We start from the raw sequence: 54,923 nt of genomic DNA on the forward strand, positions 1-54,923 counted from the left end.
CTGGCTTCCGACTTCCAGAAATGGAAGCTGGTGCCGAGCGGGCGCTGGAGGGCGACGCGGACGTTCTCCAGCACGGTCAGATGCGGGAAGACGGCGGAAATCTGGAAGGACCGCACCAGACCCATCAGCGCGATGTCGGCGGGCTTGGCGCGGGTGATGTCCTTGCCCTTGTAGAGGATCTGGCCGCGCGTCGGCGTCAGGAATTTGGTGAGCAGATTGAAGACGGTGCTCTTGCCGGCGCCGTTCGGGCCGATCAGCGCGTGGATGGTCCCCCGCTTCACTTGCAGGTTGACCTCCTTCACCGCGACGAAGCCCTTGAACTCCTTCGTCAGGCCGCGTGCTTCCAGAATGATGTCGTCGGTCATCGGTTGTGCGCTCTCCTCCCTGGGTCGTCCGCCTGTGTCCGGCGTTTGGTTGTCCGGCGTTAATTCATTGTTTTGAGTGTACATACAACGGACTGTCGGCTCAACGAGCATCACAGCATCCCCCGTTCATTCCCGCAAGCGCGGCTTTCGCGGCGGCGCGGGCGCAAGTCAATCCCGCTTGCCAAAGGGCGGGACGGCTGCGATGGTGTCGGTCCGACGGTGCTCCGGCGTCCGCACAGGGCGTCGGGGATAATAGGGAATGCGGTTCGGGTCCCGGTTGCGGGACCTCATGCCGTTGCTGCCCCCGCAACTGTGTGCGGCGAGTCCCCCTTCACGATGCCACTGGCCCTTGGGAGCCGGGAAGGCGGAAGACATGGGACGGCGACCCGCGAGCCAGGAAACCTGCCGCCGGACCAGAAGACATTTCCCAAACCCGCCGGGTGTGGCGGGAGACCGAGGATGCCACGACCATGACCACCCGTTCGATCCGGACGACCGCCGCCACCTCCGCCCGCACGGCGGTCGCCGCCTTCGCGGCGATGCTGCTGGGCAGCTTCCTGCTGTACGGCGTCGGCTTCGCCCAGCCGCAGCAGATCCACGACGCGGCGCACGACGCCCGTCACTCCTTCGCCTTCCCCTGCCACTGAGCCTCGGTTCATGGATCTGATCCGGCGGCTGTTCACAGCCGCCTTGGTCGCGGGCGTGCTCTCCGGCACGGCCGCTTCCGTCGTTCAACAGACGACCACCGTCCCGCTGATCCTGGAAGCCGAGAAATACGAGGTGGTGACTCCTCCTCCGGCCTCCGCCACCGCGAACACCGCCGCCTCGACGGCCGCTCCGGCCGGGCATGAGCACGCCGCTCCCGTCCGCCAACTGGGCGAGGGTGTGCCCGAATCGGACGGCGAGGCCTTCCAGCGCCTGTGGACGACCGTGGTGTCCAACGTGATCGCCGGCGTCGGCTACGCGCTGGTGATCGCCGGCGTCATGCTGCTGATGGGCCAGCGGGTGGACGCGCGGCGCGGGCTGCTGTGGGGAATCGGCGGTTTCGTCGCCTTCTCGCTGGCCCCGTCGGTCGGCCTGCCGCCGGAACTTCCGGGCATGGCCGGCGCCGATCTGGCGGCGCGCCAGATCTGGTGGCTGGCGGCGGCGCTGTGCGCGGGCGGCGGCATGCTGGCCGTGGCCTTCGCCAAGAACCGGCTGGTGATCGGGGCCGCCGTGGTGCTGGCCGCCCTGCCCCATCTGGTCGGCGCTCCGCACCCCGAATCGCCCGAAGGCGCCTTCCCGCCCGAGTTGGCGGCGCATTTCGTGACCTCGGCGTTGGGGACGGCCGCGCTGTTCTGGGCGCTGCTCGGTGCCGTCTGCGGCGCCATGATGGGCCGCGTGATCGACACCGCCCATGACGAGCCGTAAGGAACCGCCGGCCATGTCCGCATCCCCGAAGGCGGCGACCGGGAAGACCCCGGCCACCGTCATCACCGGCTTCCTCGGCGCCGGCAAGACCACGCTGATCCGTGGCCTGCTGGAGCGGGCCGACGGGCGCCGTCTGGCGCTCATCATCAACGAGTTCGGCGACGTCGGCATCGACGGCGACATCCTGCGCTCCTGCGGCAGCCCGACCTGCACCGAGGACGACGTCATCGAACTGGCGAACGGCTGCCTGTGCTGCACCGTGGCCGACGATTTCGTCCCGGCCATCGAGAAGCTGCTGGCCCGCCCGGACCCGCCCGAGCACATCGTCATCGAAACCAGCGGCCTCGCCCTGCCCAAGCCGCTGGTCCAGGCCTTCCACTGGCCGGCGATCAAGTCGCGGGTCACGGTGGACGGGGTGATCGCGGTGGTGGACGCCGCCGCCGCCGCCGAGGGGCGCTTCGCCCCGGATCCGGCGGCGCTGGCGGCCCAGCGCGACGCCGCCGGCACGGTCGATCACGAGACCCCCGTCGAGGAGGTGTTCGAGGACCAGTTGCTCTGCGCCGACCTGATCGTCGTGAACAAGACCGATCTGGTCGGCCCCGAGGATCTGGCGCGGGTCGAGGATCTGATCCGCAACGCCCTGAACCGCGACGCCAAGCTGGTCCGCGCGTCGCAGGGCGCGGTCGACCCGCTGGTGCTTCTGGGCGTCGGAGCGGCGGTCGAGGACGACCTCGCCAACCGCCCAAGCCACCACGACGAGGAAGAGGGCCACGACCACGACGACTTCACCAGCTTCGTGGTGGAGCTGCCGCCGCAGCCCGACCCGGTCGCGCTGGCGAAGACGCTGGAGGAGGTCGCTGGCCTGCACGGCGTGCTGCGGCTGAAGGGCTTCATCGACGTGCCCGGCAAGCCGATGCGCCTGCTGGTGCAGGGCGTCGGCACGCGGGTGCAGACCCATTACGACCGCCTGTGGAAGCCAAACGAGCCGCGCCGCAGCCGTCTGGTGGTGATCGGCGAGACCGGTCTGGACCGCGACGCCGTGACCCGGGCGATCGCGGGGTAATATCACCCTCTCCCGTCCCGGGAGAGGGAAGGGGCCCGCTGAAAGCGGGAAGGGTGAGGGGCTATCGGGCGTGGTACGAAATCCATGTCCCGCTAGCCCCTCACCCTCCCCACCGCTTCGCGGCGGGTCCCCTCCCTCTCCCGGGGCGGGAGAGGGCATTTTCTTGAACCAAGCAGCAACCGATGCATCTGCTCGCCGCCCGTCAGGACGACCTCGACGCCGGGCCACAGGCCGAAGACCTGGGCCAGTCGCCGGCCGACCTCGTCGTGCTGTCCTTTTCCGACAGCGACCTGACCGCGCTGGCGTCGGCGTGGCGGGCGAACCGCGATTCCCTGCCCTCCCTGCGGCTCGCCAACCTGAACCGGCTGGGGCATCCCCTGTCGGTCGATCTCCACGTCGATTCCGTCGTCGCCAAGGCCAAGCTGGTCGTGTTGCGGCTGCTCGGCGGGACCGGCTATTGGCGTTACGGGCTGGACCGCGTCGCCGCCGTCTGCCGCGCGCGCGGCGTGGCGCTGGCCGTGCTGCCGGGCGAGGCGCGGCCCGACCCCAACCTCGACGGCTTCGGCACCGTCCCGGCCGAGGCCGCGCAACGGCTGTGGCGCTTCTTCAGCGAGGGCGGGCCGGACAACATGGCGAGCCTGTTGGGCTTCGCCGCAACGCTGGCCGGCGTCCCCACCCCCTGGAGCGAACCCGCCCCGGTGCCCCGCTTCGGCGCCCATGACGGCTGGAGCGGCATCATCGCCGGGAACGCCCCAATGACGGCGGTGGTCTTCTACCGGTCGCATCTGCTGGCCGGCGATCTGGCCCCGGTCCACGCGCTGTGCGACGCGCTGGCCGAACGCGGGCTGGCGCCGCTGCCGCTGTTCGTGGCGAGCCTGAAGGAGCCGGATTGCGCCGCCTGGATGCGCGCGACCCTGACCGCGCGCAACGCGGCGCTGGTGGTCAACACCACCGCATTCTCGGCGGCGCGCGACGATTCCTCGCCGCTCGAGGCCAACGGCACGCCGGTTTTGCAGGCCATCCTGTCCACCACGCCGGAGGACGGCTGGCGGGCTTCCTCGCGCGGGCTGGCGCCTTCCGATCTTGCGATGAACGTGGTGCTGCCGGAAATGGACGGGCGGATCATCGCCCGCGCCGTCGCCTTCAAGGCGGCCGGCGAGCCCGATCCCGACCTGCAATTCGCCGTCCCGGCCCTGCGCCCGATCCCCGACCGGGTGGCCTTCACCGCCGACCTCGCCGCCGCCTGGGTGCGGCTGGCGCGGACCCCGCGCGCGCAGCGGCGGCTGGCGCTGGTCCTGTCCGACTACCCCGGCCCCGGCGGCGGCATCGGCCACGCGGTCGGGTTGGACAGCCCGGCCAGCGTCTGCGCCATGCTGGACCGCTTGGCGGACGAGGGTTACGCGTTGTCGGACTTGCCGGACGACGGCGCCGCGCTGATGGAGGCGTTGACCGGACCGCCCAAGGCCACGCTGACGCTCGCTGATTATGAAACGCTGGTTCCCCCCGGAATCCGGGCGCGCGTTGCCGCCGTGTGGGGCGAGCCGGCGGCCGATCCCTCTGTAAACAAAGATGTTTTCGGCTTCCGTATCAAACTCTGCGAGAACGCGGTGGTGGCGGTGCAGCCGAGCCGGGGACACGGCGCGCTGACCACGGCCCAGCACCACGACCCCGACACCCCTCCCAGCCATGGTTATCTGGCTTTCCACCTGTGGCTCCGCTGCCGATTCGGCGTCCACGCCATGGTGCAGGTCGGCGCGCACGGCACGTTGGAATGGCTGCCCGGCAAGGCCGTCGCCCTGTCGGCGGACTGCTGGCCGGAGATCGTCGGTGGCGCCCTGCCGGTGCTGTACCCCTTCATCGTCAACAACCCCGGCGAGGGTGTGCAGGCGCGGCGGCGGTCGGCCGCCGTGCTGATCGGCCACCTCACCCCGCCGCCGGTCGAGGCCGGGCTGCACGGTGACCTCGCTGCATTGGAAACGGCCATCGACGAGTACTCCCAGGCGACCGGGCTGGATCCGCGCCGGTTGGGCCTGCTGCGCGAGACGATCCTCGATCTGGCCTGGACGTCGGGCGTGGCGGCGGACTGCAACCTGCGGCCCGACGACGACCCCGACGCGATCCTCGGCCGGCTCGACGCGCATCTCTGCGACATCAAGGAGATGCAGATCCGCGACGGGTTGCACGTCTTCGGGACCAGCCCGGCCGGCGAGCGCCGCGACCGGCTGACCGCCGCCGTCGCCCGCACCGCCGATCCGCAGGCCGTCGCCCAGGCGCTGGACGCCTGCGGGGATGCCGAGATGCGGGCGCTGCTCGACGGGCTGGACGGGCGCTTCGTCCGCCCCGGCCCCGGCGGCTCCCCGGCGCGCGGGCGGGCCGACACGCTGCCGACCGGGCGGAACCTCTACGCGCTCGACCCGCGCGGGGTGCCGACGCCGACCGCCTGGACGCTCGGCTGGCAGGCGGCGGACGCGCTGGTCGCCCGCTACCTCCAGGACCACGGCGACTGGCCCCGGCGGCTGGTGGTCGATTGCTGGGGCACGCCGACCATGCGGACCGGCGGCGACGAACTGGCCCAGGCGCTGGCGCTGCTCGGCGTGCGGCCGCTGTGGGAGAACGGGTCGGGCCGCGTCACCGGCTACGAGATCATGCCGGCCGGCGTGCTCGACCGCCCGCGCGTGGACGTGACGCTGCGCATCTCCGGCCTGTTCCGCGACGTTTTCCCGCAGCAGATCGCCCTGTTCGACCAGGCGGTTCGCGCCGTCGCCGGTTTGGACGAGGAGGACGGCGTCAACCCGTTGGCCGCGACCGCGCGGGCCGAGGCGGCGCTGCTGGCCGCGTCGGGCGCGTCGCCGGAGGACTCCCGCCGCTGGGCCACCGCGCGGGTCTTCGGCGCGGCGCCCGGCGTCTACGGCACCGCCCTGTCGGGAATGGTCGCGCGCGGCGACTGGGCGACGCGGGCCGATTTCGGCGCGGCCTATCTCGACGGCGGCTGCCACGCCTACGGCGCCGGGCTGGAGGGCGCCGCCCTGCCCGCCCTGTTCCGCCGCCGGGTCGGCGGGGCCGATGCCCTGGTCCACCACCAGGACCAGCGCGAGCACGACGTGCTCTCCACCGACGGATTCATGCAGTACGAGGGTGGCTTCGCCGCCGCCGCCGCGCTGGAGGATTCGGAGCCGGCGCTCTACCACCTCGACAGCGCCGACCCGTCCGCGCTGGCCGTCCGCACGCTGGCCGAGGAGATCGCGCGCACCTTGCGCGGGCGCGCCGCCAACCCGCGCTGGATCGCGGGCATGATGCGGCATGGCTATCGCGGGGCGGCGGAGCTGGCGGCGTCGGTGGACACGCTGTTCGCCTTCGCCGCGACCACCGACGCGGTGCGCCCGGCGCATTTCGACCTGTTGTTCGAAGCGTATGTCGAGGATTCCGCCGTGTGGGACTTTTTGACCCATGCCAACCCGGCGGCCTCCCGGCACATTCTCGCGCGGATGGGCGAGGCGCTCGACCGTGGCCTGTGGCACCCCCGCCGCAACTCCACGGCGGAAGAGGTGCGCCTGCGCCGGGAGAAGGCCGCATGACCAGCATCGTTTCCCCCCGCAACCCGCCGCGCCGTCGCGGCACCTGCCCCGGCGTTCTGGCTCCGATGGAGGTCGGCGACGGCTTCCTGCTGCGCGTGCGCGTCCCGGCCGGGGTGCTGCCGGCGGAGCATGCCCGCCGCATCGCGGAGCTTGGGGATCGTTACGGCAACGGGCTGGTGGACCTCAGCCATCGCGGGAACCTGCAACTGCGCGGGATTCCGGCGGACGGGCTGGAGCCGGTCACCGACGCGTTGCGCGCGATGGGTTATGTTGCCGACGACGCCGCGAGCGAGGCGGTGCGCAACGTGCTGTGCGCGCCCACCGCCGGGCTGGGCGGGGCGGTCGATGTGCGGCCGGTCGCGCGAGCGCTCGACGCGCGGCTGGCCGGGGATCCGGCGCTGCACCGCCTGCCGCCGAAATTCGGCTGGCTGGTCTGCGGCGGTGGCACCGCGCATCTGGGGATGAGCAGCACCGACGTGCGGTTCGACGCGGTGGACGCGGAATGGCTGCGGGTGTCGCTGGGCGGCACGCTGGCCGAGGCCGCGCCGCTGGGGCTGTGCCGGGCGACGGATGTCCCCGAGGTGGCGTCGGCGCTGGGCCGGGCGTTCCTGGAGTTGCGCGCGACGTTCGCTGAGCCGCCGCGCCGCATGGCGGGACTGGTGGCGGCGGTTGGGGGCGAACCGTTTCAGGAACGCTTGTCCCCTTGGCTGTCCCCTCTCCCCCCCGGCGAGAGGGTTAGGGTGAGGGGGAACCGCCCGCCGGACATCTTCGGCTTCGCCGAACCCCCTCATCCCGACCTTCTCCCCAGGGGGGAGAAGGAGACAAAAAAATGGCTGGCCGTCGCCTTCCCCTTCGGCCGGTTGACCTGCGCCACCCTCGCGGCCCTCGCCGGGTTGACGGCCGAACTCCGCCTCACCCCGTGGCGCGCCTTGCTGCTCGTCGATCCGGTGCCGGACGCCGCCCACACCGCAACCGCCCTCGGCGGCATCCTCGCGTCCGGCGACCGGCGTCTCAAGCTGACCGCGTGCAGCGGCATCGGCGGCTGCGACGTCGGCACCACCGACACCCACGCCACGGCGCTGGCGGTCGCGGAACGCGCAGGCCCCTTGCTCGACCACGCACGGATGGTGCATGTGTCGGGCTGCGCCAAGGGCTGCGCCCATCCGGGCGCAGCCGACGTCACGCTGACGGCGCGTGACGGCGTGTACGACGTCGCCCTGAACGCCAAACCCGGAGCGCCCGCGTGGCGCGCCGGCCTGTCACCCGACGACGCGGTCGCCTGCGTCGCCGGCCTGTCCGCTGAGGAGTTGTCCGGTGCCTGAGCCGCTCTACGACTACATTCGCGACGGAGCGGCCATCTACCGCCAATCCTTCGCCACCATCCGGGCGGAGGCCGACCTGTCGGCCCTGCCCGACGACCTCAAGCCGGTGGCGGTCCGCGTGATCCACGCCTGCGGCATGGTCGATGCGGCCAAGGACCTGATGTTCTCCACCGATGTGGCCGGCGCCGCCCGCGCGGCTCTGCGCCAAGGCGCCGCCATCCTTTGCGACAGCGAGATGGTCGCCCACGGCATCACCCGCGCCCGGCTTCCCGCCGACAACCCGGTGGTCTGCACGTTGCGCGACGCGTCGGTCCCCGCCTTGGCGGCCTCCATCGGCAACACCCGTTCGGCGGCGGCGCTGGATCTGTGGAGTGACCGGCTGGCGGGCTCGGTGGTCGCCATCGGCAACGCGCCGACCGCGCTGTTCCATTTGCTGGAGATGATCGCGGCGGGCGCCCCGAAGCCGGCGGCGGTGCTGGGCTTCCCGGTCGGCTTCGTCGGCGCGATGGAAAGCAAGGACGCGCTGGCGGCCAACCCCTTCGGCCTGCCCTATCTGGCGATCCGGGGCCGGCGCGGCGGCAGCGCCATGGCGGCGGCGGCGGTCAACGCGCTGGCGAGCGACGTGGAATGAGCGCGCTTTCCCCCTCTCCCGGCCGGCTGTTCGGCGTTGGCGTCGGCCCCGGCGATCCGGATCTGATGACCCTGAAGGCCGTGCGCGTCATCGGCGCCTGCCCGGTCGTCGCCTATTTCTGCAAGCGCGGCACCAAGGGCCACGCCCGGCGCATCGCCGATTCCGCCATCACCGCCGATCACATCGAACTGCCGATGGTCTACCCGGTGACGGTGGAGCTGCCGCCCGGCCATCCCGACTACGGCCGCCAGATCGAGGCGTTCTTCGACGAGTCCGCCGAGCGCATCGCCGGGCATCTGGCCGCCGGCCGCTCGGTCGCGGCGCTGAACGAGGGGGATCCGTTCTTCTACGGCTCCTTCATGCACCTGTTCCTGCGGCTCTCCGCCCGCTTCCCGACCGAGGTCGTGCCCGGCGTGACCAGCATGGTGTGCAGCGCCTCGCTGCTGCCGCGCCCGCTGATGCTGCGCGACGACGTGCTGTCGGTGATCCCCGGCACGCTGGACGAGGAGGCGCTGGTCCGCGCGCTCACCCACGCCGACGCCTGCGTGGTGATGAAGCTGGGCCAGAACCTGCCCAAGGTCCGCCGCGCCATCGCCGCCGCCGGGCTGGCGGAGCGCGCGTGGTACGTGGAGCGCGCCAGCATGGACGAGCAGCGCTTCATGCCCTTCCTGGAGGCGCCGGACAGCGCGCCCTATTTCTCGCAGATCGTCATTCCGGGCGACGGGAAGCGCGGCGGGCTTCCGGAATGAGCGGGGGCTGGCTGAAAGTCGTCGGGCTCGGCCCCGGCCCGGAGGATTGGCTGACGCCCGAGGCGCGGCGCGATCTGGCCGAGGCGACCGACCTCGTCGGTTATTTCCCCTATGTGGACCGCGTGCCGCCGGGGCCGCAGGTGCGCCACGCCTCGGACAACCGGGTGGAGTTGGACCGCGCCCGCTTCGCGCTGGATCTGGCGGCGGGCGGGCGGCGGGTCGCGGTGGTGTCGGGCGGCGATCCCGGCATCTTCGCCATGGCCGCCGCGATCTTCGAAGCGCTGGACGACCCGACGGCCCCGGCCGCGTGGCACGCCGTGCCGCTGGCGGTCGATCCCGGCGTGTCGGCGATGCAGGCGGCCGCCGCGCGGGCCGGGGCGCCGCTGGGGCATGATTTCTGCGCCATCTCGCTGTCCGACAACCTCAAGCCCTGGGACGTGGTGCTGAAGCGCCTGCGGCTGGCGGCGGAGGCGGATTTCGTCATCGCGCTGTACAACCCGATCTCGCGCGCCCGGCCCTGGCAGCTCGGCGCCGCCTTCGACGCGTTGCGCGACCTCCGCGCGCCCGAGACCCCCATCGTGCTGGGCCGCGCCGTCGGCCGCCCCGACGAGGCGCTGACGGTGACGACGTTGGGCGCGGTGGAGCCGTCGCAGGCCGACATGCGGACGCTGGTCATCATCGGCGCGTCCCACACCCGGCTGGTGCCGCGCGCGGACGGCGGAACGCCCTGGGTGTACACCCCCCGCCATTACCGGGGGTGAGGGATGCTGCCGACTATTCTCCCCGCGAATCTAATGCCCTCTCCCGTCCCGGGAGAGGGAAGGGGCCCGCCGCACAGCGGTGGGAAGGGTGAGGGGCTATGGGCCGTGGTACGCAATCCATGTTCCGATAACCCCTCACCCTCCCCGCTTCGCGGGTCCCCTCCCTCTCCCGGGGCGGGAGAGGGCGTTAGAGGCGGGACAGCGTCAGGCCATACCCTCCAGCCACGCCACAGCCGCATCGACACCGTGCAGTTCCTGGACGCCGTTCCCAGCCGGCCGCTCCACCATCACGACCGGCAGGCCGAGCCGTCGCGCGGCCTCCAGCTTCGCGTCGGTGGCGGCGCCACCGCTGTTCTTGCTCACCACCACGTCGATGTCATGCTTCCGCATCAGGGCGACCTCGGCCTCCACCGTGAACGGCCCCCGGTCGAGGATCAGCGTCGCGCGCGGCAGGGCCGGCATCGGCTCCGGCGGATCGACGGCGCGGATCAGGTAACGCTTGTCCGGCACCGCCTCGAAGGCCGCGACCTCCTGCCGGCCGATGGTCAGGAACACGCCCTCCCCCAAGCCGCGCAACGCCTGGGCGGCGGTGGCCATGTCCGGCGAGCCGATCCAGCGGTCGCCCTCCCCGGCCACCCACGGCGCGCGGGTCAGCAGCCGCAGCGGCACGCTTCGCCGCGCGCAGGCCGCCGCCGCGTTGGCGGAGATCTGGTCGGCGAAGGGATGCGTGGCGTCGATCACCGCTTGGATTCCCTCCGCCTCCAAATAAGTGGCCAAGCCCTCCACCCCGCCGAAGCCGCCGATGCGGGTGGGCAGCGGCGGCAGCGCCGGGTTCTTCGTGCGCCCGGCCAGCGACACCGCCGCGTCAATGCGGTCATGACCGGCGAGCCGCCGCGCCAACGCCGTCGCTTCCGTCGTGCCGCCGAGTATCAGGACCTTGAGCACCGCTTCCCCCTTCGTTCGGACCGCCGCCATGGATAGCACGTCGCCGCCGCGTTGGCTGTCCGTCGTCGGGCTGGGGGAGGACGGCTGGGACGGGCTGTCCCCCGCCGCGCGCGCCGTGGTCGAGCGCGCCGAATTCCTGATCGGCGGCGCCCGTCACCTGTCGCTGATTCCCGCGATCGCCGGGCAGGAGCGTGCCGCTTGGCCCTCCCCGCTGACCGACGCCTTCCCGTCCCTGCTGGCCCGGCGCGGGCAACGGGTCTGCGTGCTGGCGAGCGGCGATCCCTCCTGGTACGGCATCGGCGCCACCCTGTCGCGGATCGTTCCGGCTACGGAAACGATGCTGATTCCCGCCGCCTCCGCCTTCAGCCTCGCCGCCGCGCGGTTGGGCTGGCCGGTGCAGGAAACGGTGTGCCTGACCGTCCATGGCCGCCCGCTGGAGTTGGTCGTTCCGCATCTGCAACCGAATGCCCGGCTGCTGGTCCTGTCCTGGGACGGAACGACTCCGGCCAAGCTGGCGGCCCTGCTGCGCGCGCGTGGCTTCGGCGCCTCCCGCCTGACCGCGCTGGAGGCGATGGGGGGTCCGCGCGAATCCCGCACCGAAGCCACCGCCGAGAGCTGGACCGCCGAGCGGATCGCCGACCTCAACACCGTGGCGGTGGAGTGCATTGCCGCCCCCGGCGCCCGAATCTTGCCGCGTGCGCCCGGCCAGCCCGACGACTGGTTCGAGCATGACGGCCAGATCACCAAGCGCGAGGTCCGCGCCGTCACCCTGTCCTTCCTGGCGCCGCGCCGGGGCGAGTCGCTGTGGGATGTCGGGGCCGGCTCCGGCTCCATCGGGATCGAGTGGATGCTGGCCGATCCGGCCAACCGCGCGGTCGCCGTCGAGCACCGCGAGGACCGCGTCGCCCGCATCCTGTCCAACGCCGCCGCCTTCGGCGTGCCGGGGCTGGAGGTGGCGCGGGGCAAGGCGCCGGGCGCTCTGGCCGGGCGCACGCCGCCCGACGCGGTGTTCATCGGCGGCGGGGTGACCAACGAGGGCGTGCTGGACGCCTGCTGGGACGCGCTGAAACCCGGCGGGCGGCTGGTCGCCAACGCGGTCACGCTGGAAAGCGAGGCGGTGCTGTTCGACGCCCACAAGCGGTTGGGCGGTGAGCTGTCGCAGATCGCGGTGGCGCGCGCGGCGCCGGTCGGCGGCTTCCGGGGCTGGCGGCCGTTGATGCCGGTCACGCTGTGGCGGGTGGACAAGCCATGATCGCCGCCGGTCTGGGCTGCCGCCGGGGCTGCGGCTGGGAGGAGATCGCCACCCTGGTCGCCGCCGCCTTCGACGAGGCCTCGCTTGGCGCCGCCGCGCGCCGGGGCGTCCTGCTGGCCGCGCCCGCGATGAAGCGGGAGGAGGCCGGCATGGCCGAGGCCGCCCGCGCGCTGGGATTGACGCTGACTTTCCTCGACGAGGAGGCCCTGGTCGCGGCGCAGGGCCGCGTGCAGACCCGCTCGGCCACCGTGCTGGCGGCGGTCGGGCTGGCGAGCGTGGCCGAGGCCGCCGCGCTGGCCGCCGCCGGGCCGGGCTCGCGCCTGCTGCTGCCCCGCCGTTCCACCCCGCGCGCCACCGTCGCCCTCGCCGTTTCGGAGACCCGATCATGACCGTTCACTTCATCGGCGCCGGGCCGGGCGCCCCCGACCTGCTGACCCTGCGCGGGCGCGACCTGATCGCCGCCTGTCCGGTCTGCCTCTACGCCGGCTCGCTGGTGCCGAAGGAGATCATCGCCCACGCCCCGCCGGGGGCGCGGGTGGTGGACACGGCCCCCATGACGCTGGACGGCATCGTCGCGGAGTTCAAAGCCGCCCACGCGGCGGGCCACGACGTGGCGCGGCTGCATTCGGGCGACCTGTCGGTCTACAGCGCGCTGGGTGAGCAGACCCGCGCGCTGCGGGATCTCGGCATCCCTTACACGATCACGCCCGGCGTTCCGGCCTTCGCGGCGGCGGCGGCGGCGCTGGGGCGCGAACTGACCCTGCCGGAGGTCAGCCAGACGCTGATCCTGACCCGCACGGAGGGCCGCGCCTCGGCGATGCCGGCCAACGAGACGCTGGAGGTGCTGGGCGCCTCTGGCGCGACCCTGGCGGTCCACCTGTCGATCCACGCCATCGACCGGGTGGTGGAGCGGCTGACCCCGCTCTATGGCCCCGGCTGCCCGGCGGCGGTGGTCTATCGGGCGAGCTGGCCGGAGCAGCGGGTGCTGGAAGGCACGCTGGCGAACATCGCGGCGCGGGTGGCGGAATCGCCGATGGAGCGCACCGCGCTGATCCTGGTCGGCCCGGCGTTGGGCTCGGAGGATTTCCGGTGCAGCGCGCTGTACGACGGCAGCCATGTGCGCCGGTACCGGGGGCTGGGGGAGTGAGGGGGATGTCTGGCGAGGAGCGTCCGGCAGGCGGATCCCCCTCACCCTCCCCTCTCCCCAGGGGGGAGAGGATCAAGCGCCAGGAGGATGGCGAGGCGTCACCAGCCCTTGGCCTGTCCGACGACATTGCCCTGTCGGTCGGTCACCAGCACCTCGACGGCGACCGGGGCGCGGTCCAGCACCTCCAGCGCCGCAGCGCGCGCCAGTTCCGCGACGCGGTTGCCCAGCGGCAGACCGGCGGCTTCGGCCATGCCCAGCACCTGCGCGGCGGTGTTGGCCTGCCGTGCCTCCGCGATCAGCTCCGGCGTCGCGCCCAGCTCCGCCAGCCGCTCGGCCAGCCAGTCCAGATCGACGCTGCCGCGCTTGGAGTGCAGATCCATCAGCCCGCGCGCCAGCTTGCCGAACTTGGCGAAGCCGCCGCAGAGCGTCAGCCGGCCGACGGGGTGCCCGCGCAGGTATTTCAGCGTCCCGCCGGCGAAATCGCCCATGTCGATCAGCGCCTGCTCGGTAAAGCCGTAGCGCGCCGTCACCGCCTTCTCGGACACGTCGCCGGTGCAGGCCGCCACATGGATCAACCCGGCGGCCCGCGCCACGTCGATTCCGCGCTGGATCGACGCGATCCAGGCCGCGCAGGAATAGGGAACGACGATCCCCGTCGTGCCCAGGATCGACAGCCCGCCCAGAATGCCGAGCCGCCCGTTCATCGTGCGCTTGGCGAGCGTCGCGCCGTTCTCCACCCCGATCTCGACCACCAGATCGGCCGGCTGGCCGGCGGCGCGCGCCACCCCGGTCACCGCCTCGCGGATCATCGCGCGGGGAACCGGGTTGATCGCCGGCTCGCCGACGGGCAGCGGCAGGCCGGGCAGAGTCACCGTGCCGACGCCCTCCCCGGCGCGGAAGGTCACGCCGCTGCCGGGAATTCCACGCCACACCCGCGCGCGGACCAGCGCGCCATGCGTCACGTCGGGGTCGTCGCCCGCGTCCTTGACGATGCCGGCCGCCGCCCACGCCCCGGTTTCGCCGTCCGCCCCGCGCGCCGTCCAGGAGAGCGCGAAGGCGGGCGTCTGGCCACCCGGCAGGGTGACCGTCACCGGATCGGGGAACGCCCCGCCGAACAGGGCCTCGGCCGCCGCCTTGGCCCCGGCGGTGGCGCAGGTCCCCGTCGTCCAGCCGCGCCGCAAGGGTGTATCGTCGTCACCCACGCCGCCTTCTCCGTCGCCTGAGCCTCGAGTCCCCGTCCATGCCCACCGTGCCCAACTCCACCGAGACCACGTCCATCGGGCCGCTGCCCGACTCCGTACTGGTTCCCTTCGCTCCCGGCAGCGTCTGGCTGGCCGGTGCCGGACCCGGCGACCCCGGCCTGCTGACCCTGCTGGCGCTGCAAGGTCTACGGCAAGCCGACGTGATCGTCCACGACGCGCTGGTCGGTGAACGAATCCTGGAGCTGGCGTCGAAGACGGCAAGGCTGGAGTTCGCCGGCAAGCGCGGCGGGCGACCCTCGGCCCATCAGGACGACATCACCAGCCGCCTGATCGAGCTGGCGAAGGAGGGCCACCGGGTGCTGCGGCTGAAGGGCGGCGACCCCTTCGTCTTCGGGCGCGGCGGCGAGGAGGCCCAGGCGCTGGCCGCGGAGGGAATCCCCTTCCGCATCGTGCCGGGGCTGACGGCGGGGATCGCCGGGCTGGCCTATGCCGGAATCCCGGCGACCCACCGCTCCGCCAACCAGGCGGTCATCCTGGCGACCGGCCATTCGCTGGGCGGCGGGCCGGACTGGCGGGCGCTGGCGGCGACCGGCGCGCCGCTGATCCTCTACATGGCGTGGAAGGCCCTGCCGGCCATCGCCGCCGAGCTGATGGCCGGCGGCCTCGCCCCCGACACCCCGGTTGGCGTGGTGACGGAGGCGACGACCCCCAACCAGAAGACGCTGGTCACCAGCTTGAGCGCCTGCGTCGCCGATCTGGCGGCGAGCGGGCTGGAGCCGCCGGCCATCATCGTCATCGGCGAGGTGGTGCGGCTGCGCCCCGTGCTCGACTGGCTGCCGCATCATGGCTAAGGGGCTCATCGTCGCCGCGCCGGCCTCGGGCACCGGCAAGACCACGGTCACGCTGGGGCTGCTGACGGCCCTGCGCGAACGCGGCGTGCGCGTCGGCGCGGTGAAGTCCGGGCCGGACTACATCGACCCGGCCTTCCATCAGGCCGCCACCGGGCGCCCGAGCGTCAACCTCGACACCTGGGCGATGGGGCCGGATCTGCTGGACGGGCTGGCCGCCCGCGCCGGTCTCGGCGCCGACCTGCTGGTGTGCGAGGCGCTGATGGGCCTGTTCGACGGAGTCGCCCGGATCGGCGCCACCGGAACCGGCTCCACCGCCGAGATCGCGGCGCGCACCGGCTGGCCGGTCCTATTGGTCGTCAACGCCAAGGGGCAGTCGCAATCGGCCGCCGCCCTGGTCAAGGGCTTCGCCGGCTACCGCGACGACGTGCGGATCGGCGGAGTCGTGCTGAACAACGTCGGTAGCCCGCGCCACACCGCGCTGGCCGGCGGCGCCATCGAGGCGTTGGGCATCCCGGTGCTGGGCTCCCTGCCCCGCTCGCCCGACGTGGCGCTGCCCGAACGCCATCTCGGGCTGGTCCAGGCGGGCGAGACCGACGATTTGTCGGAGCGGCTGGCGGCGCTCGGCCGCTTCGTCGCCGCCCATGTCGACGTGAACCGGGTGGCGGCGCTGGCGACCGCATCCACCGCCGGGCCGGGGACCGACGCGCCGGCCATGCCGCCGCTGGGCCAGCGGATCGCCCTCGCGCGGGACGCCGCCTTCACCTTCGCCTACCCGCATCTGCTGGAGGGCTGGCGCCGGGCCGGGGCGGAGATCCTTCCCTTCTCCCCGTTGGCCGACGAGGCGCCTCCCGCCAATTCCGATGCCGTCTATCTGCCGGGCGGCTATCCGGAACTGCACGCCGGGCGCATCGCGGCGGCGGCCCGTTTCCGCGCCGGGCTGGTCGCGGCGGCGGAGTGCAAGCCGGTCTACGGCGAGTGCGGCGGCTACATGGTGATGGGCGAGACCCTGGAGGACGCCGAGGGCCATGTCCACGCAATGGCCGGGCTGCTGGGGGTGCGGACCTCCTTCGCCAAGCGGCGGCTGCATCTGGGCTACCGCCGCGCCACGCTGCTGGCGGACGGGCCGCTGGGGCCGGCGCGCGGCGTGCTGATGGGGCACGAGTTCCACTACGCCTCCACCGTGGCGCGGGGCGACGACGCGGCCCTGGTGACGGCCAGTTCGGCGGACGGCGGGGACCTCGGCGCGCTCGGCGGGCGGCGGGGCAACGCGATGGGGTCCTTCTTCCACCTGATCGCCCGCGGGGTGTGACGCGATGGCCCCTGATACGATGGCCCCTGATATGATGGGCGAGTCCTTCACCGAGGCGGAGCGCGAGGCGCTCTACAAGGCGATCTTCTCGCGGCGCGACGTGCGCGGGCAGTTCCGGCCCGATCCGGTGCCGGACGACGTCCTGCGGCGCATCCTGCTGGCGGCGCACCACGCGCCCTCGGTCGGCTTCATGCAGCCGTGGAACTTCATCGTCGTCACCGACCCGGCGGTGAAGGCCCGCATCCACGCCGACTTCGCCCAGGCCAACGAGGAGGCGGCGGCGCTGTTCGAGGGGGAGCGCCGGTCGCTCTACAGCCGCCTGAAACTGGAAGGGATCCGCGACGCGCCGGTGAACCTCTGCGTCACCTGCGACCGCGAGCGCTCCGGTCCGGTGGTTCTGGGCCGCACCCACATGCCGGCGATGGATTTGTACAGCTGCGTCTGCGCCGTGCAGAACCTGTGGCTCGCCGCGCGGGCGGAAGGGCTGGGCGTCGGCTGGGTCAGCATCCTGCACGAGGAGGCGCTGAAGGGCGCGCTCGGCATCCCCGACCGCATCGTCCCCATCGCCTATCTGTGCATCGGCTCCGTCAGCCATTTCGAGCCGGTGCCGGAACTGGAGACCAAGGGCTGGCGCCGACGCCTGGATCTGGACGATCTGGTCTTCCGCGACCGCTGGGAGCAGCGCTGAACCGGCTTCCGATCCGGGCAAAGAAAAAAGGCCGCGGAAGAACCGCGGCCTTGAAGTCTAGGGAGGAAACGCCCCGAGAATGGGCAGACGCAGAATATGCTGCGACGCACACCAAGTGGTATTACCAATGCCGAATGGGAGCCTTGCGGTTGACGCATGGCGCCGATGATCCGTATGCGTGCCAAGCAAACCGATCTCCGGCGGTTGTTTAAAAAATTTCATAAATCCGCAGCGCTGGAGTCATCGCCCTCCCTACTATGCTGATCAGGGTCGCAACCTTCAGGACGTGGGGGCAACGGCGGCCCGCGCCGGGGCACCGGCGCTCACCGACCACAGGGTGCGGACAACCGATGGCGATCTCCCTCCTGCACAGCCTGACGCTGAAGCAGGCGCTCCACGCGATCCTCGCCGCCTTCGTGATCGGCTTCGGGGTCACGGCGTTCGAGTTCGGCTGGACCGCGAGCCGCGAGCGGACCGTCACGTTGCACCGGATCGGCGAGGTCGCCATGCTGATGGACGGCACCGCGACCACCGCCGCCTGGACGCTCGACCACGCGCTGGGGGAACAGGTGCTGGACGGTGTGCTGGCGGTGCGGGTGGCCGGCTGGGCGGAAATCCGGCTCGACGACGGCACGTTGCTGAACCGGCGCGCCCGCCCGCCGGGCGAACAGAGCGCCCTGCAACGGATGGTCCATACGCTGCTGTTCCGGGACGAGCCGGCGGTGGAGCGCGCCCTACTGCCGCAGAACGAACGCAACGGCCGGCAGGCCTTCGCCCATCTGCGCATCGGCGTCGACACCGCCGAGGTGACCGAGGGCTTTCTCGATTACGCCGCCCGGACGCTGGTCGTCGGCCTGCTGCGCAACCTGCTGATCGGTCTGGCGATGGCGCTGGTCTTCCACCGCCTCCTCACCCGCCCGCTGGTCCGCATCGGCCGCGCGGTGGCGCGGATCGACCCGGAACAGCCGCACGCGCAGCCCTTGCCGGTGCCGCGCGGCCACGCGGACGACGAGCTGGGCTACGTCGTCGCCCGCTTCAACGAGACGCTCGGCCTTCTGGAGCGCGAGCATGGCGAACTGCGCCGCATGGCGACGCGCTGCGCCCTGACCGGGCTGGCGAACCGGGCGCTGCTGATCGACCGGCTCGGCCACGCCCTCGACCTCGCCGGGCGCTCGGGCGGCCGGGTGGCGGTGCTGTACCTCGATCTCGACCGCTTCAAGCGGATCAACGACAGCCTGGGCCACAGCGTCGGCGACGCCCTGCTCTGCCGGGTGGCCGAGCGGCTGGGCGAGAGCGTGCGGCGTTGCGACACGGTCGGCCGGCTGGGCGGCGACGAGTTCATGATCGTGCTGGAGCGGGTCGCCGATTCCGGCGAGGCCGCGACGGTGGCCGGTCGATTGCTCGACGCGCTGGCCGGGCTGACGCTGGTGGCCGAGCACCGCGTCCACATCACGGCCAGCGTCGGCATCGCCCTGCACCCCGACGACGGCGCCGACGAACAGGGGCTGATGCGGATGGCCGACGCGGCGATGCAGGCGGCCAAGGCCGAGGGCGGCGGGCGCTTCGTGTTCTACACCCGCGACATGACCGAGCGCGCCATGGCCCGGCTGCGGCTGGAGGCCAGCCTGCGCGAGGCGACGATCCAGCGCGGCTTCGAATTGGCCTACCAGCCGAAGATCGAGGCCGCCACCGGCGAACTGACCGGCTTCGAGGCGCTGATCCGCTGGCGGCACGAGGGCGCCACCATCCCGCCGATGGAGTTCATCCCCGTCGCCGAGGACACCGGCCTGATCATCGACATCGGCGCCTGGGTGCTGGACGAGGCCTGCCGGACGGCGGCGCGCTGGGCGTTGGACCACGGCGCGGTGGCGGTGGCGGTGAACGTGTCGGCCCGGCAGCTCGCCGATCCGGCCTTCGCGGCGCTGGTCGAGGACACCTTGCGCCGCCACGGCACCAGCCCGGAACTGCTGGAGATCGAGATCACCGAGACCGTCATCATGAAGGACGTGCGCCATCATCTGCCGACGTTGAACCGGCTGCGGGCGCTGGGGGTGCGGATCGCCATCGACGATTTCGGGACCGGCTATTCCTCGCTGGCCTATCTGCGGCAACTGCCGGTGGACGTGCTGAAGATCGACCGCAGCTTCGTCAACGACCTGCCGCACGCCCCCGACATCGCCTCCACCGTCATCGGTCTGGCGCAGCGGCTGGGTCTGTCCACCGTCGCCGAGGGGGTGGAGACGGTGGAGCAGCAGCGCTGGCTGGCCGAGGCCGGCTGCGACCATCTGCAAGGTTACCTGATCTCCCGCCCGCTGTCGGCCGACGCGGCGGAGGCCATGGTGATGGCCAACTTCGCGCTGGCCGACGACATGGCGATGACGGCGTGAGCAAGGAATGCCCTCTCCTGGGGCGGGAGAGGGAGAATTATGCCCGCGCCCTTTCCTCCTCCTCCCGGACCGGATGAAGCACCTGTCCCGTCGGGCACAGCTTCAGCAGCACGCAGCGGTCGCAGGCCGGGTCGCGGTAATAGCAGCAGCGCTGCCCGTGCAGCATCAGGACCTCGTGGTTGTCGTAGACCTGCTGCGCGTCCCACTCCGGCGGCAACTGCGCGGCCAGCACGGCGTGGGACGGTCCGACCGCCAGCGAGGCCGGAATCAAGCCGGTTCGCACCGCCACGCGGTGGTGGTGGCTGTCCACCGGCAATGCGGCGCGGCGGAGCGTGGAGAAGCTCAGCACGGCGGCGCTGGTCTTCGGGCCGACCCCCGGCAACTCCTCCAGCCACGCGCGGGCCTCGGGCACGGACAGCTCGTTCAGCACGTCGAGCGACAGGCCGCCGGTGCGCTCCGTGATCCGGCGCAGGATGGCCTGGATGCGTGGGGCCTTCTGCTCCGGCCACGTCACCCCGGCGATGGTCGACTCGACCTCCGCCGTGGGCGCGTCGCGGACCGCCGCCCAATCCGCCGCCCGTTCGACGGCGTCCGGCCCGCCCGGCCAGCGTCGCCGCAGCGCCTTGAACGCGGCGCCGGAGGCCGCGTTGCGCGTGCGGTGCGACAGCAGCGAGGAGACCAGCTCGCTGAGCGGATCCAGGCTGTGGAAATAGGGCACCGGGCAACCGTGGACGGTGCACAGCAGCCGGTGGATTTCGAGCGCCTTGGCGCGCAGTGCGGCGGGGTCGGTCATGCTTCCGACAACAGCGGAAGCCGCCGATTCGTCACCCCACCAGCCCGGACATCACCGCGCGCAGCTGCGCCGGCTTGACCGGCTTGTTCAGCACGAGGCAGCCGGCGGCCTTGGCCTCGTCGGCCAGCTCCGGGGTGCGGTTGGCGGTGACGATCACCGCCGGCAGGATGCGCCCGCAGGCGGCGCGCAGGCGTGCGACCTCGTCCACCCCCAGCACGCCGTCGTCCAGATGGTAGTCGGCGATCAGCAGATCGGGCGGCTTGGGCATGCCCGACAGCAGCGCCAGGGCCTGGTCGCCGTTGGTGGCCGACACCACCGCGCAGGACCAGCCGCGCAGCAGCGCCTCCATCCCGGCCACCACCGCCGGCTCGTTGTCGAGCACCAGCACGGAGGTGCCGGCCAGCCGGTCGGTCAGCGGCCGGGGCGTCGCGGCGCTGGCCGGGCGCACCGCGCGGCTGCGCACGCCGAGCGGCACCGTGACCGCGAAGACCGAGCCGCGTCCCGGCTCCGACCGCACGGTGATCGGGTGCTCCAGCATGCGCGCGACGCGGTCGACGATGGCGAGGCCAAGGCCCATGCCCCGGTCGCGGCCCTTGGTGACGGGCGTGTCGAGGCGGCGGAACTCCTGGAAGATTTCGGCCAGCTTGTCGCGCGGGATGCCGGGACCGTTGTCCCACACCTCGATCCGCACGCCCTCGGCGCAGCGGCGGCAGCCGACCACCACCCGGCCGCCCTGGACGTAACGCAGGGCGTTCGACAGGAAGTTCTGCACGATCCGCCGCAAGAGCCGCATGTCGCTACGCACCACCGCGCCCGAGCCGACGACCCGCAGCGCGATCCCGCGCTCCGCCGCGACCGCCGCGTATTCGGTGGCGAGCGGCACCAGCACCCCGCGCAGCGGAAAATCGGTCACCTCCGGCGTCACCGCCCCGGCGTCGAGCTTGGAGATGTCCAGCAGCGCCGACAGCAGATCCTCGACCGAGGCGAGCGCCAGATCGATGTTTTCCACCAATTCGCCGTTGGCCCCGGCCTGTTCCAGATCGGCGAGCGCCGAGACGAACAGCCGGGCGGCGTTCAGCGGTTGCAGCAGGTCGTGGCTGGCCGCCGCGATGAAGCGGGTCTTGGAGAGATTCGCTTGATCGGCCTCGGCCTTGGCCTGCTGGAGCTGGTCGTTCAGCAGCATCAGGGCGGATTTCTCGGCCTGTTCGGATTCGCGGCGCCGGGCCTCGTCCTCCTTGATGTCGGTGATGTCGGTGTAGACACCGACGATGCCGCCGTCGCGGGTGCGCCGCTCGTTCACCTGGATCCAGCGCCCGTCGGCCAGCCGGTTGATGAAGACGCCGCGCAGGTCGTGGCGGTGGCCCAGCCGCTCCCTCAGCCAGACGTCGGGCGCCGGCTCCGTCACCGCGTGGGCACCGGCCACCATGGCGGCCAGTTCGGAGAAGCGGACGCCGGCCTGGATCCGCCCGGCCACGGCCGGCCAGTAGGACAGGTATTTGCGGTTGCACAGCACCAGCCGGTCCGACGAATCGAACAGGGCGAACCCCTCGTTCACCGATTCGATGGCCTCGAACAGCCGGGTCCGCATCGTCTCGGCCAGTTCCTTGGCGCGGGCGATGTCGCGGTTGCTGTCCTCCAGCTTGTGAAGCGCGCGTTCCAGTTCCAGCGTCCGCTCGCGGATCTTCTGCTCCAGCACGATGGCGGTCTGGAACAGCGAGAAGGCGCCACCCTGGAAATCCATCGAGCGCTCGACGCGGTCCATCAGCACCTTGTTGATGCGCTGGAGCTTGGCGTTCTCGCGTTCCAGGGCGGCGATCCGATCGCTCTCGCTGGTCATGGTCGCGCTGGTCATGGTCAACGTCCCCCGATGGCCACGCCGGTGAAGGTCTGGTTGACGTGCATCCCGTTCACCTGTTCGCCGTAGGCGCAGAACCCGACAACCCGGTGGCGCGACAGGCGTTCCGCCATGACGGTGCCGAGCTGCCGCTGCTCCATCTCCAGCCGCCGCAGGATGCAGTCGCAGCCCAGGATCAGGTCGGGCGCGCCGACCTCGGACCGGATGTCCTCCATCAGCGTGTCGAAGTTGGCGACGGGGTCCACACCCTCCGCCACCGTCAGCACGATGCCCTCGTCGATGGCGCAGAAGAAGGTCAGGCTCTCGTCCTCGTTGACCTTCTGGATCGAGCGGACGTGGTACTGGCCGCCGACCCGCACCACGACCGGGTGCGAGGCGAAGATCATCGGTGTCAGCGGCTCGCCCTCCAGCCCGACCAGCCGGGCGTATTCGCGGCCCGCCGGCTCGGCGTTGATCTCGGTGACGATGCGGCGGTGCGGGTCGGCCCCGGTCACCACCATCTTGCGGTCGGAGCTGACGAAATGCTGGGTGCGGAAGACGGTGAAGGGCCGTGTCGTGGTGAACAGCGCCACCACCGCCGCGTTGGGGTGGAAGGCGCCCTCGTGCAGGATGAAGGTGCGCTCGAAATGCATGTCGTCGCCGGCCGAGGCGCCGAACAGCGGGATGTCGATCAGCGCGTTGTGCAGGGCGCTGACCACGGTCTCCTCGCTCATCGACAGCCCGTCGATCAGCAGCATGGCGAAGCTGCCGGCCTCGCCCAGCGGGACCGGGCGCGCCGCGAGCGCGCGGTCGCGGCGGGTCAGCAGCGACCGCGCGATGACCGTGCTGTCGGCAATCTCGAAGCGGTCGACGTGGTCGAGCAGCGCGGTGACGACCGAGAAGTCCTCCGCCGGGAAGCCGACCCCGACCAGAGCGCCAGTGGTGTAGCCGCCGGGGCCGATCTCGCCGGCCGTGGTGCAGCCGATGACGGGGATGGTGCCGAATTGCCCGGCAAGCGCGTCGGCGAGCGCGGTCAGGTCGTAATGGGGGGCGCAGAAGACGACCACGGCCTCCAGCGGAACGTCGCCCAGCCCCTCGCGCAGTTCGCGCGCGGCATCGGCCGGGCGCGGGGCGTGGGAGATCACGCGCGGCAGGCCGTCGCCACGGTTGCGGGGCGGGTCGCCCGGCGCCGGGTTGGCCGGCGGGGGGCTGGATTGGGACATGGCGGCACCCTCCGTCCGCGAAGGCGGTCCGGCCAGCGTACTCCAAGGGTGGCGGCGGGCAACACCGTTGCGCGCGCGGGTGAAGGGGACCATCGTCGAATCCGGCCTTGCTAGAGCGTCGCCGCCGGGACGGGCGCGGCCAGCCTCGGCAGCTCGTCGTCGGTGAACAGGCGGGCCTTGGCGGTGAAGCGCACCCCGTCCGGCGCCTCCAACGAGAAGCCGCCGCCGCGCGCCAGGATCACGTCGAGGATGACCTGGCTGTGCTCCCAATAGGCGAAGGCGCTGCCGCCCATGCAGAAGGGCGTGTCGCCGACCATGCCCAGGCAGAGGTCGCCCCCGCCCATGCGGAACTCCCCGCGCGGCAGGCAGAGCGGCGCCGTCCCGTCGCAGCAGCCGCCCGACAGATGCAGCACCAGCGGCCCATGCTTGGCCGCCAGCCGGGACAGCAGGTCGAGGGCGTTCGGGGTGGCGGTGACGCGCTCGGTCATGGCGGGACCCTCCAGGTCCGAATGGAAAAAAGACCGGGGGTTCTGACACCCCCGGCCCAGTTCTGCCCGATAGGGAGGAGCGTGCTCAGAAGAAACCGAGCGCTTTCGGGCTGTAGCTGACCAGCAGGTTCTTGGTCTGCTGGTAATGGTCGAGCATCATCTTGTGCGTCTCGCGGCCGATGCCGGACTGCTTGTAGCCGCCGAACGCGGCGTGGGCCGGGTACAGGTGGTAGCAGTTGGTCCACACGCGGCCGGCCTGGATGCCCCGGCCCATGCGGAAGGCGCGGTTGCCGTCGCGGCTCCACACCCCGGCGCCGAGGCCGAAGTCGCTGTCGTTGGCGATGGCGAGCGCCTCCTCCTCGGTCTCGAAGGTCGTCACGGCGACCACCGGGCCGAAGATCTCCTCCTGGAAGATGCGCATCTTGTTGTGGCCTTCCAGGATGGTCGGCTGCACGTAGTAGCCGCCCTCCAGCTCGCCACCCAGATGGGCGCGCGCGCCGCCGATCAGCACCTTGGCGCCCTCGGCCTTGCCGATCTCGATGTAGGAGAGGATCTTCTCGAGCTGCTCCTGCGAGGCCTGGGCGCCGATCATCGTGGCGCCGTCCAGCGGGTGGCCCTGGGCGATCTTGGCGACGCGCTCGACGGCCAGCTTGATGAAGCGGTCGTAGATCGACTTCTGGATGAGGACGCGCGAGGGGCAGGTGCAGACCTCGCCCTGGTTCAGCGCGAACATCGCGAAGCCTTCCAGCGCCTTGTCGAGGAACTCGTCGTCCTCGGCCATCACGTCCTCGAAGAAGATGTTCGGCGACTTGCCGCCCAGCTCCACCGTGGAGGGGATGATGTTCTCCGAGGCGTATTGCAGGATCAGGCGGCCGGTCGAGGTCTCGCCGGTGAACGCGATCTTGGCGATGCGCTTGCTGGTGGCGAGCGGCTTGCCGGCCTCGATGCCGAAGCCGTTGACGATGTTCAGCACGCCGGGCGGCAGCAGGTCGCCGATGATCTCGGCCAGCACCATGATCGCCATCGGGGTCTGCTCGGCCGGCTTCAGCACGACGCAGTTGCCGGCGGCGAGCGCCGGGGCCAGCTTCCACGCCGCCATCAGCAGCGGGAAGTTCCAGGGGATGATCTGGCCGACGACGCCCAGCGGCTCATGGAAATGGTAGGCGTAGGTGGTGTGGTCGATCTCGGCGATCGAGCCTTCCTGGGCGCGGATGCAGCCGGCGTAGTAGCGGAAGTGGTCGATGGCGAGCGGCACGTCGGCGGCGCGGGTCTCGCGGATCGGCTTGCCGTTGTCCAGCGTCTCGGCCAACGCGATGACCTCCAGCCGCTCTTCCATGCGGTCGGCGATCTTCAGCAGGATGTTCGAGCGCTCGGTCGGCGAGCTGCGGCCCCAGGCCTCCTTGGCCTTGTGGGCGGCGTCCAGCGCCAGCTCGACGTCGGCGGCCTGGGAACGGGCGACCTCGCACAGCGGCTTGCCGGAAATCGGGGTGAGATTCGTGAAGTATTGGCCGTCCACCGGGGCCACCCACTGACCGCCGATGTAGTTGTCGTAGCGGGGGCGGAGCGCGATCTGCTTTTGCAGCGTGTCGAGAGCTTGGTGGAGCATTGGCCGTTTCCTCTCAAGGTGGCGGACCGGGAGGGGTTCCGATCCAGCGCGTTTGTCGGGGCCATTCAGCCACCGGCGGAGGGAAACGGTAAATTGTACTATGGAAGGAGATGACGGTTCGCCAGACCAACGAAGGGGCGGGGGACGATCAGGCCGTCAGCGCCTGCCGGCCGAGCGCGCCCGTCAAATCGGCGCCCTTCAGGGTCGCGAAGCTGGTCTTGATCGCGGTCAGGTCGGTGCCGCGCAGCAACACGCCGGCGAGGCTGGCGTCGCGCAGATCGGCGCCGTTCAGCCGCGCCTTGGTGAAGTTGGTCGGCCACAGGCGGCTGCCGTCGCCGCTGAGGTCCACCGTGCGCATCCGGGTGCGCCACAGCTTGGCGCCGGTCAGGTTGGCGCCTTCCAGGTTGCAGCCGGACAAATCGGCGCTGGTGAAGTCGGCGTCGCGCAGGTCGCTGTAGGACAGGTCGGCCATCATCAGCTTGGCGCCGGAGAAATCGGCCCCGCGCAGCCCGCAGAACCGCATCACCGACCCGCAGAGCAGTTGGTTGGCGAAGTTGTAGCCGCGCAGGTCGGCGCGCTGGAGCTGGATGCGCTCCCCCGCCTTGCCGGCCTTGTCGACCCAGAGCTGGTGGGCGGAGATCAACTCGGACAGGCGGGCGGCCGTGGTGGTGGCGCCGGTGCCGTCCACGTCGATGCCCCGGCGCTCCAGCGCCGTGCGCAGCTCCTCGTTCAACTGGGCGCCGCACATCAGCACGCCGTCCAGATTCGCGCGCCGCATCATCGCGTCGGACAAATTGGCCCCGATCAGGATCGCGCCGCTGAGGTCGCTGTCGCTGAGATCGGCCCCCGACAGGTCGCTGCCGGAGAAGTCGCACTGCGCCATCCGGCAACTGGTCAGCACCGCCTTGGCCATCGAGCAGCCGACGAAGGTGGTGGCGCCGTCGGCGTTGCCGGCGGCCCGGAACTCCCCGGCCTCCAGCACCATGCCCCGGCGCAGGTCGGCGCCCTGGAGGTTGGCGTTGCGCAGCGTGGCGCCGTCGACCCGCGCGCCGCGCAGATCGGCGTTCTGCAACTGCGCGCCGGACAGGTCGGCCTTGGACAGATCGGCGCCGTAGAGGTCGGCCTTGGACAGCGTCGTCCCGACCAGCCGCGCGCGGGTCAGCGCGGCGCCGGTCAGCTTGGCGCCGGCCAGATTGACCCGGTTCAGCCCGAGCCCGGTCAGGTCGTAGAAGCTGAGGTCGGCGCGGCGCCCCTTGCCGAGCGGGTCGCGCAGCAGCCACTGCTGGTGCTTCACCAGCGCGTCGCGCACCGCCCGCAGGTACCGCTCGTCCATCATGCGCCGCATCCGTGCCGTTGCGAAGTTCCGGCTGCCCTGGTCGGGCGGGTCGGGCCGATTATTACCAGACGATAATAAAAGGCATCGTTTGCGGAGCCGATATTACCAAATTGGAAGCGGAACCGAAAGGCCGGAACGGTTACGGTTCTTGGCGATCGGCGGGAATCTTATGTTGGATACCCCATCGTTCCGCTTGCGGAAAAACGAATCCGTCGGGGTCACGAGTGCGTGAAGTCGCTCTGCCCCACCTTGGGAAGCGCCGTCCGGCAACCAATATCGTGGGTCATACTCCACGACCCTTTCCCCAGGAGACGACCGCGCATGGCCGGCACCGACAAGCCCAGCATCGACAAGAGCACCACCGAGTGGAAGCAGGAGCTTTCTCCCACCCAGTACCGCGTTCTGCGCGAACACGGCACCGAGCGCCCCGGCTCCAGCCCGCTGAACGACGAGAAGCGCGACGGGCAGTTCCTCTGCGCCGGCTGCGGCCAGCCGCTCTACAGCAGCGAGACCAAATACGAGAGCGGGTCGGGCTGGCCCAGCTTCTGGGCGCCGTTGCCGGACGCGGTGGCGACCTCGACCGACTACAAGCTGGCCTACCCGCGCGTCGAGGTGCATTGCGCCCGCTGCGAGGGCCATCTGGGTCATGTGTTCGAGGACGGGCCGCAGCCGACCGGTCTGCGGTTCTGCATGAACGGCGCGGCCATGACCTTCGTCCCGGAGGAGGAGGAGTCGGAAAGCAAGACGACGTGAAGCATCCGGACCGCACCTTGCGGTGAAGGAAAAAAGACGAAAGGATGAACGGGGATGCGACTTTGTGTCCGCCCCGCCCTTCCTTCGCTCTTAAACGGTGGCTTTTCCCCACGGCTCGTTGAAAATTACAATCCAGACACTCCACCACGATGATACGATGTCGTTGGTGCGACGCCATGTCGCGGTGCCGGAGAACGGGCGCCGTCGCAGCGAAGGGTGGGCGGATGGTGATTTCGGCCGAGTTCCTGGGATTGCTGCTTCTGATCACAAGCGCCGCCGCGCTCGGCCTGTCCATCGTCATCGACGTCGGCCGGGTCAGCGCGGAAAAGACGCGCGAGGCGATGACCCAGCGCCAATACGACAAGAAGCGCGCCGCGCTCGCCGAATGGCGCAAGAAGACCGAGGCCAAGCACGCCGAGCTGACCGGGCTGCAAGCCAAGCTGACCGAGTTCAACGGCCGCCGCCACAAGGCGATGACCGAGGCGAGGGCGCTCGAACTCTCGAAGATCGAACTGGTCCACGAACTGGGCGACCCCGACGGCAACACCGACCTCTATTGGGCGCAGCTGACGCCCGCGCCGAACTTCCCGGAGCTGGACCGCAAGGACATCGTGTTCTCGCGCCAGATCTGGGAGTACCGCAACGTCGTCCACATCGCGGCCTATTCGGCCGACCAGGCCCATGGCGTGGTGCGCGCCAGCTTCGGCCAACGCAACGGGCTGGCCGTGTCGCCCGTCGTCCCCCTGGCGATGGCCCCCGATCCCGAGGCGGAGACCGCTGCGGCATGACCGGGATGATGATGTACATCGCGGTCGGCCTGATGGTTCTGACCGTGATCTCGAACCGTTATTGGCGCCGCCAGTTGAAGCTGACGCGAATCGCCATGTCGAAGCTGAAGGACAAGGTCGACGACGTGACCAAGGAGGTCGCCGACGTCGCCTCCGACTACGCCAAGCTGTCGCATCATCAGGCGGAGATGGAAAAGCGGGTGCAGAAGGCGGAGATCGACCTTCAGGCGGCCATCGTCGACCTCGACAAGAAGAAGGTCGCGCCGATGAACCGCTACTTCGTCTTCGACCGGCAGGAACCGCGCCCCGGCCGGTTCTGGGAAGTGGCGGTGCGCCACAGCGCGGTGGGGACGAGCTACGGCGATTCGTATCGCGGCTGGGCCGGAATCCGCCGCTATCTGCTGATCGGCGACGGCGAGCGCGACGTGCGCGAGCGGGTCACCGGCCGCTTCCCCCGGAAGGCCGGCTTCGAAGTGGTGGAGGCCGCCGGCTGCCGCATCAGCGGCCTGTCGGTGAACCGCATTTCCGAACTCAGCACCTTCCGCAAGCCGGTCAAGGACGAGGACGGCGCGGCCGCCGCCAAGCCGGCGCGCAAGGCGTCGCCCGCGCGGTCCTGACCCCGGTTTCCACCGGCGCTTCATGCGACGCCGCATACTCCCTTCGAGGGGCCGGTGTCGCAGTGCCTTTCCCTCTCTGGGCGTGGACGGCCCGCGCCCTATCTGTCGAGGGGATGAGCCGCCTTCCGATCCCTGCCGTCCTGCTGCTGGCGCTGTTGAGCGCCTGTTCGGGATCCACCCTGGTCGACGCCGTGACGCCGAATTCCGGCTACACGCTGGCCGCCGATCTGCCCTTCGCTTCCACTCCCACGGGCGATCCCCGGCTGCGGCTCGACCTCTACCGGCCGGAACATCCGGCGTCGGGGGCGCCGGCCATCGTGTTCTTCTACGGCGGCAACTGGGAGGCCGGCGAGAAGGAGCAGTACCGCTTCGTCGCCCAGGCGCTGGCCGCGCGCGGCTACACGGTGGCCGTGCCGAACTACCGGCTGTATCCGGGGGTGCGCTACCCGGCCTTCCTGGAGGATTCGGCCGCCGCCGTCGCTTGGGTGCGGCGCCATGGCGCGGAGCACGGCGCGCCTCCCGGCCCGGTCGCGGTGATGGGGCATTCGGCCGGCGCCTACAACGCGCTGATGCTGGCGGTGGACGGGCGCTGGCTCGGCGCCCAGGGACTGGATCCGGCGACCGACCTGCGGGCGGCGGTGGGGCTGGCCGGTCCCTATGATTTCCTGCCGCTCGACAGCGACATGCTGAAGGATCTGTTCGGACCGGAGGAGCGGCGCCCCGATACCCAGCCGATCAACCACGTCACCCCGCGCACCCCGCCGCTGTTCCTGGCGACGGGGACCGACGACACCACCGTTTACCCCCGCAACACCCGCCGCCTGACCGAGCGCGTCCGGCAGGCCGGCGGCACGGTGGAGGAGGTCGAATATGAGGGGCTTGGGCACATCCGCATCATCGCCGCCTTCGCCTCGCCGCTGCGCTGGCTGGCGCCGGTGGTGGACGACGTGGACCGCTTCCTGAGAGCCCTGCCCCCGCTTGGTCGTTGAACGCCTCTACTCCACCTCGGCCTGGAACATGTAGCCCATGCCGTGGACGGTCACGATCCGCAGCGGGTCGGCCGGGTCGAATTCGACGACCCGGCGCAGGCGGCGCACCAGTCGGTCGATGGAGCGGTCGTAGGGCACGTTGTCGCCGCGCAGCGTCAGGTCCAGCAGATCGTCGCGGGTCAGCACCCGGCCCGGATTCTCGACGAAGGCGGCCAGCAGTTCGAACTCCGCCGAGGTCAGGCGCATGTCCTCCCCCGCCGGGTCGCGCAGACGGCGCTTGTCGAGGTGCAGTTCCCACCCGTCGAAGCGCTTGACCCGGCCGATGGAGGGCTTGCCGGCCTTGGTGGCGACGCGGCGCAGCAGGCTGCGGGTGCGGGCCAGGATCTCGCGCGGTTCGAACGGCTTGGTGATGTAGTCGTCGGCGCCCAGTTCCAGCCCGACGATGCGGTCCATCCGGTCGGAGCGCCCGGTGATCAGGATGATCCCGATGTTGGAGTTCGCGCGCAGCTCACGCGTCACCATCAGCCCGTCCTTGCCGGGAAGCCGGATGTCCAGCAGCAGCAGGTCGACGCGCCCGCGCGCCAGAAGCCCCGACAACTGGTCGCCGTCGCGCGCCAGCAGCACGCGGTATCCCTCGCCCTCCAGATAGGCCTTCAGGGTTTCACGGGTGATGGCGTCGTCATCGACAACGGCGATTGTGTGCATCGTCCCCCACGGCAACGGGCGTTACGGCAACGGACTGGCCGGGCGGCCCTGCGGCGCTGATGGCTCGGCGTTGAAATTATCGGGTTGCCCGCCGCCACACAACCAATTCGCAGGCTTGGCCATTCATCCACCCAACGATTCCGCCAACGATTCCACCAGCGATTCCGGCGGGTGATGCGGACCCGCCGATTGTTCGCGTTCCGCGTTGTCCTGTATGGAGACAATGTCGCGCCCCTGGACAAATCACCCCCGCAATGTCACCTTTGTACCCATGACAAGTTGGACCCCGATTCTCGAAGGCCGCACCGGCCCGTTGTACCGTGTCATCGCCGACGCGTTGGCCGATGACATCGCCGAGGGCACCCTCAGCGTCGGAACCCGGCTGCCGACCCACCGCGATCTTGCCTTCCGGCTGGGCGTCACCGTGGGCACCGTCACGCGCGCCTACGCCGAGGCCGAAAAGCGCGGCCTGATCGGTGGGGAGGTCGGGCGTGGCACCTTCGTGCAAGGGCAGCGCCCGCCCGCCCCGCCCCCGTTGCAGCAGAACTGGAGCGCGCCGGCGGCCGGCGGCGGCCCCGCTCCCATCGACATGACCACCATCCGGCCGGAGCACGCGGTCGCCGTCCAGGCGCTCCGCACAGCGCTGTCGGAGCTTGCCGCCTCGGACCGGCTGGCGTCCCTGCTCGGCTACGCGCCCCACGCGGGCTTGGCCCCCCACCGCGCCGCCGGCGCGGCGTGGCTGGAGCGCCAGCACCGGGTGTCGGTGTCGCCCGACTCGATCCTGATGACCACCGGGGCGCAGAACGCCATCGCCGTGGCGCTGTCCGCCGTGGCGCGGCCGGGCGACGTGATCCTGGCGGAGCGGCTGACCAACATCGGCGCCAAGACCCTCGCGGCCAACCAGGGCTACCACCTGGAAGGCGTCGCCATTGACGAGCACGGCATCGTCCCGGAGGCCTTCGACAGCGCCTGCCGGCGGCTGGGGCCGAAGGCGCTGTATCTGGTGCCGACCATGCACAACCCAACCGCCGTGGTGATGCCGCAGGCCCGGCGGGCCGAGATCGCGGTCATCGCCCGGCGCTACGGCGTGATCCTGATCGAGGACGACGTCTTCGGCTTCATGGTGCCCGACGCCAAGCCGATCCAGGCCATCGCCCCGGACATCACCATCTACGTCACCAGCCTGTCCAAGAGCGTGTCGGCGGGGCTGCGCATCGGCTATGTGGTGACGCCGCCCGATCTGCGGCCGCGCGTGGAGGCGGCGATCCGCGCCCTGCAATACTCCGCCCCGGCCCTGCCGGCGGAGGTCGCGTCGCGCTGGATCCAGGACGGCAGCGCCGACCGCATCGTCGAGACCCAGCGCGTCGAGGATCTGGCGCGCCAGCGGCTCGCCCGCTCGATCCTGCCGGTGGAGGCGGTGTACGGCCACCCGGCGGCGCAGCACATCTGGCTGGTGCTGCCCGAACCCTGGCGGCGGGAGGATTTCGTCGCCGAGACCCGGCGGCGCGGCGTGGTGGTCACCGGCGCCGACGCCTTCACGGTCGGCCGCGCGAGCGCGCCCCACGCGGTGCGCATCGGGCTGTGCATGCCCGGCACCCGCGACGAGGCCGCGCGGGGCTTGCGCGCCATCGCCGATTCGCTGGAGGCTCCGGCCTCGGCGATGCTGTCGATCGTCTGAACGCGAAGGTTTGAACGCAAAACGGCCGGCCAAGTGTCCTTGGCCGGCCGTTGCGACGCGCGTCGGAAGAGTTTCCGATCAGGCGGACATCTTCTCCACTTGGCCGTCGAGGCCCATCAGGAGCAGTTCGACCTCGAGGTCGGGGTGCCGTTCCTTCACCATGGCCTTCAGCCGGGTCAGATACTGGCCGTGGACGTCGCCTTCCTTGGCGGTGTCGTCCTTCAGATCCATGCCGAGGAAGACCTTGTAAGCGCCGCAATCCCGGTGGTCCATGACGATCAGCCGCTTGATGTGGTGCAGATCCTTGGCGACTCCGACGTGATCCCAGAAGGCCTCGCCCCAGCCCGGCTTCTTGTCGGTCAGGGCGCCCAGGCTGGCGCCGGCCAGAACGATGTGGTCGTAGTTGGCGAGCAGGTTGCGCGACTGCATGTAGCCGGCGACGTGGCCCATCAGGCGGTAGTCCATGCAGGACAGCAGCAGCGTGTCGACGCCCCCGGCGGCGAAGGCGCTGCGCGAGAAGGTCGGCGCCAGCAGCGACACCCCGGCGCCCAAGGCGGCCAGCTTCAGGAACGAGCGGCGCGAGTTGTGTTCGGCCTGGCAGCAGCCCTGCGCGTGTTCGTGATGATCCATCCCAAGCCCCTTCAAGCGGTCATGATGGCGGTCGCGGCCTTGTCGCCCCCGACAAGGATCGGCGGCGCCGCTGTGGTCGCCCCATGATCGTGCGGGAAAGAAGAATTAAAAGTTAATGTCAAATGCGGATTGTCCTTACAACAAACCACCCCATTTCACGAAATTTTCTAAACCGGCCAGGGTGTTTCCTTCCGCTTGGGGAGGACGGACAAAAAGAAACGGGCCGCCCCGGTGGGACGGCCCGTCTCATGACATGGTTCGCGCGTCGGTCGTCAGCCGCGCGTGCTGCTCGGCGCCGGGGTTCCGCCCGTACCGGTGGTGGTTCCGGTTGCGGGAGGAGGCGAAGCGCTCGCGCTGTGGGATGGCGAACAATCCGCGTTGGCGACCCCCGCCGTCAGGAGAGCGGCGAGACCGAACATGGCGGCGACGACCGGACTGGCTCCATGAGACATTGGATCACCTCCTTTCTGAATGTTGCGACATCCCCGAGATTGACACAGTGGCGCGCTGGGTCAATCCCCCTCTCCCATACGGACAGGGATGGCCGTGTCGCCCCCTTGGCTCGGCCCCTTGCCTCGGCCCCTTGCTCAGCCCTGGGTTTCCAAAAGGCCGCTCATGGTGGCGAACAGTTCCGACTTGGCCTCGAACCCGACGCCGGGCAGGTCCGGCAGACGCACCCGGCCGTCCTCCACCGCGATGCCGTCGGCGAAGCCGCAGAAGGGCTTGAAGACGTCGGGGTAGGATTCGTTGCCGCCCAGATGCAGGCCGGCGGCGATGTTCAGCGACATCTGGTGGCCGCCATGCGGCACCACGCGGCGGCTCGACCAACCGTTCTCCTTCAGCATGTCCAGCGTCCGCAGATACTCGACCAGGCCATAGCTGAGCGCGCAGTCGAACTGCAGCCAGTCGCGGTCCGACCGCATGCCGCCGTGGCGGATCAGGTTGCGGGCGTCCTGGTGGGAGAACAGGTTCTCGCCGGTCGCCATCGGGCGGTCGTAGTGGTTGGCCAACTCGGCCTGGAGCGCGTAGTCGAGCGGGTCGCCGGCCTCCTCGGACCAGAACAGGCCGTAGGGCTTCAGGGCCTCGGCGTAGGCGATGGCGGTTTTCAGGTCGAAGCGGCCGTTGGCGTCGACGCAGAGGTTGGCGCCCTCGCCCACCACCTCCAGCACGGCGTCGATGCGGCGCAGATCCTCCTCCAGCCCGTTGCCGATCTTCATCTTGACGACCTTGTAGCCACGGTCGCGGTAGCTGCGCATCTCGTCCTGGAGGGCTGCTGTGTCCTTGCCGGGGTAGTAGTAGCCGCCCGCCGCGTAGACCCAGACCGAGTCGTCGGCCACCCCGCCCCGGTAACGGTCGGCCAGCACGCGGTACAGCGGCTTGCCGGCGATCTTCGCCACGGCGTCCCACACCGCCATGTCGATGGTGCCGACGGCGACCGAGCGCTCGCCATGGCCGCCGGGCTTCTCGTTGGTCATCAGCCGCGCCCAGACGCGGAACGGGTCGAGGTTTTCGCCCGACTCGTCGATCAGGCTGTCGGCCGGCGCGCTCATCAGCCGGGGAATGAAGCGTTCACGCAGCAGCCCGCCGGCCGCGTAGCGCCCGTTCGAGTTGAAGCCGTAGCCGATCACCGGCTTGCCGTCGCGGATCACGTCGGTCACCACCGCGACGACGCTGCACGTCATCTGGCTGAAATCGATGTAGGCGTTGGCGATGTCGGACTTGATGCCGGCGGTCTTCTCACGGATCTCGACGATGCGCATGGCGGTTCCTCTGTCTTACGAGTCGGTGGAGGGCTTTGCCCCGTTGCCCCCACTCTAGGGATGGACGGGGCCGCCCGGCCAATGCCAGAGTCGGAACGCTTTATGTCCGTTCGGCATGGTGATGGAACTTTCCTGGCTCGACGATTTCCTGGCGCTGGTGGACAGCGGCAACTTCTCCCGCGCGGCCGAGGCGCGGCACCTGACGCAGCCGGCCTTCAGCCGCCGCATCCGCGCGCTGGAGGACTGGGTGGGGACGCCGCTGTTCGACCGCGCCGGCCAGCCGGTGGCGCTGACCGAGGCCGGGCGCCGCTTTCGCCCCTTCGCCGACGAGACGGCCCGCCGCCTGCTGCAAGGCCGCGAGGAGGCCCGGCTCGCCGCCCAGACGGAGGCCGCGACCCTGCGCTTCGCCGCCACCCACGCGCTGTCGCTGACCTTCTTTCCGCACTGGCTGCGGGCGCTGGAGTCGCGGGCGCGGCTGGGCGCCATCACCCTGTCCTCGGACAGCCTGGATTCCTGCGAGCGCATCATGCTGGCCGGGCAGTCGCAGTTCCTGCTGTGCCACGCGCACGCTCATTCCGCCGCCGCCGGGCGGCTGGACGCCGAGGCCTTCCGCTCGGTGGTGGTCGGGGCCGACCGGCTGATCCCGGTGACGGCACCGGATCCCCAAGGGCACCCCCGCCACACCTTGCCGGGGTCCGAGGAGGCGCCGCTGCCCCATCTGTCCTACAGCCGCGAATCGGGCATGGGCCGCATCCTGGAAGCGGCGCGGGCCTCCACCCCGGTGCCGGCGGTGCTGGACACGGTGTTCACCTCGCACCTCGCGGCGGTGCTGCGCACGCTGGCCCGCGACGGGCGCGGAGTCGCCTGGCTGCCGGAGAGCCTGATCGCCGAGGATCTGGCGCGCAACACGCTGGTGGCGGCCGGCGGCGCGGATTGGAGCGTGCCGGTGCAAATCCGCCTGATCCGTCCGCGCGCCCGCCAAAGCAAGGCCGCCGAAACCTTCTGGACCCTGGCGGTCGAGGCGGCCCTGTGGCGCAGCAGCGAGCCGGCCACTCCCGATGTTCCGGTTGTCGGGTCGGGAGCCTTGGCGGACAAGGAGTTGTAACTTCCGGCGTGCCCTGTGATTTGATGGTTGACAACGACGCGTTCGGGCGTTCCGCGTGACGATTTTTCTGGCGCTCCCTCAATCGATAGGGCAAAATTTGCCTACTCGGAAAAATCGGTGTCGCATCAGCGACCGGAGGAACCAGTCATGGGCGTCAGCAGCATCGGCGGCATCGGCGGCTATCAACAGCAGCCCTACACCACCCCGCTCAGCAGCGGGCCGGCCGCGGCGCAGCGCTCCACCTCTCCCGTGGAGGCCGCGCAGGACGACGAGGCGGACCGCACCCGCCGCACCCAGGAGGCGCAGGCCAGCACCAGCAGTTCGGGCGGCGGCAACACCACGCCGACACGCGGCCAGAACCTGAACATCACGGTTTAAGCATCAACGTTCGTTTGCGGCCCGCCCTGTTCCCAAAGAGTCTGGAACATGAGGCGAGCCCACCAAGGACAACGGCCTGAAGGGGGCGCCGATGGAAATCCGCAGCGTTTCCGGCACATCGGTGAACCGGCTGGCGGCGCCTTCGACATCCGAGGCCGCCGCCGTCGGCACCGACGAGTCATCGGCGGATTCCACGGCGCAGAGGACCTCCACGGCAACGGCGGGCTACATCAGCCCCTACCTGCAATACGACCAGGGTGCCCGCGTCGCGGTGATGCTGTTCCGCGACACCGACACCGGCGAGACCCAGGACCAGATCCCGTCCCGGCGGGTGGTCGAGGAATACCGGCGCGCCGCCAGCCGGCCGCAGCCCGAAACGGGCGGCAAGGGGGCTTCCGATTCGTCCGGCCCGTCGGTGGCCGGACAGAACGGCGCCACCGCTCGGACGGCGGCGTCCGGAACCGTCAGCGCCGCACGGGGCGTATCCTTCGCGTCCAGCGGAACGGCGACCACCTCGGCGAGCGTTGCGTCCTTCGGGGCCAGCAACGGCAACACGGCATCGGCGGCACCCGCCGTCAGCGTCCCGGCCCCAGGCGTATCGGTTCCGGCCCCTCCGCCGGCCGGCGGAGGAAGCAGCGGCGGGTCGCCGGGCGGCTTGGTGTCGATGACGGTCTGATCAGCGACAGTCTGATCAGCCGGTCAGGTGTTGGTGGCGGACTCCCCGCCGACCGCGGCCTTCTCCCGGTCCACCGCGTCGAGAATCCGGCGCAGCGCCTCGCCCGACAGCGGCGAATCCATCGTCAGACCGTCCGCGAACTTGCGCAGCGCGCCGATGCCGCGGCGCTTGGAGACATGGTCCTCGTCGCCCTCGGCGATGGGTTCGACCACCGGCCCCTTGTAGAAGCTGCCGCGAAAGCCCCATTGCCGCCGGCCGTCGGCCCGCCATTCGGTGCCGTCCGACAGCACCATGCAGCGCTTGTCGTGGGTGAAGCGTTCCACCGTGGCGATGGCCTGCGGGCCGGATTGGCCGCTGTGAACGGTCACGCGGTCGCCGACGCGAAAGCTGGCGGCAGTGATCATGGTGTCTCCCGAATCGGTCATGAGGCGCGCGGAAGGCGCGCGCCGGGGCGAAGCCCCCTGTCGTATCCCACATCCGGGCCGTCGTCGGGAAGCGCGCGCTGGCTGTCCACCGCCGCCTTCAGCCGATCCTTCGCGGCGTCGCGGTTGCCGGTCCGCGCGGCGGCCGGCTTCATGCCGTTCAGGGCGGCCAGGAAGCTCGCCCCGATGGAGCGCGGCGTCCTGGTCGTCGGTGCGGAAGCCGGTGGCTGCGTCGGGGGCTCCAGAGTGACGGCTTCGGACCGCCGGGCCTGCGCGTGGGCCTCGGCCTTCGCCTGCTCGACGATGCGGCTGCGGATCTCCGGCTCCAAGGAGCGGAACACGCGGGCCGCCTCGCCCAACTCGTCCTCGGACCGGGATTCGATGGCGCGGCCGAGCGCGTTCACCAGCAGGCGGAATTCCACCACGCCGGGCACCCGGACGCGTTCGATGGCGCGGCTCAGCACCCCGATGGCTTCCAGGGTCTGCGGGTCAAGGGTGCTGGGAACCATGAAACACAACATGCATTGATCGATGGCGGCCAGTATCGACAGGCAACTCCTCCGGTCAACCCACTCCGTGACCGGTCGTCGCATGCCCGTCATGCCGCGCAGGGTCCCCGGTTTCCGGAGTGGACTGGGGGGTGTCCTGTTCCACCGCGCCGCGCCGTTGCAACCATTCCGCCAGGATCCAGCACAGCGCCGCCCAGGCCGCGCCGACACACCAGCCGGCCAGCACGTCGGTCGGCCAATGCACCGCCAGATAGACGCGGCTCATTCCGACCAGCAGGGTCAGGACCATGGCGCAGACCAGCAGATAGGCCTTCACCCGCCGCCCGGCGACGAACTGCGCCAGCAGCGCGCCCAGCGTCAGATAGACGATGGCCGACAGCATGGCGTGGCCGCTGGGGAAGCTGGCGGTGATCACGTCGTCGCCGTGGGGGACCAGATCGGGCCGCTCCCGCCCGAACAGCGCCTTCAGCCCCGAACTCAGCAGCATGCCTCCGCCGACCGACACCATCACCAGCAACGCGGCGGCCCGCTTGCGCAGGAGCAGCAGGAAGCCCAGCGTCGCCAGCGTGGTCAAGGTGAGGATGGTGGTGCTGCCCATCGAGGTGAGGTCGCGCGCCACCCGCGCCAGCCACCACGGGCCGCCGGGCAGGTCGGGGTCGGCGGCGTTGCGCAACGCCAGCAGCAGAGCCTTGTCGAAGGCCAGGGTCTCGCCCTCCAGCACTTCGCCGGCCAGTTCGACGAAGACGAAGAGCAACCCGGCACTGGCCGAAAGCCCGATGAGAAGGCCGAGTTGGTGGCGGCTGAGCCGCGTCCAGAACCCGTTTTCCAACCGATCCTTCCAACTCACCGGCGCCCTCCTCCGTCGTTCGTCTATCCCGCCGTCAGCAGGCGCTTCGGCGTTCCGGCCCTCCAGGCCAGGATGTCGTCCAGGGCGTCGCGGTAGAAGACCGCGTAGTTCTCCTGGGTGACGTATCCCAGATGGGGCGTCAGCACCGTGTTGGGAAGATCAAGCCAAGGGCTGTTCGCCGGAAGAGGCTCGGTGGCAAAAACGTCGATGCCGGCCCCACCGATCCGGCCATGGCGCAGCGCGTCCACCAGCGCCGCTTCGTCCACCAAGCCGGCGCGCGCCGTGTTGACGAAGAGGGCGGTCGGCTTCATCGCCGCGATCTCCGCCGCGCCGACCACGCCGCGCGTGCGCTCGCCCAGCACGAGATGGACGGACACCACGTCGGCGGTTGCGAACAGCGCCGCCTTCTCCAACCGCGTCACGCCGGCCGCCGCCGCGCGCTCGTCGGTCAGGTTGGGGCTCCAGGCCGCGACCTCCATGCCCAAGGCCTGCCCGACGCGGGCGACCTGCGTGCCGAGCTTGCCCAGCCCGACGAGGCCCAGCCGTTTGCCGGCCAGCCCACCGGTCAGGCCGGTCTGCCAGCGGCCCTCGCGCAGCGCGCGGTCCTCCGCCGGGATGCGCTTGGCGAGCGCCAGGATCAGGCCCCAGGTCAATTCGGCGGCGGGGGTGCCGACCATGCCGGTGCCGCTGACGGGGATGCCGCGCGCGGCGCAGGCGTGCAGGTCGATGGACAGGTTGCGGGCGCCGGTCGTGACCAGCAGCTTGAGGTTCGGCAGCCGTTCGATCAGCGCCGCCGGAAAGGGCGTGCGCTCCCGCATGACGACCAGCACATCGAAGGGGGCCAGGGCCGCCGCCGTCGCGTCGAGGTCGCCCAGCGGCCGGTCGAACACGGTCAGCGCGCTTCCCGCCGGCAGGCTCGACCAGTCGGCCAGACCACGGGCGACGTTCTGGTAGTCGTCGAGAACGGCGACGGACAGGGACATGGCGGAAACCCCTGGGTGTTGAAAAGAAAAAGGCCCCCTCCTGCGTGGGGAGAGGGCCTTGCCGGTCACTTGGTGAAGTAGGGCGCCAAGTTCTTGCGGATGCGGTCGAGGACCGGAACCGCCTCGGCTGGAACCTCGAAGGGGCGGCCGGTGATGGTCTCGCCCGCCTCGATGTAGACGCGGGCGGCCTGGAGCACCACCTCGGCGGGGATCTCCGGCACCTCGTCCTTGTAGGGGTCGCAGCGGGCGGTGACCCAGCTGCGCACGAAGTCCTTGTCGAAGCTTTCCGGACGCTCGCCGGCCTCGAAACGCTCGCGATAGCTGCCGGCGAACCAGTAGCGCGAGCTGTCGGGCGTGTGGATCTCGTCGGCCAGCAGGATGTTGCCGTCCGCGTCGAAACCGAACTCGTATTTGGTGTCGACCAGGATCAGACCGCGCTCCGCTGCCATCGCCTGGCCGCGCGCGAACAGGGCAAGCGCCTTTTCCGACACCTCCTCCCACTGGGCGGGGGTCAGCAGCTTCTGCTCGACGATGGCGGCGGCGGTCAGTTCCTCGTCGTGACCGGCGTCGAAGGCCTTGGTCGTCGGCGTGATGATCGGGGCGGGCAGCCGCTGGTTCTCGCGCAGCCCTTCCGGGAATTGGTGGCCGTACATGTCGCGACGGCCCTTCTTGTACATCGACCAGATCGAGGTGCCGGTGGTGCCGGCCATGTAGTCGCGGACCACGACCTCGACCGGCATGATGGTCAGCCGCTTGGCGACCACGACGTTGGGGTCGGGGTATTCCAGCACGTGGTTGGCGCAGATGTCCTTGGTCGCCTCGAACCAGAACCGCGCGGTCTGGGTCAGCACCTGCCCCTTGAAGGGCAGCGCCGTCAGGATGCGGTCGAAGGCCGACAGCCGGTCGGTGGTGATCAGGATGCGCCGCCCGTCGGGAAGATCGTAGTTCTCCCGCACCTTCCCACGGTAATGATTGGGAAGCTCGGGAATGGCGGCGTCCTTCAGGACGTTGGTCAGGTGCGGGGCGAGCAGGGCGGTGTCAACCATGGGTCCGAAATCCGGCAGAACGAGAAGGGCGGCATGATACCCGAAACCCCGCCGGGCACCATGGCGCTAATTTCCCAAGGAGAGGCGCTTCGCATGCATGACGACGGCGATCGTGACGAGGACTACCGGGTGCCGGACCGGACGATCCGGGTGTGGTTCGCCGATCTGCGGAGCCTGGGCGGACGGCTGGACGCCTTGCGCGCCCTGTTGAGCGACGACGAGCGCGACCGTGCCGGACGATTCGCCATGGAAAAGCTGACCAACCGCTTCATCCTGCGGCGCGGCCTGCTGCGCGCGCTGCTGGGCCGCTGCGCCGGGCGGGCGCCGGAGGATCTGCGCTTCGACTACGGCAGCCACGGGAAGCCGTCCCTGGCCGGCGGACCGAGCTTCAACCTCGCCGACAGCGAGGATTTCGTGGCCATCGGTGTGACGCCGTCCGGCGGCATCGGCGTGGACATCGAACGCCTTCGGATGATCGAGAGCGCCAATGACATCGCCGAACGCTTCTTCCACGCCGGCGAGCACGCCACTTTGGCCGCCCTGCCCCCGGACCGTCGCGACGAAGGGTTCCTGCTGGCCTGGACCCGCAAGGAGGCGTTCATCAAGGCGGCGGGCGTCGGCCTGTCGATGCCGCTCGACCAGTTCGCGGTGACGGTGACGCCGGGCGGGCCGGTGGCGGTGCTGTCCATCGACGCGGCGTTGCGCGCCGAGGTGGGGGCTCCGGAAGAGTGGACGCTGTTCGACCGCCGCATCCTGCCCGGCACCGTCGCCGCCGTGGCCGCGCGCGGGAGCGGCTGGACGGTGGAGACCCGGATGGTGGAGGATTCGCTGTTCGACGCCCCGGCGGTCAGCGCGCGGTCGTGACCGCCCATTCGATGCGGGCCGGCTTCTCACCGAGGTCGAGCGAACCGATGACGATCTCCCCCCGCCCCGACAGGGTCGCGGTCTCGCCCTGCTTGAGCAGGCGGGGTTCGCCGCCGGCCGGCGTCAGCCGGGTGCCGTTGCGGCTGAGATCCTCGACGGAGCCGACGCCATCCCGCATGCGGACCATCACATGGCGCCGCGACGCCGAGGCGTGGTCGAGCGTGATCCCGCATTCCGCCGCGCGGCCGATCACCAGTTCCTCCGTGTCGTCGGGCAAGGTCACGCTGCGCCCCTCGTAGGTCACGGTCAGGCGCGGCGGAAGCGCACGCGGGTTGCGCGCGTCCAGCGTGTCCTGCCGGCGCAGCGCCGAGGGCAGCGTCAGCACGCGCTGCTCGTCCGGGATCGTGGCGATCTTGGCGATCAACCCGTCGGCGAGCGCGCGCGGGATGCCGGCGGCGCGCAGCTTCCGCCCCAGCCCGTCGCGCACGTCCTGGATCGACACGCCGGGTGCGGCCAGTTCGGCCGCCGACTTCACACGGCCGAACTCCTCGGCGACGCGCTGGATGAGGAAACTGATCTTGCGGTGGCCGTAGTCGCTGGTGGCCAGATCCAGCAGGAAGCCCAGCCGCGCCGCCGTGGTGCCCATCCGCCCGGCCAGCCGCAGCGCCGTATCCTCGAACGGCAGATCGACGCCCCCCGTCGCCCAGACGGTCTTGCCGCGCTTGGTCAGCGCCTCCGCCATGGCCGGGCCGCCCATCGGGCCGTCGAAGACGATCAGGCCGTCGACGATGCTCTGGAACGCCTTGGCCTCGCTGCCCGCCCCGGTCTTGGTCAGCGGGTTCAGCCCCTCGATCCCGCCCCGGATGCGGCGCAGCAGCGCCTCGCGCACCTGGCGGAAACCGCCGCCACCGACCGCGTTGGACAGGGCCAGCAGCGCGCCGGTGTTGGGAAGCCGGTCGTCCAGATCGCCGCGCAGGGTCGCCAGCAGCGCCAGCAGCGCCGAGGCCAGATCCGGCGAATAGCCGATCAGTTCGCGGATCGGCTCGCGTCCGTCCACGATTTCCGCCGCGAACTCGTCCACCAGCCGGGTGTTCTCGTCGTCTCCCTCCTGGTGCAGGCGCAGGACGGCGGCAAGCTTGGCGCCCCATTCGCGGTGCGGTTCCAGCAGGGCGGCGACGGCGTGGGTGACGATGCGGTCGCGCTCCTCCAGCGGGCGGTCGACGGCCGCCGCCAGCAACCCGCTGATGCCGCCCTTCGCCAGCGCCCTGTCGTAGGGGGCCAACGTGTCGGCGGCGTGCTGCGCCATCTCCTTCAGCGCCGCGAACATCCGCATCAACTGGTCGTGGCGCTCGTGCGGCTTGATCCCAAGCATCGGCGCCTGGAGGGTCGCCAGCCGGCTGACCGCCGGGTTGAACAGCAGCGCCTCGCGCTCGAAATAGCGCAAGGGGAAGTAGCGGTGGAGCTGTTCGGCCGGAATCGCCCCCTGTTCGTCCCAATAGCCGCGCAGCAGTCGGAGCAGCGTCATCCGGCTCTCGAAGCCGTAGACCTGGAGCGCGTCGCTGCAGAGGTTGGCTTCGAGGATGGGGGAGATCGTCGTCGGCTTGGCGCCGCCGGCCGACGCCTTCTGGAAGATGGTCTCTTCCTTGCCGACGCCGTTGATCCTGACAACGCGGACGACCGGAAACTTCGCGAGGCGCAACAGGTAGCCGGCGCGCTCCTTCGCGGATTTCTCGTCGTCGAAGATGCCGTCGATGCTGGGCTTGCCGCCCTGCTCGACCACCACCTCGAAGCGCAGCTCGCGCCGCTTGGACATCGTCATAACGCCTCCCGCCGGGAACGATCCGGCTACGTCAACGGCCCTGGCTTCCAGCGCTTCTTTCTTGAATCAAATTTATGGCACGAAGGCCGAACATGCGGCAAGTCTTCGTCGAATGTGAGATAGTTGTTCCCGGTAAAGAGAAAAGACAACCGGAGCGTTTGCTCGACCTGTTTCGCCTCGCCTTGCCTAGCCTGTTTATTCCCCTTCATTCCATGGGGGATAACCTGGATTGGCAAGGTTCTGCAACCGCCATAGCTTGATGCGAGCCCTCGCCCGACCCACATGGCCTTCGACCATTTCGACCGGAGCCCCCTCGCCACGATGCCGCTCAACCCTTCCCGGATGATCCGCGCCCCGCGCAGCCCCCAGCGCCGGAGCCTGGAGCGCCACGACATCGCGGCGAACCGCTACCACGACCACCGGCTGGGGGCGGAGATGGTGAACATCGTCGTCGGCGGCTGCGTGGTCAGCGACGACCCCAACGTCATCATCACCACCACGCTGGGCTCCTGCGTGGCCGCCTGCATCTACGACGAGGCCGAGGGCATCGGCGGGATGAACCATTTCCTGCTGCCCGACGCCGGGCTGGACACGCTGTCGCTGTCGTCCCGCTACGGCAGCGCCGCGATGGAGCAGTTGATCAACCGGCTGCTGGCCGTCACCGGGCGGCGCGACCGGCTGCGCGCCAAGATTTTCGGCGGGGCCAACGTCAACCTGAACACCCTGCGCAGTTCCCACATCGGCGAGCGCAACGTCGAGTTCGTGATGGACTATCTGGCCACCGAAGGCATCCCGACGATGAGCTGGGACGTCGGCGGGGTCAGCGCGCGCGCGGTGCGCTTCTTTCCGGCCACCGGACGCAGCCAACGCCGGCTGATCGGCAGCGAGACCCTGCACGACATCACCCGCAGCGAGAACTCGTTCATCGAACGCCTGCGTTCGACCGAGATCGAAGGCGAGGTCGAACTGTTCTAGCGGGACCCGTCGCGGAGAGACCCATGGCCGACACCCAGTTCCGCATCGCCACCTTCAACCTGGAAAACCTGGACGACGACACCGCCGACCCGCCCTTCGACGCCCGCATCGCCACCCTGCGCCCGCAGTTGGAACGGCTGTCCGCCGACATCCTCTGCCTTCAGGAGGTCGACGCCCAGCACCCGGTGAAGAGCGAGCCGCGCATCCTGCGGGCTCTCGGCCGCCTGCTGGAGGGCACGCGCTACGCCGGGTTCCACGTGACGGCGGGCGACGGCGCCAATCCCGCCGACCGCCACAACCCGGTGGTGGTCAGCCGCTGGCCGATCCGGTCGGCGCGCCTGCTGCGCCACGATCTGGTTCCGCCGCCGCGGGTCCGGCTCGCCACCGCCGAGCCGGCGCAGGCCGATCCGGTGGAGGTGTCATGGGACCGTCCGGTCCTGCACGCGGAGATCGTCTTGCCGGGCGGGCGGATCCTGCACGTCTTCGACCTGCATCTGCGGGCGCCGCTGGCCGCCCCGGTGCCGGGGCAGAAATCCGGGCCCTTCACCTGGAAGACGGCGGGCGGCTGGGCGGAGGGCTTCTACCTCGCCTCCATCAAGCGGACCGGCCAAGCGCTGGAGACCCGGCTGGCGGTGGACCGGCTGTTCGCGGCCGATCCGGACGCGCTGGTCGTGGTGGCCGGCGACTGCAACGCGGAAATGGAGCAGACCACGCTGCGGATCCTTCGTGCCGACCCGTCGGCCACCGGCAACGACGCGCTGACCGGTCACGCCCTGATCCCGCTGGAGCAGGTGATCCCGGAGGAACGGCGCTTTTCGGTGCTGCACGCCGGCTCCGCCGTGATGCTGGATCACCTTCTGGTGTCGCGCACCCTGGCGGGCTGGTTCCGCGACGCCGAGATCCACAACGAGGACCTCAGCGACGAGGTCCTGGACACGACGGACACGCCCTCTCCCGAGAGCTACCACGCCCCGATGGTCGCGCGCTTCGCCCTGCCGGAGCGGTGAGCCTCAGGCCCGCATGTAGCTCCAGCCGTCGGCCTGCGCCTCGGCGATGTCCAGCACGGCGGCCGAAACGACGGTCAAGCCCTCCGCCGTCCGGCCGAGCTTCGCCAGCGTGTTGCCGCAGACGCGCAGCAGCGGGTCGGTCTCCGCGTCGGGCCGGTCGAGCGCTGCCGCCACAGCCTCCGCGTTGACGACGATCCGCACCTCCGCGTCCGGCCGCGCCTTGCGCAAATTCAAGGCGTTGCGCCGCGCCCGCTCCAGCGAGGCCGCCGTGGGCGCGTGGATGACCAGCCGCAAGGGAGACGCCGCCATCGCTCAGCCCGCCTTCGCCGCGTCGTGGAAGGAGAAGTCGAACAGGTTGTCCACGTCCACCGGGTCGGTGATCTGGCCCAGCCCCTGTTGAAACGCCTGCATGCGCTTGGTCGATTCCACGATGGCGCGGGGATCGTCCACGAAGGTCGTCGCGTCGGAGGTCAGGGCCGCGCGCATCACCGCCGGCTCGATCAGCCCCTTGCCGATGGCGGCGGTCACGTGCTCGGCCGTCTTGTCGGGGTTCGACTTGGCGAAGGCTGTGGCGCGGATGTGCAGCTTGACCAGCGTCGCGATGGCCGCGCGGTCGCGGGCGATGGCCGCCTCGGTCGCGGCGACGATGGCGCCCGGCTGCTTGGGGAACATGGCGCCGGCCTTGGCGACGATGCGGGCATCGGACAGGCGGCTCTGCACCAGGGTCAGCGTCGGTTCGAGGATCGACGAGCCGTCCACCGCCCCCGACAGCAGCGCCTGCTGCACCTGCTCGTCGCCCATGCCGACGATCTGGATGTCCTCGGCGGCGATCTTCCCAACCTCCGTCACCCAATGGCGCAGCACGAGATCGGGAACCGATCCGGCCGGCAAGGTCGCGATCTTCGCCGGGCGCCCCTGCGCGGCGCGGAACGCCTTGAAGCCCGCCGCCGGGCTGGCGGCCGTTGCGACCGCTTCGGCCAGCGGGCCACGCCCGATCAGCGCGACCTGATCGATCACGTTGGCGGCCACCACTTTCAGGGCGACGCCCTTGGAGCGCGCGATCATCGCCGGGCCGATGCCGACATAGGCGACGTCGAGCGTCCCGGAGGCGAGCGCCTGGATCATCGCCGGTCCCGACTGGAAGCTGGTCGTCGTCAGCTCAAGCCCGGCCTCCTTCGCCCAGCCCTCTCCCGACAGGATGTAGAGCTGGGTCATCGGGATGATCGGGATGTAGCCGACCCGCAAGGTCGACGCCGCACGGCTCCCGCGCGGAAGGGCGACGGTTCCGGCAAGGGCGGCGGCGGACATCAACACGGCGCGGCGGTTCAACAGCATCGGTTCGGCTTCCTTCGGTTTCGAAGGGCACCGTAAAACCGGGGCGGCCGGAAATCAATTCACGATTTTCAAGCCGGCATCCCGGAGAAATTCAACACATCGAAAATGTGTTGAAATGCCGGCCCGTTTCCTCAAGCCGCAACACCCGGCCGGTTGCGCCGGACCAGCCACAGGTTCAGCACCAGACTGCTCATCGCCGCCCCGCCGATCACCAGCGCCATCGGGACCGCCGTGCCGTCGGCCAGCAGACCGACCGCCCAGCCCGACAACGCTCCGCTGGTGAATTGCAGCATGCCGGCGAGCGCCGAGGCGGTGCCGGCCATCTGCGGGAAGGACTGCATGGCGCCGGCCATCGCGTTGGCGTTGGTCAGCCCGGTCAGCGCCATGAACAGGAACAGGCAGCCCACCAGCCCCCACAAGCCTCCCCAGCCCTCCAGCGCGACGAGGATCAGCAGCGCGCCGCTCGCCGCCGACAGGGCGGTGCCGGCCCGCAGGATGCGGTCGGAGCCGAAACGCATCACGATCTTGCTGTTGATCGTGTTCAGGATGATCATGCCGACGATGTTGATGCCGAACAGATAGCCGTAATTCTCCGGCCGCACCCCGAACAACTCGATGTAGACGAAGGGCGAGCCGGAGATGAAGGCGAACATCCCGGCGTAGATGCAGGCCGACCCCAGCCCGTAGCCGAGATAAGCGCGGTTGGTCAGCAGCTTGCGGTAGGACTCGACCAGAACCATCGGTCGCAGGCTGGTGCGGTTGTGCTGCGACAGAGTCTCCGGCAGGGTCAGCAGCGCCAGCATGGCGATGACGCCGAAGGCCACCTGCGCCCAGAAGATCCAGCGCCAGTTCGCCCAGACCAGGATCTGCCCGCCGATCAGCGGCGCGATGATCGGGGCGGCGCCCATCACCAGCATCATCATCGACAGGGCACTGGCCGCGCGGTCGCGCTCGTACACGTCGCGGATCATGGCCCGCACCAGCACCGGCCCGGCGCAGGCCCCCAGCGCCTGGACGAAGCGCCACAGCGCCAGATGCAGGATGTCCCCGGTCATCGAGCAGCCGATGCAGCCCACGGCGAAGAGCAGGATGCCGGTCGCCACCGGCCCGCGCCGCCCGAAACGGTCCCCCAGCGCTCCCCACAGGAGCTGCCCGACGCCGAAGCCCAGAAAGAAGGCCGACAGGGTCCACTGCACCTGGCTCTGGCTGACGCGCAACTCCGTCCCGATGGCCGGCATGCCCGGGAGGTACATGTCGGTCGCCATCGGGCCGATGGACATCAGGATGCCGAGGGCGGCGGTGAAGAAGGGACTTTGCGCGGGCGACAGGGAACGGGCGGCGGCGAGGCGCGCGAGCATGGGGGCGTCCGGGAAATGGGGAAGGTTTAGTGACCGATCCATAAAGCTGAACCTGTTGTCCGCCCGCTCAAACCCCCGTCTCGGCATGGCTGCCCTGCCCTGCCCTGCCCTGCCGGGATGGCGGCGGTCTTCCCGCATGCGCGATGCGAATCACCTATGCGTCAGCACGGCGTTCCTGGCTAAGTTTTCCCGACGACCGCCGATCCAGCCGAAGGCCGCGCCATGACGCAATTTTCCCGCCGTTCGGTTCTGATCCTGGGAGCCATGGGCCTCGTTGCGGGCGCGCTTCCGGCGCGGGCCGACGCCCTGGTTCCCGGCCTCGTCTACGCCGTCGGGCAGAAGTTCGACAAGAGCTTCAACGAGGGCGCCTTCACCGGGGCGGAGCGGTTCAAGGCCGCCACCGGCATCCCTTATGTCGAGTACATGCCGTCCAACCCGGCCCAGTTCGAGCAGGCGGTCGGTGCGCTGCTGCGGCGCGGCGTCACCGACGTGGCGACCATCGGCTTCTACTACGCCTCGGCGATCGGGGCGGTGGCGCGACGCTATCCCGCTGTCCGCTTCACCCTGGTCGATGCCTTGGCCGAGGGGCCGAACATCCGCTGCGTCACCTTCAAGGAGCAGGAGGGCGCCTTTTTGGTCGGGGTGCTGGCGGCGTTGGCGTCGAAAACCAAGACCGTCGGCTTCGTCGGCGCGCTCGACATTCCGCTGATCCGCAAATTCTCCGCCGGCTTCGAGCAAGGCGCGCGGCACGCGCGCGGCGACGTGAAGCTGCTGGTCAACTTCGTCGGCACCACGCCGGCCGCCTTCAACGACCCGTCGACCGGGGCGGAAGTCGCGCGCTCCCAGTTCCAGCGCGGAGCCGACGTGGTGTTCGCCGGGGCCGGCGTGTCCAACTTCGGCATCTTCGCGGCGGCGCGGGACGACGGGAAGCTCGCCATCGGCGTCGACAGCAACCAGAACTACCTCTACCCCGGCACCATCCTGACCTCCATGCTGAAGCGGGTCGATCTGGCGGTGGAGGCCAGCTTCCAGGCCGCCCACCAAGGGAATTGGTCCGCCGGCACCCGCGTGCTGGGGCTGGCCGAGGGCGCGGTCGATTACGCCGTGGACGAGAACAACCGCGAGCTTCTGTCCCCCGCCATGCTGGAACGGGTCGAGGAGGCCCGCCGCGCCATCGTTGCCGGACGCATCCCGGTGGCTGACGGAAGCTGATTCAGCCAGTCTTCCGCTAAGTCTTTCATCCCAAAACGAAAACGCCCAGTTCCGCCGATTGTTGCCGGGACACTGCTTTTCCGCTTGATATGCTCTGATGGAGCAAATAGTCTTTTGCTCGAAACGAGCATTTTGGAGCGCACGATGCCCGACGCCGCCGGTCCCATCCCGCCGTCCAGCCGCACGCCCGGGGACCTCGCCTACACCCCCGCCGTCGCGGAGGCGACCGCCCCGATCTACGAGCGCATGAAGCGCGTCGTCCCCGCCATCGAATGGCCGTTCCACGCCCCGCTGATCCACGCCATCAACGAGTTGAAGCGTGAGCGGAACGCGGTCGTCCTCGCCCACAATTACCAGACGCCGGAGATCTTTCACGGGGTGGCCGACATTGTCGGCGACAGCTTGGCCCTTGCCGCCCGCGCGACGGAGACCGACGCCGACGTGATCGTGCTGGCCGGGGTGCATTTCATGGCGGAGACGGCCAAGCTGCTGAACCCGGCCAAGACGGTGCTGATCCCCAGCCGCAACGCCGGCTGCTCGCTGGCCGACTCGATCACCGCCGCCGACGTGCGGCTGCTGCGCCAGACCTACCCCGGCGTGCCGGTCGTCGCCTACGTCAACACCTCGGCCGAGGTGAAGGCGGAGGTGGACATCTGCTGCACCTCGGGCAACGCGGTGGAGGTGGTGGAATCGCTGGGCGTGCCCCGTGTGCTGTTCCTGCCCGACGAGTATCTGGCCAAATACGTCGCCACCCAGACCGAGGTGGAGATCATCGCCTGGAAGGGCCATTGCGAGGTCCACGAGCGCTTCACCGGCGCCGAGATCGACGATTTCCGCAAGCGCTTCGACCGGCTGACCGTGATCGCCCATCCGGAATGCCCGCCCGACGTGCTGGAGGCCGCCGATTTCGTCGGCTCCACCGCCCGGATGATCGACTTCGTGGCTGGAGAGAAGCCGCCGCGCGTGCTGATGGTCACCGAATGCTCGATGAGCGACAACGTGGCCGCCGCCTCGCCCGACACGGAGTTCGTGCGACCCTGCAACCTGTGCCCGCATATGAAGACGGTGACGCTGGCGAGCATCCTGGAGTCGTTGCGGACGCTGGAACCGCGCGTCGAGATCGCCCCCGAACTGGCCGACCGCGCGCGGCGCTCGGTGGAGCGGATGCTGGCGGTGAAGCCGAAGTGATGGCTTTGCCCCCACCCTAACCCTCCCCCGCTTGCGCGGGAGAGGGGACTGCCGCCGCATTTTTGCAAAGCTCCTACCCCCTCTCCCGCGCAAGCGGGGGAGGGATGGGGAGGGGGCAAGCCCGACGAGGACCCCAATGACCACCCCCACCCCCTACGAGGTCCGCGACGCCGAGGTGATCGTCATCGGCTCCGGTCTGGCCGGCATGACCGCCGCCCTGGCTTTGGCGCCGCGCGCCGTCACGTTGCTGACCAAGACCACCGATCTGCCCGGCGGGTCGAGCCTGCACGCGCAGGGTGGCATCGCCGCCGCCATCGGCCCCGGCGACCGGCCGGAGGACCACGCCGCCGACACCGTGTCGGCCGGGGCCGGGTTGGTCGACGCGGCGATGGCGGCGCTGCTGACCCGCGACGGCGCCGCCCAGGTGCGGGCGATGCTCGCCGACGGACTCCCCTTCGACCGTTCGCCGGACGGCGCCCCCCTGCTGGGCCGCGAAGCCGCGCACGGCGCCGCGCGCATCGTCCACGCCGGGGGCGACGCCACCGGCCGGACACTGGTGACGGCGCTGGCCGAACGCCTGCGCGCCACGTCTTCCATTCGGGTCGAGACCGGCGCCTTCGCCGTCGATCTGGCGATGCGCAACAACCGCGTCTGCGGCCTGCTGGCCTTCCACCCCGAGGGCTGGGTCCTGCACCGGGCGCCGCGCGTGATCCTGGCGACCGGCGGCATCGGCGGCGCCTTCGCGCGCACCACCAACCCGGCCGAGGCGACCGGCGACGGGCTGGCGCTGGCGGCGCGGGCCGGCGCCCGGCTGGCCGATCTGGAGTTCGTGCAGTTCCACCCGACCGCGCTCGATGTCGCGGCCGACCCGGTGCCGCTGCTGACCGAGGCGTTGCGCGGAGCCGGAGCCGTGCTGCTCGACCGCGCCGGGCGGCGCTTCATGCCCGGCGAGCACCCCTTGGCCGAGTTGGCGCCGCGCGACGTGGTCGCCCGCGCCATCGGCCGACGCATCGCGGCGGGGGAGCCCGTGTTCCTCGACCTGCGCCCGGCGCTGGCGGCCAAGCCGGACGGCTTCCCGACCGTGCTGGCGCTGTGCGCCGACCACGGGCTGGATCCGTTCGCGGCGCCGATGCCGGTGGCGCCGGCCGCGCATTACCACATGGGCGGGGTCGTCACCGACGCCGATGGGCGCACCAGCCTGGAGGGGTTGTGGGCCTGTGGCGAGGTCGCCTGCACCGGCGTCCACGGCGCCAACCGGCTGGCCAGCAACTCGCTGCTGGAGGCGCTGGTCTTCGGTGCCCGCGTCGCGCGGGACGTGGCGAGCCGCGTCCTGCCTCCGCTGCCGCCCTTTGCCCTCCCCGCCCCCCCCGCCGTCGCGGCGGGGGTCGGCGGCGCGCTGCTCGACGCCATCGCGGCGGAGGGGCGGAACGTGCTCTACGACGGCGCCGGGCTGGTCCGCGACGGGCTGGGGCTGCGCGCGGCGCGGCGGAAGCTCGACCGGCTGGCGGCGGCGCTCGACAGCCTGCGCGACGCCGATGCCGGATCCGACACCGCCCTCGATCCCGTCTCGGTCCGCCGTTGGGGCGAGGCGCGCAACCGGCTGCTGGTCGGCCGGCTGGTGGTTCACGCCGCCTTGGCGCGCGAGGAGAGCCGGGGCGCCCATTGCCGCGCCGACCACCCCCTGCCCGACCCGGCAAGCGGGCGCACCGCCGAAAACCGCATCCTGACCCTCACCGATCTGGCCGGCGCCGCCGGCCCCCTGCCCGGAGACGCCGCATGCTGCATCCCCTGACCGTCGAGCCCATCGTCCGCGCCGCCCTGGCCGAGGATCTGGGCCGGGCCGGCGACATCACCACCGACAGCATCATCCCCGCCGACGCCACCGCGACCGCCCGCATCGCCGCCCGCAAGGACGGCCGGGTCGCCGGGCTGGAGGCGGCGTTGATGGCCTTCCGTCTGCTCGATCCCGCCGTGTCCGTCTCGGTCGAGCGGGAGGACGGCGCCGACGTTCCCCCCGGCGGCACCATCGCCACCGTGACCGGCAAGGCCCGCGCCCTGCTGACCGCCGAGCGCACCGCGCTGAACCTCATGGGCCGACTCTCCGGCATCGCCACGGCCACCCGTGGGCTGGTCCGCGAGGTCGAGGGCACGAACGCCCGCATCGTCTGCACCCGCAAGACCACGCCTGGCCTGCGCGTTCTGGAGAAGCATGCGGTGAGACTCGGCGGCGGCTTCAACCACCGCTTCGGCCTGGACGACGCGGTGCTGATCAAGGACAACCACATCGCCGTGGCCGGCGGAGTCCGCGCGGCGGTGGAGCGCGTGCGCGCCAGCATCGGCCACATGGTGAAGGTGGAGGTGGAGGTCGACACGCTCGACCAGCTCGACGAGTTGCTGGGGCTGCCGGTGGACGTCGTGCTGCTCGACAACATGGACCCGGAGACGCTGCGCCGGGCGGTGCGGATGATCGACGGCCGGCTGCTGGCCGAGGCGTCGGGGAACGTCACGCTGGCGACCGTCCGAGCCATCGCCGAGACCGGGGTCGACATGATCTCCTGCGGTTGGCTGACCCACAGCGCGCCGAATCTGGACATCGGGCTGGATGTTTAGGCGTTGCTTCGCGGCCCCCTCCCCATCCCTCCCCCGCTTCGCGGGAGAGGGGGCAGGAGCTTTGCGGAAGAGCAGCGGCAGTCCCCTCTCCCGCGCTAGCGGGGGAGGGTTAGGGAGGGGGCAAGCCGCACCCCGCGCTTACGGAAACTCCCGCACCGTGTGCAGGTGGTTCAGCGGGCCATGCCCATGCCCGAGCCCCGGCGCGGTGAGGATCGCGGTCTCAACATAAGACCGCGCCCGCGCGACCGCGTCATGCGTGTTCAACCCCTGCGCCAGACCGGCGGCGATGGCCGAGGACAGCGTGCAGCCGGTGCCGTGGGTGTGCGGGGTGTGGACCCGGCTGCCCTCGAACACCGTCTCGCCGTCCTCGGTCAACAGCAGGTCGTAGAGCCGGTCGCTCTCCAGATGCCCACCCTTCAGCAGCACCGCTTTCGGGCCGAAGCTCAGCAGCAGCGCCGCAGCCTGCCGCATGTCGTTCAGGTCGCGGATCGGCACGTCGGTCAGCGCCTCGGCCTCCGGCAGGTTGGGCGTCACGATCCAGGCCAGCGGCAGCAGGCGCTTGCGCAGGGTCAGCACCGCGTCGGGCTCCAGCAGGAAATGCCCGCTCTTGGCGATCATCACCGGATCGACGACCAGCGGCACGTTGCCGCCCTGGGCCTCGTATTCCCCCGCCACCGCGTCGATGACGGCGGCGTTAGCGAGCATGCCGATCTTCACCGCGTCGGCGCCGATGTCCTCCAGCACCACCTTCATCTGGAGCGCGACGAAGGCCGGGTCGATCGCCAGCACGCCGTGGACGCCCAGCGTGTTCTGCGCGGTCAGCGCGGCGATGGCCGTGGCGGCGTAGGCGCCGAGCGCGCTCACCGCCTTGATGTCGGCCTGGATGCCGGCGCCGCCACCCGAATCCGAGCCGGCGACGATCAGGACGCGGCCTTTCATCGCGTCGCCTCCAGCGCGGTCCGGCGGATGGCCTCGGCGATGTCGCCGACGACCTGGTTGACCAGCCCCTCGTCGTCGCCTTCGGCCATCACGCGGATCAGCGGCTCGGTGCCCGACTTGCGGATCAGCAAGCGCCCGCTGCCCGACAACCGGCCCTCGCCGTCGCGGATCGCCTCCTGCACCACGGCGTCCTCCAGCGGCTTGGAACCGGCGGAAAAGCGCACGTTGGTCAGCTTCTGCGGGACCGGGGCGAAGACCCGGCAGACCTCGCTGGCCGATTTGCCGTTGGTCTGGATCAGCACCGCCAGCACCTGAAGCGCCGCGATCAGTCCGTCGCCGGTGGTCGAGTAGTCCGACAGCACGACGTGGCCCGACTGTTCGCCCCCGACGTTGTAGCCGCGCTCGCGCATCAGCTCCACGACGTAGCGGTCACCGACCGGGGTGCGCGCCAGATGCAGGCCGATCCCGTCGAGGTGGCGCTCCATGCCCAAATTGGACATGACGGTCGCCACCACGCCGCCGCCGCGCAGGGTCTGCGCGCCGGCCCAGGAGCAGGCGATCAACGTCATCAGCTGGTCGCCGTCGATCGGGCGCCCGGCCTCGTCCACCATGATCAGACGGTCGGCGTCGCCGTCCAGCGCGATGCCGAGATGGGCGCCATGGGCGACGACCTGCTCCTGCAAGGTCTGGGTGGCGGTGGCGCCGCAGCCCTTGTTGATGTTGGTGCCGTCCGGCGAGACGCCGACCGGGATCACGTCCGCCCCCAGTTCGTACAGCACCTTGGGCGCCACCT

At 70.6% G+C, this 54,923-nt stretch carries 54 protein-coding genes and 1 riboswitch (1 of these 55 running past the window's edge); of the genes, 31 read left to right on the forward strand and 23 right to left on the reverse strand.

Translation table 11 applies throughout. The features are described 5' to 3' along the window. On the reverse strand, nt 1-365 hold a 365-nt coding region (locus EJ913_RS15650), incomplete at its 3' end, for an ATP-binding cassette domain-containing protein (protein WP_126999484.1). 200 nt (nt 366-565) lie between these two features. Continuing rightward, nucleotides 566-789: riboswitch (cobalamin riboswitch) on the forward strand. A gap of 46 nt (nt 790-835) precedes the next feature. On the opposite strand from EJ913_RS15650, the gene EJ913_RS15655 reads away from it, so the two are divergent. From EJ913_RS15655 to cobJ, 8 genes are all read left to right on the forward strand, one after another. Then, the gene (locus tag EJ913_RS15655) at nt 836-1,012 is read left to right on the forward strand and encodes a CbtB domain-containing protein (protein WP_126999486.1); all 177 of its coding nucleotides are present in this window, start codon (nt 836-838) and stop codon (nt 1,010-1,012) included. A gap of 10 nt (nt 1,013-1,022) precedes the next feature. After that, nucleotides 1,023-1,775, forward strand: coding sequence for a CbtA family protein (locus tag EJ913_RS15660; RefSeq protein WP_126999488.1), 753 nt, complete (start codon nt 1,023-1,025; stop codon nt 1,773-1,775). A gap of 13 nt (nt 1,776-1,788) precedes the next feature. After that, nucleotides 1,789-2,838 carry a cobalamin biosynthesis protein CobW gene (cobW, locus tag EJ913_RS15665; protein ID WP_126999490.1) on the forward strand — a complete coding sequence of 350 codons (1,050 nt, stop codon included), beginning with the start codon at nt 1,789-1,791 and terminating at the stop codon, nt 2,836-2,838. 182 nt (nt 2,839-3,020) lie between these two features. Next, the gene (cobN, locus tag EJ913_RS15670; RefSeq protein WP_126999492.1) at nt 3,021-6,413 is read left to right on the forward strand and encodes a cobaltochelatase subunit CobN; all 3,393 of its coding nucleotides are present in this window, start codon (nt 3,021-3,023) and stop codon (nt 6,411-6,413) included. Next, nucleotides 6,410-7,735 (forward strand): precorrin-3B synthase, encoded by a 1,326-nt coding sequence (gene cobG, locus EJ913_RS15675; protein ID WP_126999494.1) that lies wholly within the window; start codon nt 6,410-6,412, stop codon nt 7,733-7,735. The genes cobN and cobG overlap by 4 nt, the downstream gene beginning before the upstream one ends. Next, nucleotides 7,728-8,366, forward strand: coding sequence for a precorrin-8X methylmutase (locus EJ913_RS15680; protein ID WP_126999496.1), 639 nt, complete (start codon nt 7,728-7,730; stop codon nt 8,364-8,366). The genes cobG and EJ913_RS15680 overlap by 8 nt, the downstream gene beginning before the upstream one ends. Then, nucleotides 8,363-9,115, forward strand: coding sequence for a precorrin-2 C(20)-methyltransferase (locus EJ913_RS15685; RefSeq protein ID WP_126999498.1), 753 nt, complete (start codon nt 8,363-8,365; stop codon nt 9,113-9,115). The genes EJ913_RS15680 and EJ913_RS15685 overlap by 4 nt, the downstream gene beginning before the upstream one ends. After that, on the forward strand, nt 9,112-9,876 hold the full coding sequence (gene cobJ, locus EJ913_RS15690; protein ID WP_126999500.1) for a precorrin-3B C(17)-methyltransferase: 765 nt from the start codon (nt 9,112-9,114) through the stop codon (nt 9,874-9,876). The genes EJ913_RS15685 and cobJ overlap by 4 nt, the downstream gene beginning before the upstream one ends. A 204-nt stretch (nt 9,877-10,080) precedes the next feature. Here the strand turns inward: cobJ and EJ913_RS15695 are convergent, their stop codons facing one another. Continuing rightward, nucleotides 10,081-10,821, reverse strand: coding sequence for a cobalt-precorrin-6A reductase (locus EJ913_RS15695; RefSeq protein ID WP_211098966.1), 741 nt, complete (start codon nt 10,819-10,821; stop codon nt 10,081-10,083). A 28-nt stretch (nt 10,822-10,849) separates the two neighbouring features. Between EJ913_RS15695 and cbiE the strand changes: the two genes are divergently transcribed. The 3 genes from cbiE to cobM are packed head-to-tail and all read left to right on the forward strand — an operon-like array spanning nt 10,850 to nt 13,220. After that, nucleotides 10,850-12,073 carry a precorrin-6y C5,15-methyltransferase (decarboxylating) subunit CbiE gene (cbiE, locus tag EJ913_RS15700; RefSeq protein ID WP_126999504.1) on the forward strand — a complete coding sequence of 408 codons (1,224 nt, stop codon included), beginning with the start codon at nt 10,850-10,852 and terminating at the stop codon, nt 12,071-12,073. Next, nucleotides 12,070-12,462: a cobalamin biosynthesis protein gene (locus EJ913_RS15705; protein ID WP_126999506.1), complete on the forward strand. Its 393-nt coding sequence runs from the start codon at nt 12,070-12,072 to the stop codon at nt 12,460-12,462. The genes cbiE and EJ913_RS15705 overlap by 4 nt, the downstream gene beginning before the upstream one ends. Then, nucleotides 12,459-13,220: a precorrin-4 C(11)-methyltransferase gene (gene cobM, locus EJ913_RS15710; protein ID WP_126999508.1), complete on the forward strand. Its 762-nt coding sequence runs from the start codon at nt 12,459-12,461 to the stop codon at nt 13,218-13,220. Before EJ913_RS15705 ends, cobM begins: the two co-directional genes overlap by 4 nt. Before the next feature lie 98 nt (nt 13,221-13,318). Here cobM and EJ913_RS15715 read toward each other — a convergent pair whose 3' ends face one another. Further along, a complete protein-coding gene (locus EJ913_RS15715) occupies nt 13,319-14,422 on the reverse strand; it encodes a cobalt-precorrin-5B (C(1))-methyltransferase (protein ID WP_126999510.1) in 1,104 nt (367 codons plus the stop codon). 38 nt (nt 14,423-14,460) lie between these two features. On the opposite strand from EJ913_RS15715, the gene cobA reads away from it, so the two are divergent. The 4 genes from cobA (at nt 14,461) to EJ913_RS15735 (ending at nt 19,657) form a co-directional block, all read left to right on the forward strand. After that, nucleotides 14,461-15,273, forward strand: a complete 813-nt coding sequence (gene cobA, locus EJ913_RS15720; RefSeq protein ID WP_126999512.1) for a uroporphyrinogen-III C-methyltransferase — start codon at nt 14,461-14,463, stop codon at nt 15,271-15,273. Further along, complete coding sequence (locus EJ913_RS15725; RefSeq protein ID WP_126999514.1) at nt 15,266-16,582, forward strand: cobyrinic acid a,c-diamide synthase CobB; 1,317 nt, start codon at nt 15,266-15,268, stop codon at nt 16,580-16,582. Before cobA ends, EJ913_RS15725 begins: the two co-directional genes overlap by 8 nt. Nucleotides 16,583-16,586: 4 nt before the next feature. After that, a complete protein-coding gene (gene bluB / locus EJ913_RS15730; protein ID WP_238520372.1) occupies nt 16,587-17,270 on the forward strand; it encodes a 5,6-dimethylbenzimidazole synthase in 684 nt (227 codons plus the stop codon). Nucleotides 17,271-17,620: 350 nt separating this feature from the next. Next, nucleotides 17,621-19,657, forward strand: coding sequence for a putative bifunctional diguanylate cyclase/phosphodiesterase (locus EJ913_RS15735; RefSeq protein ID WP_126999516.1), 2,037 nt, complete (start codon nt 17,621-17,623; stop codon nt 19,655-19,657). Between the two features lie 37 nt (nt 19,658-19,694). Here EJ913_RS15735 and EJ913_RS15740 read toward each other — a convergent pair whose 3' ends face one another. From EJ913_RS15740 to EJ913_RS33020, 6 genes are all read right to left on the reverse strand, one after another. Next, the gene (locus tag EJ913_RS15740; protein ID WP_126999517.1) at nt 19,695-20,450 is read right to left on the reverse strand and encodes an endonuclease III domain-containing protein; all 756 of its coding nucleotides are present in this window, start codon (nt 20,448-20,450) and stop codon (nt 19,695-19,697) included. 31 nt (nt 20,451-20,481) lie between these two features. Then, complete coding sequence (locus EJ913_RS15745; RefSeq protein WP_126999519.1) at nt 20,482-22,302, reverse strand: hybrid sensor histidine kinase/response regulator; 1,821 nt, start codon at nt 22,300-22,302, stop codon at nt 20,482-20,484. Between the two features lie 2 nt (nt 22,303-22,304). Continuing rightward, nucleotides 22,305-23,507, reverse strand: a complete 1,203-nt coding sequence (gene nosP / locus EJ913_RS15750; RefSeq protein WP_238520369.1) for a nitric oxide-sensing protein NosP — start codon at nt 23,505-23,507, stop codon at nt 22,305-22,307. A gap of 110 nt (nt 23,508-23,617) precedes the next feature. Next, a complete protein-coding gene (locus EJ913_RS15755) occupies nt 23,618-23,995 on the reverse strand; it encodes a DUF779 domain-containing protein (protein ID WP_126999523.1) in 378 nt (125 codons plus the stop codon). Between the two features lie 85 nt (nt 23,996-24,080). Beyond that, complete coding sequence (gene adh / locus EJ913_RS15760) at nt 24,081-25,601, reverse strand: aldehyde dehydrogenase (RefSeq protein WP_126999525.1); 1,521 nt, start codon at nt 25,599-25,601, stop codon at nt 24,081-24,083. A gap of 148 nt (nt 25,602-25,749) precedes the next feature. Next, nucleotides 25,750-26,937, reverse strand: a complete 1,188-nt coding sequence (locus tag EJ913_RS33020) for a pentapeptide repeat-containing protein (protein ID WP_126999527.1) — start codon at nt 26,935-26,937, stop codon at nt 25,750-25,752. 321 nt (nt 26,938-27,258) lie between these two features. On the opposite strand from EJ913_RS33020, the gene msrB reads away from it, so the two are divergent. The 4 genes from msrB to EJ913_RS15785 all read left to right on the forward strand — a co-directional run bounded on the left by msrB (nt 27,259) and on the right by EJ913_RS15785 (nt 30,084). After that, on the forward strand, nt 27,259-27,690 hold the full coding sequence (gene msrB, locus EJ913_RS15770) for a peptide-methionine (R)-S-oxide reductase MsrB (RefSeq protein ID WP_126999529.1): 432 nt from the start codon (nt 27,259-27,261) through the stop codon (nt 27,688-27,690). A gap of 224 nt (nt 27,691-27,914) precedes the next feature. Beyond that, nucleotides 27,915-28,478, forward strand: a complete 564-nt coding sequence (locus EJ913_RS15775; protein ID WP_126999531.1) for a hypothetical protein — start codon at nt 27,915-27,917, stop codon at nt 28,476-28,478. Then, a complete protein-coding gene (locus EJ913_RS15780) occupies nt 28,475-29,095 on the forward strand; it encodes a hypothetical protein (protein WP_126999533.1) in 621 nt (206 codons plus the stop codon). Before EJ913_RS15775 ends, EJ913_RS15780 begins: the two co-directional genes overlap by 4 nt. Before the next feature lie 113 nt (nt 29,096-29,208). Next, entirely contained in the window at nt 29,209-30,084 is an 876-nt protein-coding gene (locus EJ913_RS15785) for an alpha/beta hydrolase (RefSeq protein WP_126999535.1), read from the forward strand. A 6-nt stretch (nt 30,085-30,090) separates the two neighbouring features. On the opposite strand, the gene EJ913_RS15790 is transcribed toward EJ913_RS15785, so the two are convergent. Then, nucleotides 30,091-30,789, reverse strand: coding sequence for a response regulator (locus EJ913_RS15790; RefSeq protein ID WP_126999537.1), 699 nt, complete (start codon nt 30,787-30,789; stop codon nt 30,091-30,093). 271 nt (nt 30,790-31,060) lie between these two features. Between EJ913_RS15790 and EJ913_RS15795 the strand changes: the two genes are divergently transcribed. After that, on the forward strand, nt 31,061-32,467 hold the full coding sequence (locus tag EJ913_RS15795; protein ID WP_126999538.1) for an aminotransferase-like domain-containing protein: 1,407 nt from the start codon (nt 31,061-31,063) through the stop codon (nt 32,465-32,467). Nucleotides 32,468-32,545: 78 nt separating this feature from the next. On the opposite strand, the gene EJ913_RS15800 is transcribed toward EJ913_RS15795, so the two are convergent. Both EJ913_RS15800 and EJ913_RS15805 read right to left on the reverse strand, forming a co-directional pair. Next, nucleotides 32,546-33,097, reverse strand: coding sequence for a carbonic anhydrase (locus EJ913_RS15800; protein ID WP_126999540.1), 552 nt, complete (start codon nt 33,095-33,097; stop codon nt 32,546-32,548). Nucleotides 33,098-33,684: 587 nt separating this feature from the next. Then, complete coding sequence (locus EJ913_RS15805; RefSeq protein WP_126999542.1) at nt 33,685-34,857, reverse strand: mandelate racemase/muconate lactonizing enzyme family protein; 1,173 nt, start codon at nt 34,855-34,857, stop codon at nt 33,685-33,687. 115 nt (nt 34,858-34,972) lie between these two features. On the opposite strand from EJ913_RS15805, the gene EJ913_RS15810 reads away from it, so the two are divergent. The 3 genes from EJ913_RS15810 to EJ913_RS15820 all read left to right on the forward strand — a co-directional run bounded on the left by EJ913_RS15810 (nt 34,973) and on the right by EJ913_RS15820 (nt 37,016). Next, a complete protein-coding gene (locus EJ913_RS15810; RefSeq protein ID WP_244939373.1) occupies nt 34,973-35,962 on the forward strand; it encodes a LysR family transcriptional regulator in 990 nt (329 codons plus the stop codon). A gap of 147 nt (nt 35,963-36,109) precedes the next feature. Next, complete coding sequence (locus EJ913_RS15815; protein ID WP_126999544.1) at nt 36,110-36,340, forward strand: hypothetical protein; 231 nt, start codon at nt 36,110-36,112, stop codon at nt 36,338-36,340. Between the two features lie 91 nt (nt 36,341-36,431). Continuing rightward, a complete protein-coding gene (locus EJ913_RS15820; protein ID WP_126999546.1) occupies nt 36,432-37,016 on the forward strand; it encodes a hypothetical protein in 585 nt (194 codons plus the stop codon). Nucleotides 37,017-37,039: 23 nt separating this feature from the next. Here the strand turns inward: EJ913_RS15820 and EJ913_RS15825 are convergent, their stop codons facing one another. The 5 genes from EJ913_RS15825 to EJ913_RS15845 all read right to left on the reverse strand — a co-directional run bounded on the left by EJ913_RS15825 (nt 37,040) and on the right by EJ913_RS15845 (nt 40,823). After that, complete coding sequence (locus tag EJ913_RS15825) at nt 37,040-37,420, reverse strand: hypothetical protein (protein WP_126999548.1); 381 nt, start codon at nt 37,418-37,420, stop codon at nt 37,040-37,042. A gap of 17 nt (nt 37,421-37,437) precedes the next feature. Beyond that, entirely contained in the window at nt 37,438-37,947 is a 510-nt protein-coding gene (locus EJ913_RS15830; RefSeq protein WP_185909795.1) for a hypothetical protein, read from the reverse strand. Nucleotides 37,948-38,002: 55 nt separating this feature from the next. Next, the gene (locus EJ913_RS15835; RefSeq protein ID WP_126999550.1) at nt 38,003-38,794 is read right to left on the reverse strand and encodes a phosphatase PAP2 family protein; all 792 of its coding nucleotides are present in this window, start codon (nt 38,792-38,794) and stop codon (nt 38,003-38,005) included. Nucleotides 38,795-38,817: 23 nt separating this feature from the next. Continuing rightward, on the reverse strand, nt 38,818-39,777 hold the full coding sequence (locus EJ913_RS15840; RefSeq protein WP_211098967.1) for a D-2-hydroxyacid dehydrogenase family protein: 960 nt from the start codon (nt 39,775-39,777) through the stop codon (nt 38,818-38,820). A gap of 65 nt (nt 39,778-39,842) precedes the next feature. After that, nucleotides 39,843-40,823: a phosphoribosylaminoimidazolesuccinocarboxamide synthase gene (locus EJ913_RS15845; protein ID WP_126999552.1), complete on the reverse strand. Its 981-nt coding sequence runs from the start codon at nt 40,821-40,823 to the stop codon at nt 39,843-39,845. Between the two features lie 93 nt (nt 40,824-40,916). Here EJ913_RS15845 and EJ913_RS15850 point away from each other — a divergent pair, with 93 nt between their 5' ends. Further along, complete coding sequence (locus EJ913_RS15850) at nt 40,917-41,687, forward strand: 4'-phosphopantetheinyl transferase family protein (protein WP_126999554.1); 771 nt, start codon at nt 40,917-40,919, stop codon at nt 41,685-41,687. Here EJ913_RS15850 and EJ913_RS15855 read toward each other — a convergent pair. Further along, nucleotides 41,671-43,506, reverse strand: coding sequence for an FHA domain-containing protein (locus tag EJ913_RS15855; protein ID WP_126999556.1), 1,836 nt, complete (start codon nt 43,504-43,506; stop codon nt 41,671-41,673). The genes EJ913_RS15850 and EJ913_RS15855 overlap by 17 nt on opposite strands. 92 nt (nt 43,507-43,598) lie before the next feature. On the opposite strand from EJ913_RS15855, the gene EJ913_RS31655 reads away from it, so the two are divergent. From EJ913_RS31655 to EJ913_RS15865, 3 genes are all read left to right on the forward strand, one after another. Beyond that, a complete protein-coding gene (locus EJ913_RS31655; protein ID WP_185909796.1) occupies nt 43,599-43,766 on the forward strand; it encodes a hypothetical protein in 168 nt (55 codons plus the stop codon). Between the two features lie 61 nt (nt 43,767-43,827). After that, complete coding sequence (locus EJ913_RS15860; protein WP_244939374.1) at nt 43,828-44,481, forward strand: chemotaxis protein; 654 nt, start codon at nt 43,828-43,830, stop codon at nt 44,479-44,481. A gap of 23 nt (nt 44,482-44,504) precedes the next feature. After that, nucleotides 44,505-45,488: an endonuclease/exonuclease/phosphatase family protein gene (locus tag EJ913_RS15865; protein WP_126999558.1), complete on the forward strand. Its 984-nt coding sequence runs from the start codon at nt 44,505-44,507 to the stop codon at nt 45,486-45,488. A 3-nt stretch (nt 45,489-45,491) separates the two neighbouring features. Here the strand turns inward: EJ913_RS15865 and EJ913_RS15870 are convergent, their stop codons facing one another. From EJ913_RS15870 to EJ913_RS15880, 3 genes are all read right to left on the reverse strand, one after another. Further along, nucleotides 45,492-45,797: a hypothetical protein gene (locus EJ913_RS15870; RefSeq protein WP_126999560.1), complete on the reverse strand. Its 306-nt coding sequence runs from the start codon at nt 45,795-45,797 to the stop codon at nt 45,492-45,494. Nucleotides 45,798-45,800: 3 nt separating this feature from the next. Further along, nucleotides 45,801-46,823, reverse strand: coding sequence for an ABC transporter substrate-binding protein (locus tag EJ913_RS15875; protein WP_126999562.1), 1,023 nt, complete (start codon nt 46,821-46,823; stop codon nt 45,801-45,803). 131 nt (nt 46,824-46,954) lie between these two features. Further along, on the reverse strand, nt 46,955-48,181 hold the full coding sequence (locus EJ913_RS15880; protein ID WP_126999564.1) for a Bcr/CflA family multidrug efflux MFS transporter: 1,227 nt from the start codon (nt 48,179-48,181) through the stop codon (nt 46,955-46,957). A 222-nt stretch (nt 48,182-48,403) separates the two neighbouring features. On the opposite strand from EJ913_RS15880, the gene EJ913_RS15885 reads away from it, so the two are divergent. From EJ913_RS15885 to nadC, 4 genes are all read left to right on the forward strand, one after another. Further along, a complete protein-coding gene (locus EJ913_RS15885) occupies nt 48,404-49,393 on the forward strand; it encodes a BMP family lipoprotein (RefSeq protein ID WP_126999566.1) in 990 nt (329 codons plus the stop codon). 144 nt (nt 49,394-49,537) lie between these two features. After that, a complete protein-coding gene (gene nadA, locus EJ913_RS15890; protein WP_126999568.1) occupies nt 49,538-50,581 on the forward strand; it encodes a quinolinate synthase NadA in 1,044 nt (347 codons plus the stop codon). Between the two features lie 136 nt (nt 50,582-50,717). After that, a complete protein-coding gene (locus EJ913_RS15895; protein WP_126999570.1) occupies nt 50,718-52,373 on the forward strand; it encodes an L-aspartate oxidase in 1,656 nt (551 codons plus the stop codon). Continuing rightward, nucleotides 52,358-53,191 (forward strand): carboxylating nicotinate-nucleotide diphosphorylase, encoded by an 834-nt coding sequence (gene nadC / locus EJ913_RS15900; RefSeq protein WP_126999572.1) that lies wholly within the window; start codon nt 52,358-52,360, stop codon nt 53,189-53,191. Before EJ913_RS15895 ends, nadC begins: the two co-directional genes overlap by 16 nt. 138 nt (nt 53,192-53,329) lie before the next feature. Here the strand turns inward: nadC and thiD are convergent, their stop codons facing one another. Both thiD and glmM read right to left on the reverse strand, forming a co-directional pair. Continuing rightward, nucleotides 53,330-54,130 (reverse strand): bifunctional hydroxymethylpyrimidine kinase/phosphomethylpyrimidine kinase, encoded by an 801-nt coding sequence (gene thiD / locus EJ913_RS15905; protein ID WP_126999574.1) that lies wholly within the window; start codon nt 54,128-54,130, stop codon nt 53,330-53,332. Further along, a protein-coding gene (glmM, locus tag EJ913_RS15910; protein WP_126999576.1) for a phosphoglucosamine mutase crosses the window boundary here: on the reverse strand, nt 54,127-54,923 show its 3' portion. Its footprint extends 568 nt past the window's final position; the window shows 797 of its 1,365 coding nt (coding positions 569-1,365); the start codon falls outside the window, past its right edge; the stop codon is at nt 54,127-54,129. Before glmM ends, thiD begins: the two co-directional genes overlap by 4 nt.

It is taken from the genome of Azospirillum doebereinerae (assembly GCF_003989665.1).
Classification (GTDB): domain Bacteria; phylum Pseudomonadota; class Alphaproteobacteria; order Azospirillales; family Azospirillaceae; genus Azospirillum; species Azospirillum doebereinerae.

Bases quoted from the DNA above. Each gene is read 5' to 3' on its own strand.
- EJ913_RS15655 (WP_126999486.1), top strand. From the start codon at position 836: ATGACCACCCGTTCGATCCGGACGACCGCCGCCACCTCCGCCCGCACG.
- EJ913_RS15660 (WP_126999488.1), top strand. From the start codon at position 1,023: ATGGATCTGATCCGGCGGCTGTTCACAGCCGCCTTGGTCGCGGGCGTG.
- cobW (WP_126999490.1), top strand. From the start codon at position 1,789: ATGTCCGCATCCCCGAAGGCGGCGACCGGGAAGACCCCGGCCACCGTC.
- cobN (WP_126999492.1), top strand. From the start codon at position 3,021: ATGCATCTGCTCGCCGCCCGTCAGGACGACCTCGACGCCGGGCCACAG.
- cobG (WP_126999494.1), top strand. From the start codon at position 6,410: ATGACCAGCATCGTTTCCCCCCGCAACCCGCCGCGCCGTCGCGGCACC.
- EJ913_RS15685 (WP_126999498.1), top strand. From the start codon at position 8,363: ATGAGCGCGCTTTCCCCCTCTCCCGGCCGGCTGTTCGGCGTTGGCGTC.
- cobJ (WP_126999500.1), top strand. From the start codon at position 9,112: ATGAGCGGGGGCTGGCTGAAAGTCGTCGGGCTCGGCCCCGGCCCGGAG.
- cbiE (WP_126999504.1), top strand. From the start codon at position 10,850: ATGGATAGCACGTCGCCGCCGCGTTGGCTGTCCGTCGTCGGGCTGGGG.
- EJ913_RS15705 (WP_126999506.1), top strand. From the start codon at position 12,070: ATGATCGCCGCCGGTCTGGGCTGCCGCCGGGGCTGCGGCTGGGAGGAG.
- cobM (WP_126999508.1), top strand. From the start codon at position 12,459: ATGACCGTTCACTTCATCGGCGCCGGGCCGGGCGCCCCCGACCTGCTG.
- cobA (WP_126999512.1), top strand. From the start codon at position 14,461: ATGCCCACCGTGCCCAACTCCACCGAGACCACGTCCATCGGGCCGCTG.
- EJ913_RS15725 (WP_126999514.1), top strand. From the start codon at position 15,266: ATGGCTAAGGGGCTCATCGTCGCCGCGCCGGCCTCGGGCACCGGCAAG.
- bluB (WP_238520372.1), top strand. From the start codon at position 16,587: ATGGCCCCTGATACGATGGCCCCTGATATGATGGGCGAGTCCTTCACC.
- EJ913_RS15735 (WP_126999516.1), top strand. From the start codon at position 17,621: ATGGCGATCTCCCTCCTGCACAGCCTGACGCTGAAGCAGGCGCTCCAC.
- EJ913_RS15740 (WP_126999517.1), bottom strand. From the start codon at position 20,450: ATGACCGACCCCGCCGCACTGCGCGCCAAGGCGCTCGAAATCCACCGG.
- EJ913_RS15745 (WP_126999519.1), bottom strand. From the start codon at position 22,302: ATGACCAGCGCGACCATGACCAGCGAGAGCGATCGGATCGCCGCCCTG.
- nosP (WP_238520369.1), bottom strand. From the start codon at position 23,507: ATGTCCCAATCCAGCCCCCCGCCGGCCAACCCGGCGCCGGGCGACCCG.
- EJ913_RS15755 (WP_126999523.1), bottom strand. From the start codon at position 23,995: ATGACCGAGCGCGTCACCGCCACCCCGAACGCCCTCGACCTGCTGTCC.
- adh (WP_126999525.1), bottom strand. From the start codon at position 25,601: ATGCTCCACCAAGCTCTCGACACGCTGCAAAAGCAGATCGCGCTCCGC.
- EJ913_RS33020 (WP_126999527.1), bottom strand. From the start codon at position 26,937: ATGATGGACGAGCGGTACCTGCGGGCGGTGCGCGACGCGCTGGTGAAG.
- msrB (WP_126999529.1), top strand. From the start codon at position 27,259: ATGGCCGGCACCGACAAGCCCAGCATCGACAAGAGCACCACCGAGTGG.
- EJ913_RS15775 (WP_126999531.1), top strand. From the start codon at position 27,915: ATGGTGATTTCGGCCGAGTTCCTGGGATTGCTGCTTCTGATCACAAGC.
- EJ913_RS15780 (WP_126999533.1), top strand. From the start codon at position 28,475: ATGACCGGGATGATGATGTACATCGCGGTCGGCCTGATGGTTCTGACC.
- EJ913_RS15785 (WP_126999535.1), top strand. From the start codon at position 29,209: ATGAGCCGCCTTCCGATCCCTGCCGTCCTGCTGCTGGCGCTGTTGAGC.
- EJ913_RS15790 (WP_126999537.1), bottom strand. From the start codon at position 30,789: ATGCACACAATCGCCGTTGTCGATGACGACGCCATCACCCGTGAAACC.
- EJ913_RS15795 (WP_126999538.1), top strand. From the start codon at position 31,061: ATGACAAGTTGGACCCCGATTCTCGAAGGCCGCACCGGCCCGTTGTAC.
- EJ913_RS15800 (WP_126999540.1), bottom strand. From the start codon at position 33,097: ATGGATCATCACGAACACGCGCAGGGCTGCTGCCAGGCCGAACACAAC.
- EJ913_RS15805 (WP_126999542.1), bottom strand. From the start codon at position 34,857: ATGCGCATCGTCGAGATCCGTGAGAAGACCGCCGGCATCAAGTCCGAC.
- EJ913_RS15810 (WP_244939373.1), top strand. From the start codon at position 34,973: ATGGTGATGGAACTTTCCTGGCTCGACGATTTCCTGGCGCTGGTGGAC.
- EJ913_RS15815 (WP_126999544.1), top strand. From the start codon at position 36,110: ATGGGCGTCAGCAGCATCGGCGGCATCGGCGGCTATCAACAGCAGCCC.
- EJ913_RS15820 (WP_126999546.1), top strand. From the start codon at position 36,432: ATGGAAATCCGCAGCGTTTCCGGCACATCGGTGAACCGGCTGGCGGCG.
- EJ913_RS15825 (WP_126999548.1), bottom strand. From the start codon at position 37,420: ATGATCACTGCCGCCAGCTTTCGCGTCGGCGACCGCGTGACCGTTCAC.
- EJ913_RS15830 (WP_185909795.1), bottom strand. From the start codon at position 37,947: ATGGTTCCCAGCACCCTTGACCCGCAGACCCTGGAAGCCATCGGGGTG.
- EJ913_RS15840 (WP_211098967.1), bottom strand. From the start codon at position 39,777: ATGTCCCTGTCCGTCGCCGTTCTCGACGACTACCAGAACGTCGCCCGT.
- EJ913_RS15845 (WP_126999552.1), bottom strand. From the start codon at position 40,823: ATGGTTGACACCGCCCTGCTCGCCCCGCACCTGACCAACGTCCTGAAG.
- EJ913_RS15850 (WP_126999554.1), top strand. From the start codon at position 40,917: ATGCATGACGACGGCGATCGTGACGAGGACTACCGGGTGCCGGACCGG.
- EJ913_RS15855 (WP_126999556.1), bottom strand. From the start codon at position 43,506: ATGACGATGTCCAAGCGGCGCGAGCTGCGCTTCGAGGTGGTGGTCGAG.
- EJ913_RS31655 (WP_185909796.1), top strand. From the start codon at position 43,599: ATGCGGCAAGTCTTCGTCGAATGTGAGATAGTTGTTCCCGGTAAAGAG.
- EJ913_RS15860 (WP_244939374.1), top strand. From the start codon at position 43,828: ATGCCGCTCAACCCTTCCCGGATGATCCGCGCCCCGCGCAGCCCCCAG.
- EJ913_RS15865 (WP_126999558.1), top strand. From the start codon at position 44,505: ATGGCCGACACCCAGTTCCGCATCGCCACCTTCAACCTGGAAAACCTG.
- EJ913_RS15870 (WP_126999560.1), bottom strand. From the start codon at position 45,797: ATGGCGGCGTCTCCCTTGCGGCTGGTCATCCACGCGCCCACGGCGGCC.
- EJ913_RS15875 (WP_126999562.1), bottom strand. From the start codon at position 46,823: ATGCTGTTGAACCGCCGCGCCGTGTTGATGTCCGCCGCCGCCCTTGCC.
- EJ913_RS15880 (WP_126999564.1), bottom strand. From the start codon at position 48,181: ATGCTCGCGCGCCTCGCCGCCGCCCGTTCCCTGTCGCCCGCGCAAAGT.
- EJ913_RS15885 (WP_126999566.1), top strand. From the start codon at position 48,404: ATGACGCAATTTTCCCGCCGTTCGGTTCTGATCCTGGGAGCCATGGGC.
- nadA (WP_126999568.1), top strand. From the start codon at position 49,538: ATGCCCGACGCCGCCGGTCCCATCCCGCCGTCCAGCCGCACGCCCGGG.
- EJ913_RS15895 (WP_126999570.1), top strand. From the start codon at position 50,718: ATGACCACCCCCACCCCCTACGAGGTCCGCGACGCCGAGGTGATCGTC.
- nadC (WP_126999572.1), top strand. From the start codon at position 52,358: ATGCTGCATCCCCTGACCGTCGAGCCCATCGTCCGCGCCGCCCTGGCC.
- thiD (WP_126999574.1), bottom strand. From the start codon at position 54,130: ATGAAAGGCCGCGTCCTGATCGTCGCCGGCTCGGATTCGGGTGGCGGC.